This is a genomic window from Roseofilum sp. (genome assembly GCF_982964205.1).
The window spans coordinates 1-57,671 of the sequence record NZ_CEZBFX010000001.1 but is presented as its reverse complement, the minus strand read 5'-3'; the positions used below and the strand labels follow the sequence as shown (position 1 = coordinate 57,671).

Annotated in this window: 54 protein-coding genes and 2 pseudogenes (1 of these 56 running past the window's edge); 23 read left to right on the top strand and 33 right to left on the bottom strand. The window is 45.2% G+C overall.

Annotation, left to right across the window (positions count from 1 at the left end; translation table 11 throughout):
* A protein-coding gene (locus AC3A14_RS00280; RefSeq protein WP_318731260.1) for an AAA family ATPase crosses the window boundary here: on the top strand, nt 1–4,554 show its 3' portion. It extends 678 nt beyond the left edge of the window; the window shows 4,554 of its 5,232 coding nt (coding positions 679–5,232); its start codon lies off the left edge, out of view; the stop codon is at nt 4,552–4,554.
* A 41-nt stretch (nt 4,555–4,595) separates the two neighbouring features.
* On the opposite strand, the gene AC3A14_RS00275 is transcribed toward AC3A14_RS00280, so the two are convergent.
* Both AC3A14_RS00275 and AC3A14_RS00270 read right to left on the bottom strand, forming a co-directional pair.
* Nucleotides 4,596–5,270, bottom strand: coding sequence for a response regulator transcription factor (locus tag AC3A14_RS00275; protein WP_271936770.1), 675 nt, complete (start codon nt 5,268–5,270; stop codon nt 4,596–4,598).
* A gap of 136 nt (nt 5,271–5,406) precedes the next feature.
* Complete coding sequence (locus AC3A14_RS00270; RefSeq protein WP_318731261.1) at nt 5,407–6,396, bottom strand: DMT family transporter; 990 nt, start codon at nt 6,394–6,396, stop codon at nt 5,407–5,409.
* Between the two features lie 439 nt (nt 6,397–6,835).
* On the opposite strand from AC3A14_RS00270, the gene AC3A14_RS00265 reads away from it, so the two are divergent.
* Together AC3A14_RS00265 and AC3A14_RS00260 are read left to right on the top strand one after the other, a co-directional pair.
* Nucleotides 6,836–8,413, top strand: coding sequence for a serine/threonine phosphatase (locus tag AC3A14_RS00265; RefSeq protein WP_318698522.1), 1,578 nt, complete (start codon nt 6,836–6,838; stop codon nt 8,411–8,413).
* Nucleotides 8,414–8,454: 41 nt separating this feature from the next.
* Nucleotides 8,455–9,690 (top strand): protein kinase domain-containing protein, encoded by a 1,236-nt coding sequence (locus tag AC3A14_RS00260; RefSeq protein ID WP_318731262.1) that lies wholly within the window; start codon nt 8,455–8,457, stop codon nt 9,688–9,690.
* Between the two features lie 61 nt (nt 9,691–9,751).
* Here AC3A14_RS00260 and AC3A14_RS00255 read toward each other — a convergent pair whose 3' ends face one another.
* The 3 genes from AC3A14_RS00255 to AC3A14_RS00245 all read right to left on the bottom strand — a co-directional run bounded on the left by AC3A14_RS00255 (nt 9,752) and on the right by AC3A14_RS00245 (nt 13,665).
* Nucleotides 9,752–9,967, bottom strand: coding sequence for a DUF4327 family protein (locus tag AC3A14_RS00255; protein ID WP_271936764.1), 216 nt, complete (start codon nt 9,965–9,967; stop codon nt 9,752–9,754).
* A 260-nt stretch (nt 9,968–10,227) separates the two neighbouring features.
* Nucleotides 10,228–12,147 (bottom strand): glutamine--fructose-6-phosphate transaminase (isomerizing), encoded by a 1,920-nt coding sequence (gene glmS / locus AC3A14_RS00250; protein WP_318698524.1) that lies wholly within the window; start codon nt 12,145–12,147, stop codon nt 10,228–10,230.
* 387 nt (nt 12,148–12,534) lie between these two features.
* A complete protein-coding gene (locus AC3A14_RS00245; RefSeq protein WP_318731264.1) occupies nt 12,535–13,665 on the bottom strand; it encodes a site-2 protease family protein in 1,131 nt (376 codons plus the stop codon).
* 309 nt (nt 13,666–13,974) lie between these two features.
* Between AC3A14_RS00245 and AC3A14_RS00240 the strand changes: the two genes are divergently transcribed.
* Entirely contained in the window at nt 13,975–14,490 is a 516-nt protein-coding gene (locus AC3A14_RS00240; RefSeq protein WP_318698526.1) for a 2TM domain-containing protein, read from the top strand.
* Between the two features lie 38 nt (nt 14,491–14,528).
* Here AC3A14_RS00240 and AC3A14_RS00235 read toward each other — a convergent pair whose 3' ends face one another.
* Complete coding sequence (locus AC3A14_RS00235) at nt 14,529–15,068, bottom strand: GIY-YIG nuclease family protein (RefSeq protein WP_318731266.1); 540 nt, start codon at nt 15,066–15,068, stop codon at nt 14,529–14,531.
* A gap of 136 nt (nt 15,069–15,204) precedes the next feature.
* On the opposite strand from AC3A14_RS00235, the gene AC3A14_RS00230 reads away from it, so the two are divergent.
* The 7 genes from AC3A14_RS00230 to AC3A14_RS00200 all read left to right on the top strand — a co-directional run bounded on the left by AC3A14_RS00230 (nt 15,205) and on the right by AC3A14_RS00200 (nt 26,492).
* On the top strand, nt 15,205–15,669 hold the full coding sequence (locus tag AC3A14_RS00230) for a GUN4 domain-containing protein (RefSeq protein ID WP_318731267.1): 465 nt from the start codon (nt 15,205–15,207) through the stop codon (nt 15,667–15,669).
* Nucleotides 15,670–15,679: 10 nt separating this feature from the next.
* The gene (locus tag AC3A14_RS00225) at nt 15,680–18,178 is read left to right on the top strand and encodes a GH116 family glycosyl hydrolase (RefSeq protein ID WP_318731268.1); all 2,499 of its coding nucleotides are present in this window, start codon (nt 15,680–15,682) and stop codon (nt 18,176–18,178) included.
* A gap of 104 nt (nt 18,179–18,282) precedes the next feature.
* On the top strand, nt 18,283–21,030 hold the full coding sequence (locus AC3A14_RS00220; protein WP_318731269.1) for a zinc-dependent metalloprotease: 2,748 nt from the start codon (nt 18,283–18,285) through the stop codon (nt 21,028–21,030).
* 200 nt (nt 21,031–21,230) lie between these two features.
* A complete protein-coding gene (locus tag AC3A14_RS00215; protein ID WP_318731270.1) occupies nt 21,231–21,434 on the top strand; it encodes a hypothetical protein in 204 nt (67 codons plus the stop codon).
* A 401-nt stretch (nt 21,435–21,835) separates the two neighbouring features.
* Nucleotides 21,836–23,530, top strand: a complete 1,695-nt coding sequence (locus AC3A14_RS00210) for a methyl-accepting chemotaxis protein (RefSeq protein ID WP_318731271.1) — start codon at nt 21,836–21,838, stop codon at nt 23,528–23,530.
* A gap of 71 nt (nt 23,531–23,601) precedes the next feature.
* On the top strand, nt 23,602–25,443 hold the full coding sequence (locus AC3A14_RS00205) for a serine/threonine-protein kinase (protein WP_318731272.1): 1,842 nt from the start codon (nt 23,602–23,604) through the stop codon (nt 25,441–25,443).
* Between the two features lie 17 nt (nt 25,444–25,460).
* On the top strand, nt 25,461–26,492 hold the full coding sequence (locus AC3A14_RS00200) for an SGNH/GDSL hydrolase family protein (RefSeq protein WP_318731273.1): 1,032 nt from the start codon (nt 25,461–25,463) through the stop codon (nt 26,490–26,492).
* A 296-nt stretch (nt 26,493–26,788) separates the two neighbouring features.
* Here AC3A14_RS00200 and AC3A14_RS00195 read toward each other — a convergent pair whose 3' ends face one another.
* Both AC3A14_RS00195 and purN read right to left on the bottom strand, forming a co-directional pair.
* Entirely contained in the window at nt 26,789–28,270 is a 1,482-nt protein-coding gene (locus AC3A14_RS00195; protein ID WP_318731274.1) for a sensor histidine kinase, read from the bottom strand.
* 94 nt (nt 28,271–28,364) lie between these two features.
* Nucleotides 28,365–29,015: a phosphoribosylglycinamide formyltransferase gene (gene purN / locus AC3A14_RS00190; RefSeq protein WP_318700138.1), complete on the bottom strand. Its 651-nt coding sequence runs from the start codon at nt 29,013–29,015 to the stop codon at nt 28,365–28,367.
* 252 nt (nt 29,016–29,267) lie between these two features.
* On the opposite strand from purN, the gene AC3A14_RS00185 reads away from it, so the two are divergent.
* From AC3A14_RS00185 to AC3A14_RS00165, 5 genes are all read left to right on the top strand, one after another.
* Nucleotides 29,268–29,795 (top strand): NUDIX hydrolase, encoded by a 528-nt coding sequence (locus AC3A14_RS00185; RefSeq protein WP_318700139.1) that lies wholly within the window; start codon nt 29,268–29,270, stop codon nt 29,793–29,795.
* Between the two features lie 31 nt (nt 29,796–29,826).
* Nucleotides 29,827–30,504 (top strand): HAD-IA family hydrolase, encoded by a 678-nt coding sequence (locus tag AC3A14_RS00180; protein ID WP_318731275.1) that lies wholly within the window; start codon nt 29,827–29,829, stop codon nt 30,502–30,504.
* 84 nt (nt 30,505–30,588) lie between these two features.
* The gene (locus AC3A14_RS00175) at nt 30,589–31,356 is read left to right on the top strand and encodes a YebC/PmpR family DNA-binding transcriptional regulator (RefSeq protein WP_318731276.1); all 768 of its coding nucleotides are present in this window, start codon (nt 30,589–30,591) and stop codon (nt 31,354–31,356) included.
* Between the two features lie 5 nt (nt 31,357–31,361).
* The gene (locus tag AC3A14_RS00170) at nt 31,362–31,622 is read left to right on the top strand and encodes a MoaD/ThiS family protein (RefSeq protein WP_318731277.1); all 261 of its coding nucleotides are present in this window, start codon (nt 31,362–31,364) and stop codon (nt 31,620–31,622) included.
* A 90-nt stretch (nt 31,623–31,712) separates the two neighbouring features.
* Nucleotides 31,713–31,895, top strand: coding sequence for a hypothetical protein (locus tag AC3A14_RS00165; RefSeq protein ID WP_271939864.1), 183 nt, complete (start codon nt 31,713–31,715; stop codon nt 31,893–31,895).
* Nucleotides 31,896–31,929: 34 nt separating this feature from the next.
* Here the strand turns inward: AC3A14_RS00165 and AC3A14_RS00160 are convergent, their stop codons facing one another.
* Together AC3A14_RS00160 and lipA are read right to left on the bottom strand one after the other, a co-directional pair.
* Entirely contained in the window at nt 31,930–32,346 is a 417-nt protein-coding gene (locus tag AC3A14_RS00160) for a GxxExxY protein (RefSeq protein WP_318731278.1), read from the bottom strand.
* Between the two features lie 17 nt (nt 32,347–32,363).
* Nucleotides 32,364–33,287, bottom strand: coding sequence for a lipoyl synthase (gene lipA, locus AC3A14_RS00155; RefSeq protein ID WP_318731279.1), 924 nt, complete (start codon nt 33,285–33,287; stop codon nt 32,364–32,366).
* A gap of 233 nt (nt 33,288–33,520) precedes the next feature.
* On the opposite strand from lipA, the gene AC3A14_RS00150 reads away from it, so the two are divergent.
* On the top strand, nt 33,521–34,129 hold the full coding sequence (locus tag AC3A14_RS00150) for a response regulator (protein WP_413038658.1): 609 nt from the start codon (nt 33,521–33,523) through the stop codon (nt 34,127–34,129).
* A 7-nt stretch (nt 34,130–34,136) separates the two neighbouring features.
* Here the strand turns inward: AC3A14_RS00150 and recR are convergent, their stop codons facing one another.
* Nucleotides 34,137–34,748, bottom strand: a complete 612-nt coding sequence (recR, locus tag AC3A14_RS00145; RefSeq protein WP_413038659.1) for a recombination mediator RecR — start codon at nt 34,746–34,748, stop codon at nt 34,137–34,139.
* Between the two features lie 111 nt (nt 34,749–34,859).
* On the opposite strand from recR, the gene AC3A14_RS00140 reads away from it, so the two are divergent.
* Nucleotides 34,860–34,982: a hypothetical protein gene (locus AC3A14_RS00140; protein WP_318719567.1), complete on the top strand. Its 123-nt coding sequence runs from the start codon at nt 34,860–34,862 to the stop codon at nt 34,980–34,982.
* A gap of 53 nt (nt 34,983–35,035) precedes the next feature.
* On the opposite strand, the gene AC3A14_RS00135 is transcribed toward AC3A14_RS00140, so the two are convergent.
* Nucleotides 35,036–36,031, bottom strand: a complete 996-nt coding sequence (locus tag AC3A14_RS00135; protein WP_318700146.1) for an anti-sigma factor antagonist — start codon at nt 36,029–36,031, stop codon at nt 35,036–35,038.
* Between the two features lie 81 nt (nt 36,032–36,112).
* Nucleotides 36,113–36,583, bottom strand: coding sequence for a hypothetical protein (locus AC3A14_RS00130; protein ID WP_318731280.1), 471 nt, complete (start codon nt 36,581–36,583; stop codon nt 36,113–36,115).
* Between the two features lie 366 nt (nt 36,584–36,949).
* On the opposite strand from AC3A14_RS00130, the gene AC3A14_RS00125 reads away from it, so the two are divergent.
* Nucleotides 36,950–37,273: an STAS domain-containing protein gene (locus AC3A14_RS00125; protein ID WP_318731281.1), complete on the top strand. Its 324-nt coding sequence runs from the start codon at nt 36,950–36,952 to the stop codon at nt 37,271–37,273.
* A 10-nt stretch (nt 37,274–37,283) separates the two neighbouring features.
* On the opposite strand, the gene AC3A14_RS00120 is transcribed toward AC3A14_RS00125, so the two are convergent.
* Nucleotides 37,284–38,420 (bottom strand): PP2C family protein-serine/threonine phosphatase, encoded by a 1,137-nt coding sequence (locus tag AC3A14_RS00120; RefSeq protein WP_318731282.1) that lies wholly within the window; start codon nt 38,418–38,420, stop codon nt 37,284–37,286.
* Between the two features lie 652 nt (nt 38,421–39,072).
* Between AC3A14_RS00120 and AC3A14_RS00115 the strand changes: the two genes are divergently transcribed.
* Both AC3A14_RS00115 and cysE read left to right on the top strand, forming a co-directional pair.
* Nucleotides 39,073–39,495: an ATP-binding protein gene (locus AC3A14_RS00115; RefSeq protein ID WP_318719568.1), complete on the top strand. Its 423-nt coding sequence runs from the start codon at nt 39,073–39,075 to the stop codon at nt 39,493–39,495.
* Between the two features lie 349 nt (nt 39,496–39,844).
* On the top strand, nt 39,845–40,648 hold the full coding sequence (gene cysE, locus AC3A14_RS00110) for a serine O-acetyltransferase (RefSeq protein WP_413039072.1): 804 nt from the start codon (nt 39,845–39,847) through the stop codon (nt 40,646–40,648).
* A 23-nt stretch (nt 40,649–40,671) separates the two neighbouring features.
* On the opposite strand, the gene AC3A14_RS00105 is transcribed toward cysE, so the two are convergent.
* The 3 genes from AC3A14_RS00105 to AC3A14_RS00095 all read right to left on the bottom strand — a co-directional run bounded on the left by AC3A14_RS00105 (nt 40,672) and on the right by AC3A14_RS00095 (nt 42,949).
* On the bottom strand, nt 40,672–41,265 hold the full coding sequence (locus AC3A14_RS00105) for an Npun_F5749 family FMN-dependent PPOX-type flavoprotein (protein ID WP_318700152.1): 594 nt from the start codon (nt 41,263–41,265) through the stop codon (nt 40,672–40,674).
* 73 nt (nt 41,266–41,338) lie between these two features.
* Nucleotides 41,339–42,061 carry a M41 family metallopeptidase gene (locus AC3A14_RS00100; RefSeq protein ID WP_318700153.1) on the bottom strand — a complete coding sequence of 241 codons (723 nt, stop codon included), beginning with the start codon at nt 42,059–42,061 and terminating at the stop codon, nt 41,339–41,341.
* A gap of 30 nt (nt 42,062–42,091) precedes the next feature.
* Entirely contained in the window at nt 42,092–42,949 is an 858-nt protein-coding gene (locus tag AC3A14_RS00095; protein ID WP_318731284.1) for a M15 family metallopeptidase, read from the bottom strand.
* Between the two features lie 233 nt (nt 42,950–43,182).
* Here AC3A14_RS00095 and AC3A14_RS00090 point away from each other — a divergent pair.
* Nucleotides 43,183–43,398, top strand: a pseudogene (locus AC3A14_RS00090) (hypothetical protein); the annotation flags it as partial.
* Nucleotides 43,399–43,439: 41 nt separating this feature from the next.
* On the opposite strand, the gene AC3A14_RS00085 reads toward AC3A14_RS00090, so the two are convergent.
* The 11 genes and pseudogenes from AC3A14_RS00085 to AC3A14_RS00035 form a co-directional block, all read right to left on the bottom strand.
* A complete protein-coding gene (locus tag AC3A14_RS00085) occupies nt 43,440–44,534 on the bottom strand; it encodes an AI-2E family transporter (RefSeq protein WP_318731286.1) in 1,095 nt (364 codons plus the stop codon).
* Nucleotides 44,535–44,611: 77 nt separating this feature from the next.
* Complete coding sequence (cysS, locus tag AC3A14_RS00080) at nt 44,612–46,078, bottom strand: cysteine--tRNA ligase (protein ID WP_318731287.1); 1,467 nt, start codon at nt 46,076–46,078, stop codon at nt 44,612–44,614.
* A gap of 80 nt (nt 46,079–46,158) precedes the next feature.
* A pseudogene (locus AC3A14_RS00075) lies at nt 46,159–46,296 on the bottom strand (type II toxin-antitoxin system VapC family toxin); the annotation flags it as partial.
* An 83-nt stretch (nt 46,297–46,379) separates the two neighbouring features.
* Nucleotides 46,380–47,042, bottom strand: a complete 663-nt coding sequence (locus tag AC3A14_RS00070) for a Na(+)/H(+) antiporter subunit B (RefSeq protein WP_318700158.1) — start codon at nt 47,040–47,042, stop codon at nt 46,380–46,382.
* An 87-nt stretch (nt 47,043–47,129) separates the two neighbouring features.
* Nucleotides 47,130–47,672: a DUF4040 domain-containing protein gene (locus AC3A14_RS00065; protein ID WP_318700159.1), complete on the bottom strand. Its 543-nt coding sequence runs from the start codon at nt 47,670–47,672 to the stop codon at nt 47,130–47,132.
* 73 nt (nt 47,673–47,745) lie between these two features.
* Nucleotides 47,746–49,185, bottom strand: coding sequence for a cation:proton antiporter (locus AC3A14_RS00060; RefSeq protein ID WP_318731288.1), 1,440 nt, complete (start codon nt 49,183–49,185; stop codon nt 47,746–47,748).
* Between the two features lie 133 nt (nt 49,186–49,318).
* Entirely contained in the window at nt 49,319–49,597 is a 279-nt protein-coding gene (locus AC3A14_RS00055; RefSeq protein WP_271939526.1) for a monovalent cation/H(+) antiporter subunit G, read from the bottom strand.
* Nucleotides 49,594–49,845: a hypothetical protein gene (locus AC3A14_RS00050; RefSeq protein WP_271939528.1), complete on the bottom strand. Its 252-nt coding sequence runs from the start codon at nt 49,843–49,845 to the stop codon at nt 49,594–49,596. The genes AC3A14_RS00055 and AC3A14_RS00050 overlap by 4 nt, the downstream gene beginning before the upstream one ends.
* A 70-nt stretch (nt 49,846–49,915) precedes the next feature.
* Nucleotides 49,916–50,326, bottom strand: a complete 411-nt coding sequence (locus AC3A14_RS00045; protein WP_318731289.1) for a Na+/H+ antiporter subunit E — start codon at nt 50,324–50,326, stop codon at nt 49,916–49,918.
* Entirely contained in the window at nt 50,323–51,762 is a 1,440-nt protein-coding gene (locus AC3A14_RS00040) for a cation:proton antiporter (RefSeq protein ID WP_318731290.1), read from the bottom strand. Before AC3A14_RS00040 ends, AC3A14_RS00045 begins: the two co-directional genes overlap by 4 nt.
* A complete protein-coding gene (locus tag AC3A14_RS00035; protein ID WP_271939536.1) occupies nt 51,759–52,094 on the bottom strand; it encodes a cation:proton antiporter subunit C in 336 nt (111 codons plus the stop codon). The genes AC3A14_RS00040 and AC3A14_RS00035 overlap by 4 nt, the downstream gene beginning before the upstream one ends.
* A gap of 237 nt (nt 52,095–52,331) precedes the next feature.
* On the opposite strand from AC3A14_RS00035, the gene menA reads away from it, so the two are divergent.
* A complete protein-coding gene (gene menA / locus AC3A14_RS00030) occupies nt 52,332–53,231 on the top strand; it encodes a 2-carboxy-1,4-naphthoquinone phytyltransferase (RefSeq protein ID WP_318731291.1) in 900 nt (299 codons plus the stop codon).
* 40 nt (nt 53,232–53,271) lie between these two features.
* On the opposite strand, the gene AC3A14_RS00025 is transcribed toward menA, so the two are convergent.
* The 5 genes from AC3A14_RS00025 to AC3A14_RS00005 all read right to left on the bottom strand — a co-directional run bounded on the left by AC3A14_RS00025 (nt 53,272) and on the right by AC3A14_RS00005 (nt 57,438).
* The gene (locus AC3A14_RS00025; RefSeq protein WP_318700164.1) at nt 53,272–53,844 is read right to left on the bottom strand and encodes a Uma2 family endonuclease; all 573 of its coding nucleotides are present in this window, start codon (nt 53,842–53,844) and stop codon (nt 53,272–53,274) included.
* Between the two features lie 50 nt (nt 53,845–53,894).
* Nucleotides 53,895–54,869: a glutathione synthase gene (gene gshB, locus AC3A14_RS00020; RefSeq protein ID WP_318700165.1), complete on the bottom strand. Its 975-nt coding sequence runs from the start codon at nt 54,867–54,869 to the stop codon at nt 53,895–53,897.
* Between the two features lie 28 nt (nt 54,870–54,897).
* Nucleotides 54,898–55,578 carry a glycerol-3-phosphate 1-O-acyltransferase PlsY gene (gene plsY, locus AC3A14_RS00015; RefSeq protein ID WP_413039073.1) on the bottom strand — a complete coding sequence of 227 codons (681 nt, stop codon included), beginning with the start codon at nt 55,576–55,578 and terminating at the stop codon, nt 54,898–54,900.
* An 83-nt stretch (nt 55,579–55,661) separates the two neighbouring features.
* The gene (locus AC3A14_RS00010; protein ID WP_318731293.1) at nt 55,662–57,008 is read right to left on the bottom strand and encodes a DUF3086 domain-containing protein; all 1,347 of its coding nucleotides are present in this window, start codon (nt 57,006–57,008) and stop codon (nt 55,662–55,664) included.
* A 25-nt stretch (nt 57,009–57,033) separates the two neighbouring features.
* The gene (locus AC3A14_RS00005; protein WP_318731294.1) at nt 57,034–57,438 is read right to left on the bottom strand and encodes a DUF3119 family protein; all 405 of its coding nucleotides are present in this window, start codon (nt 57,436–57,438) and stop codon (nt 57,034–57,036) included.
* Between the last annotated feature and the right edge of the window lie 233 nt (nt 57,439–57,671).

The following is a 57,671-nucleotide window of genomic DNA, read 5'->3' as shown; positions in this document are numbered from 1 at the left end:
CAGCCCCTTAATAGTGTAAATCCTCAAATTCCCGAAATCCTTTCGGGTGCGATCGCAAAACTCATGGCCAAAACCGCTGAAGATCGCTATCAGAGTGCCTATGGCATCAAAGCGGATCTGGAAATCTGCTGGCAGCAATGGCGGGAAAGTCAAACCGTGCGCCCCTTTATACTAGCTCGGCAAGACCGACGAGGAACCTTCTCAATCCCGCAAAAGCTCTATGGCCGGGAGTCGGAAGTACAGCAATTGCTGGCGGCCTTCGATCGCACCAGCCAAGGCACAACAGAAATGATGCTGGTAGCAGGCTATTCGGGAATCGGTAAATCGGCTCTGGTCAATGAAGTTCATAAGCCTATCGTGCGACAGCGAGGCTATTTCGTCAGCGGCAAGTTTGACCAGTTACAGCGCCATAAGCCCTATTCTTCGTTGATTCAAGCCTTTCGAGAACTGGTGCGCCAACTGCTCGCAGAAACGGATCAGCAAGTTGCCACTTGGCGCGAAAAACTAACAACTGCCCTGGGGAAAAATGGTCAAGCGATCGTGGATGTGATTCCGGAAGTCGAATCGATCGTTGGTCCCCAACCGGCTCTGTCAGTCTTGTCTACCTCCGAAGCCCAGAACCGCTTTAATCTTGTTTTTCGGGCGTTTATTGACGTATTTACTCGCCAAGAGCATCCCCTCGTTATGTTTTTGGATGACTTGCAATGGGCGGATGCCGCATCGCTGCAACTCATTCAACTGCTCGTTACGAATCCTGACGGACAATATTTGCTCGTATTGGGTGCTTATCGGGACAACGAGGTGAGTCCCACCCATCCTTTAATACGAACCCTCAGTGAGATTCAGGAGATGGGAACAAACTTAGAGACCATCGTTCTCAAACCACTAGACTCAACCCACATTACCGAGCTAGTCAGCGATACAATCGAGATGGAGCAAACGGAGATTGAATCACTCACCCAATTACTCGTCTGGAAAACCCGAGGCAATCCATTTTTCTTAACACAGCTCTTTAAATATCTCTATGTTGAAGAAGTCATTAAATTCAATCTAAAAACGGGCGAGTGGCAATGGAATGCAGAAAATTTACTCGATATTGAAATCACTGAAAATGTTGTGGATTTGATGGTAGGGGAAATCGAAAAATTACCCCTTGCCACACAAAATATCTTGCAATTAGCCGCCTGTGTGGGCAATCGGTTCGATTTGAGAATCTTGGCAATTGTCAATGAAAAGTCAGCTAAGATGGTTGCTGCCGATTTATGGGAGGCCCTTCAGTCTGGATTAGTCGTTCCTTTGAGCGATGCCTATAAAATTCCGCAAGTCGTCAAGGACTGCGAAACTTTGCAAATTGACTACAAGTTTTTGCACGATCGCGTTCAACAGGCGGCCTATTCTCTGATTCCCGAGGCAGAAAAGCAACAGGTTCATCTCAAGGTGGGTCGCTTACTTTGGCAGAGCATTCCACCAGAACAGTTAGACGAGCGTATCTTTGATATCGTTAACCCACTTAATATCGGGGCTGCTCTCATAGTCAAACCCGCCGAGCGGCTGGATTTAGCACGACTGAACTTGCAGGCTGGGTGCAAGGCCAAGGCTTCTAATGCCTACCACTCGGCGTTAGAATATCTGATGACAGGTCGGACTCTTTTACCAGAAGGGGCATGGCAAAGTGAATACGATCTGACCTTGCAACTTTATACTGAAGCCGTTGAAGTTGAATATCTACTTGCTCGGCTTGACAGCGCTCAGAGCCTTTCAGAAGTTGCTCTCGATCAGGCGCGAACCCTACTGGATAAAGTCAAAATTTATGAGCTAAAAATCCAGTTTTTCATTGCCCAAAACCAAATGTTGGAGGCGATCGAGACAACACTCCCCGTGTTGGAATTGCTAGGGTATCCGCTAGAAACCGATGCGGCACAGTTGCAATTGGTGCGTTCTCTGCCGCAGTTGGATGAATTGGCAGATTATCCGGAAATGTGCGATCCCAAGCTACTGTCCGTCCTCAAAATCCTTACCCTCATTAGTGGCCCCGTCTACCAAGCCCGCCCAGATCTGCTGCCCTATCTGACTTACAAAATCAAGAACCTCTGCTTGGAATTTGGTCACTCTTCTCTAGCAGCCTATGCCTATGGAATAATCTTGATCCCATTTGATGTTGATGTGACCTATCAATCAGGACAAATTTCATTGCGGATTCTGGAGCAATATCCCTCCGATGCACTCAAGTGCAAGGTGCATATGCTCTTTAATTGCTTTACGGGTCATTGGAAAGAACCCCATCAGCACGGGATTAAAGCTCTAGAGGAAACCGTATACATGGGTCTTGAAACTGGGGATGTAGTTTATGCAGCCTATTCTGCAATGTTTTCGTGCGGCTACATGATGCTGACGGGGATGACACTAACGGATGTGGAAAGGGCACAGCAGACTTATGTAGACCTACTCGCAAAAACAAAGCAGGATCATGCTTGGTATCCAGCGAAAACTTGGCGACAATTGACCCAAAATTTACGGGGCGAAGCACCGAATGTGCAAATCCTTGAGGGTGAATATCTCAGCCACGAGGAGGTAACATACATCGAAGCCTCACAAAATTTGATGTTGCTGTTTTTTGTATATTGTGCCGAGGTGATGTTGGCTTACCTGATGAAAGATTGGCAAACTGCTAAGACCAAGATTGCGATCGCATCCCAATACCAAACATCAGCTTATGCTTCTATGCTTGCTGGAGGGTATATTTTCTATGAAACCTTGGTACAGTTAGCCATCTATTTTGACTTATCGCCAGAGGAACAAATAACAACTTGGGAGGCTATTCAAGCAAATACGGCTCAAATCGCTAACTGGGCGAGTCACGCCCCTCACAATTATCAAAGCAAGCACGAACTGATCTTAGCCGAACAAGCACGCATTCAAGGGCGAGCTTTAGAGGCAATGGACTATTACGATCGCGCGCTCTCAAGTGCCCAAACCAATGGCTTTTTGGCAGAAATGGGCATTGCGGCCGAACGAGCCTCTGAGTTTTATCGGAGCTTGGGACGGGAAAAAATTGCCCAGCAATATTTGCTCAATGCGATCTATGGTTACGATCGCTGGGGAGCCTTGGCAAAAATCGCTGCCCTCGAGAACGATTTCCCCACGTTGCACAATAGCTCTCCTTCCCATAGCATGACCTCAAGAGATACTACCGGAACTTACAGACAGGTCTTAGACTTTGATACAATCTTTAAAGCTAATCGAGTTATTTCTGGACAAATTGTCTTAGATAGATTGCTAGTAGAGTTAATGCATATTATCCTGCAAAATGCGGGGGCACAAACTGGATGTTTGATTATTGTTAATGAAGACAATTTAGTCATTGAAGCATCAGGAAGTGTTGATTCTGAAGAGATTGTAGCCCTTCAGAACCAACCCGTAACAGAATCTAATACGGTTTGTCATGCGATCGTGAACTATGTTGCTAGAACGCAGGAAAGCTTGGTCTTAAATAATGCTTGTTATTCTGGCAATTTTACTCGAGATCCTTATATTAAAACCAATCAATCTCAATCAATTCTCTGTATACCCCTAGTCAATCAGGGTAAATTAATTAGTATGGTTTATCTAGAGAACAACTTAACTACAGGTGCTTTTACGGATGATAGAGTAAATACACTACAGGTTCTTTCAGGACAAGCGGCGATCGCTCTAGAAAATGCATATTTATACCGTAATTTAGAGCAAAAAGTAGAAAAACGAACTGCCGAACTGGCTTTAGCTAACGCAGAAATTCAAACATTAAATGAACAACTAACTTCCGAAAATCTACGCTTGAGTTCAGAAGTGGATGTCGCCAGAAAGATTCAACAGATGGTGTTACCTAAGCAAACTGAATTAGAAGTTGTGGAAAACTTGGATATTGCGGGATTTATGGAGCCTGCGGATGAAGTAGGAGGAGATTATTATGATGTATTAAAGCAAGGCGATCGCATTAAAATTAGTATCGGAGACGTAACCGGTCATGGTTTAGAAAGTGGAGTATTGATGTTAATGGCGCAAACGGTTATTCGCACTCTAGAAAATATCCAGGAAACCCATGCGATTCATTTTTTAGAAATAGTTAATCAAACCTTATATCAAAACTTGGAACGCATGAACTCTGACAAAAATATGAGTTTAGCTATTCTGAACTATGAATGTGGAGTGATTCAGGTTAGTGGTCAACATGAAGAAATTATCCTAGTTCGAGCCGATGGACAACTGGAATTGATCGATACTCTGGATTTAGGGTTCCCTATTGGTTTGGAATTGGAGATTGGTGAATTTGTTGCTCAACAAGAGATCATCTTAAATCGAGATGATATTGTTATCTTATACACAGATGGCATTACAGAAGCGGAAAATATGGAGAATGAACTTTATGGGTTAGAGCGATTAACTCAATTAGCACAACAGTATCGGCAATATTCAGCGATGCAAATTCGCGATCTGATTATTGAAGAAGTACGCCAGTTTATTGGGCAACAAAAAGTGTTTGATGATATTACTTTGGTGGTATTAAAACAACGGTAAATTTAGAGCCTTACGTTTTACCTACTAGAGAATAAATCAATCTAGTCCCGCAAAACATAGCCGACACCGCGCACCGTCTGAATTAATCGTTTTTCTTCATTAGCTTCTAACTTTAAGCGCAGATAACGAATATAAACTTCAATGATATTGGAGTCGCCCATAAAATCATAGCCCCAAACCTGTTCTAAAATCTGGTCGCGGGTGAGAACTTGGCGGGGATGCATCAGCAAATATTCTAACAAATCAAATTCTTTGGCGGTTAGCTCGATCGCCCGATCGCCGCGCTTGACTTCCCGCGACCTGCGATCTAAACTGAGATCCTCAAAGGCTAAATACTCGCGCTCCGATTTCTGCACTCGGCGAATTTGTACCCGAATCCTGGCCAATAATTCCTCAATATTAAAGGGTTTGACCAGATAATCATCCGCACCCGCATCCAATCCCGCAACGCGATCGCCAACTTCATCCTTAGCAGTCAACAAAATCACTGGGACATTCTCTCCTGTTTGGCGTAAACGGCGACATAAATCAATTCCACTTAACCCTGGTAACATCCAATCTAAAATCACTAAATCGGGTTTCAACTCTCGAATACGAGTTAATCCCGTCAACCCATCCCCCGCAACACTTACCTGGTATCCTTCGTATTGCAGTTCTAACTCCACAAAACGAGCGAGTTTTTCTTCATCTTCAATGACCAGGATATGGGAACTCATGACTGTAGACCTAATATCAATTAAAAATTCAGAAATGATATAACTAGAAACTTAACTCACCATGATACTATCGTCGATCAAGTAGGGGCGAAGATTTTTTCGCCCCTACAGATGGATGGCGATTAACCCAACCATTCTAGGTAGATGACTCTTGACTGAGGATGCGATCGCTATATTGACTCGATTTAGCTAGATAAATTCCCCCTAAAACCGTAGCAAAAGCAATCATATTAATCAACGTTAATCCTTCAGCAAAAACCATCCAAGCAATCATCGCGGCAAAAACCGGATCGAGTAACAGGAAAATTCCCACTAAACCCGAAGACAGACGCTTGAGACTATAGGCTTGTAATCCTTGTCCCACCACTTGACAAATCACCGCTAAGGCAATCACAGAGAGCCATCCCGATACTGTAATCGGAAAGAGTTGGTCTTCAGCCAATAAAACAACCGGCAGGGAGAGAATTGCGCCGACACCACAGCACCACATTAAGATTACCGTAGCGGGAAATTTGTGGCGCAGAGTTTCAATTAACATTAAATTGGCAGCAGAAAAGACAGCCGATAATAGGGCGGCAATATCTCCATTCAGATGTTCAGCGCCAACTTGGAAATCATCGAGTCCCAGGGCGATCGCCCCAATCAGAGCAATGAGTAAGCCCATTAAAAACGGCCGATCGAAGGACTCACGGAAAATGATCCAAGCCCCCAGAGTTGTAAATAAAGGCGTTAGGTTATGTAAAATGGTAGAATTGGCGACACCGGTTAGAGTCAAAGACCAAGCCCAAAAGGCCAAACATCCCCAAAACATCACCCCTGCACTGATTAACAACATCACATCCCGTCGATTGAGCGGTTCAACGTTTGGGTTGGGATCTAGAGAATCGCTGTTTTTTGAGTGTTCTAGGGCATAAACGACCCCCAAAACGATAAAGGCAATCCAAAACCGGTTGAAAATTGTAGAAAATGGGCCCAGCTCTCGTTCACTCAAGCGAATGAAAATAGCAGCGAAGGATAAACAAGCGATCGCCAAAAAGACAGCTAATAGGGCAGATACGGTGGAACTGATTTTAGGAATTTTAGGTAAATGGGGTTGAATTGAGGGTAAGGCTCTGGTAACAGACATGATCTTAGCAAGGGTTATCCTTGGAGTAACAGGAGTAGCGGAAGGAGGTTGAGTCAATTTTTTAATCCTCTCCTTCCAATTATCTTAAGATTGCGATCGGATAGCTCAGACATCATTTTTGCAATTTGTTACACAATTAAACGGCTCTTCATTGAATCATCAAACTGAGACAATAAATGACCATGGGAAATCTAACCTGCTATCCTGAAAGGTGCAAGAGATTATGCGATCGCACAGCGATGCCCAGCCTCATTGCGCAGCAATGCCCAGCCCGATCGCTAATGCGATCAGTCACAGATCGCCACCGTCCACCCGGTTGTCCAACTCCCCTGATTATTGTTATCTATTCTTAAGCCACTATTCTGGATGCCCAGAATCTCCAGACGTACTAATTAACAATTCTCCCAAATCAAGCTCAAGACGAACCCTAAACAACCCTATGGATATCTCACCCAATGCACAAGTTATTCTTCCAGAACTCGCCCAGATTTATCGAGCGCTAGAATCACAACTCAATGAAATGGATCGCCATCGTGTCCCTTCCCTGCAGGAATCTTGGCTGGAAGACGAAAACAAAACAGTTACGGCGATCGAAGACCGTTCAGACTGGAAAAAAGTGGTCGATCTGTGGAGGGAAGAAAACATGCCCTCAGAGCAAATTATCTTTATGTTCCATGAGATGATCGATCTCTGGGAACAGCTCGAAATCGTCCATTGTTGCCAAAGCCTCCTAGAACTAGACAACCTTCTGCTCGATGAAGATGAAATTCTGTGCCTTAAATGCTTATATCCCGATGGCAACCCAGAAGCAGTCACCCTTAAAGAGTTAGGTAAACTGTGGCAAAAACTCTTTCAACAATCAGATATGACTCAAGTGGGATCGTTACTCACCCTCTTTCAAGACCTGAAAGCGGAAAAAATGACCTCCATTGACCAACTACGCGATCGCCTAGAAGACATTTTAGCCGAAGAACAAGGTCATCCAGACCTAGACAACGATCCCGAAAGCCTTGCCCCCCTCTATTCTGAAGAAGAACTCGATCAGGACAAAACCCAACCTATTGACTACAACGACTATAACCCCGCTGCATTTTCTCCATCTGCCCCTACCCAGTTTCCCAGTTCCACAGGTGCCCCCTTTGAAGATATGCCCACTGTGGTTTTACCGATGCAACTGTTTAGCCTCGATTATGCGGGGGCAACGGATAAGGGGATGCAACGAGACCACAATGAAGATAGTTTTCTGATTCATACCCAACTAGAACGCATTGAAGATAAAACTGGGCGTACTATCCATGCCAAAGGCTTGTATATTCTCTGTGATGGGATGGGTGGACATGCTGGTGGAGAAGAAGCCAGTATGGTTGGAGTGAAAACCCTCAAAGAGTATTTTCAAACCCATTGGTTTGATTTACCCGATTCTGACTCTCGTCTACCTTCGACTGAATGTATTGGAGAAGGCATATTACAGGCTAATCAAGCCATCTATGACATTAATCAATCCCAAAGTCGTACCGGAAGCGGACGAATGGGAACTACCTTGGTTTTGGTCTTAATTCAGGATGTTCATGTGGCTGTTGCCCATGTGGGCGATAGTCGGTTATACATGTTTAGTCGAAAACAGGGGTTAAGCGCACTGACTCAAGACCATGATGTTGCCCAACGGGAAATTAAGCGCGGATTAGAACCTGAATTAGCCTTTGCTCGTCCCGATGCCTATCAGTTAACTCAAGCATTAGGTCCACGCCATAACGATTTTGTCAAACCGGATATTTATTGTTTTGAACTTAATCAAGATAGTCTATTGCTATTAAGCTCCGATGGACTGACGGATAATGATTTAGTAGAAAAGCATGTAGGGACGCATATTGAACCCCTAATGAGTTCTCGTGTCAATCTGGAGCGAGGAGTGAGTGATTTAATAGATTTGGCTAACGAACATAATGGTCATGACAATATTACGGTGGTTCTAGTTCGGGCCAAGGTGCGCCCTAATTTAGGCGGATTAAGCCGTTAAGTCAATATTGAATTGTTCTGTACTGTTTGAGATACGTCAAGATGATACAAGGGACGATCGCCCTCACTCTATTAGATCCGAAGAAAGGAGAGCCGCTGCAAAGCTGGGAATTCCCTCCTCAAGGGAAAGTTCGTATTGGCCGGGCCCAGGATAATGAAGTGGTGCTTTCTAATGATTTGGTGTCTCGGTATCATTTGGAGTTAGAACCCATTCCACATCAGACGGATGAGGCGATCGCCTGGAGAGTCACTAACCGAGGCACAAATGGCACGCTAGTGAACCATCAAGCCATCTCCCAAATGATCGTCGAGAGTAAAAGTCTGATCCAGTTAGCTGCTGGAGGGCCAATTTTAGAGCTTACCTTTGTAAATCAGATGATTGCTCTCCCTCCAACGACATCAGGATGCACCCATGAAGGCAATGCTCCGAATAATTTGTTTTGTATCCATTGTGGTCAACCCTTGCACGTTGAAAAACAAGTGCGGGATTATCGGATTTTGCGAATTTTAGGTCAAGGGGGTATGGGCACAACTTATTTAGCCTATCCTCCTCCATCGAAAAAAAATTCATCTCCGTTAATCGTGCTTAAGGAAATGAATTCTGATTTAGCCCGCATTGCCAAGGCTAGGGAGTTGTTTGATCGGGAAGCTCGAACCCTGAAGGGGTTGAACCATCCCGGAATTCCTCGCTTTTTTGATTCGTTTATTGAGGAGGGTAAAAAGTATTTGGCAATGGAGTTAATCCATGGTGAGGATTTAGAGCGCTTGCTCTATCAGCAGGGGCCGTTTTCTGCACCAGTTGCCATTGAGTTGATGATTCAAACCTGCCAGATTTTGGGTTACTTGCATAGCCAATCACCCCCGATTGTGCATCGGGATATCAAACCAGCGAATCTATTGCTACGTCGCTTAGATCGTCAGATTGTGGTGATTGACTTTGGAGCAGTTAAGGAGATTGGAACGCCCTTGGGAACTCGGATTGGAGCAGAGGGCTATAGTGCCCCCGAACAGGATCGAGGACAACCGGTAACCCAATCAGATTTATATGCGATAGGTCCAACTCTTGTGTTTTTACTGACCGGAGAGCAGCCGCTTAAGTATTATAAGCGTCGCCGGGATCTCTCCTATCGTTTAGACTTGCAGTCGGTGGGAGCGCTCTCTCCACCTCTGCGGGACGTGATTGAAAAGACGACAGCTCCTAAACCCCGCGATCGATTCCCCAATGCTGAACGATTAGCGCAAGCTTTAGATTCTGCACTTTCAGCCATTACGGGATAAAGGAGTTTTGGGATTTGAGACCTATTTTTTTGATAATTGGTTATTTACCCCTAGCATGGCATTAGTCTTCCCATTCTTCTACGGCCAGGAGTTCACTAACTGGGTCTTGCATAGAGAAGTCATAGGCTTTCAATTCTTTTTTCCAATATTTCCACTGATCGCCATACAAAAATGCCATTTTCCAAATGCCATCTGTCGGTTTCAGGATATTGGAATCCACCAATGATTTCACTTTGGTTTGTAGTTTAAACATTGGGTGAACAACCTGTTGTTTCATACAACCTTGATTCATATTTGAAGTTTGTCAAATCTTTTCTATGTGTACTTTCCTAGTAGCGAGTTAGGTTTCTCGTGAGGATTCTGCAGAATTAGAGAACAAGAACAGCTAGGAATTATTTTTCTTGTTACTTCCTCACAATAGCATAACACTCTAGGAAAGGGAAGACTTGCATAGAAAAGTTTTTTTTATCCGTGAGGCAATAGGCAATAGGGAACAGGGAATAGGGTGTCTGTGCGTCCCTCCATCCCCCTATCCCCCTACTCTACGGTCACCGACTTAGCCAGATTGCGAGGTTGATCGACATCGAGACCTCTAAGGGCAGCAATATGATAAGCCAGTAACTGGAGAGGAATCACTGTAACCAAGGGAGAGAGAAACTCATCGACCGTAGGAATGGCTAAGATTTGGTTAAAAATATCCTGAGCTTCGAGGGAGTTTTTAGGGGTCACTCCAATTAAACGAGCATCTCTGGCTTTGGCTTCTTGGGCATTGGAGAGCACTTTTTCATAGAGATCTCCAGGAGTAGCGATCGCCACAACCGGCACTTTTGCATCTAACAGGGCAATGGGGCCGTGTTTCATTTCGCCAGCCGGATAGCCTTCCGCATGAATATAACTGATTTCTTTGAGCTTCAATGCCCCTTCTAAGGCAATAGGAAAATTGATTCCCCGACCCAAAAAGATAAAATCGCTCGTTTCATTAAACTGATGGGCCAACTCACCAATATAACGATCCTGCTCTTCAATCAACCTCTCAATCAGCGCTGGCAATTCCCGTAACTTCTTGATAATACTCTCGATAACCTCCGGTTTCAGGGACTGGCGGCGATCAGCTAAATCCAACGCCAAAGCATAAAACGCCATCACCTGAGCGCTAAACGTTTTCGTTGCTGCCACTCCCACCTCTAAATTGGCATGGGTATTAATAATATAAGGAATTAACCGACCCAACGAACTTTCCGGCCGATTTGTAATGCCCAGCATTCGAGGTTGATAGGTACTTAAAGGGTGGGCCTTGCGCCGCTCCTGTTCCATCCCTAAAGCTGCCAGAGTATCGGCCGTTTCTCCCGACTGAGTAACCCCAATGGTTAACGTATTGGCTGTTAAAGGAGGGGGAGAGTAGCGAAACTCCGAGGCATATTGAACACAAGTTGGAATACCCGCCCACTGCTCCAGTAAATGCTTTCCAACTAGCGCCGCGTGCCAACTGGTTCCACAAGCCACAATATAAATTTGCTCTAAGTTTTCATACAAGCTCTTAGGCAAATTGAGTTGCACCAGTCCCTGGGAGGAGACAGACGGGGAAGACTGGCTAGAACGGCTTTTGTCCTGGGGTTGGAGATACCATTCCGGGTCAAAATAGGCATCGAGTTGGGTTCGTAGAACCGTTGGTTGCTCATAAATTTCTTTGAGCATAAAGTGGCGAAATCCTTGTTTTTCTGCGCTGCTGGGATTCCAGTTCAGGGTTTGGGGGTATTTAACCCGTCGCTCTCCCCGAAAATCATAAACTTCAACTCCCAAGGGAGTCAGACGAGCCATTTCCCCGTTATCTAAGGGCAAAATAATATGGGTATGGGAAACCAGAGCAGGAGTATCCGAGGCGCAGAAAAATTCCCCTTGACCAAATCCAATCACCAGGGGAGCTTGTTGGCGGACTACAATCAGTTCATCGGGGAATTGAGTCGAAATGACAGCAATGGCAAACGCCCCCTCTAACCGGTTCACTGTTTGCCTGACTGCTTCTAGGAAGGAACTGGGATGACTCGATAAATAGTCAGAAATCAGATGGGGAATCACCTCAGTGTCTGTATCGGAAACAAACTCATGACCCTTCGCCTTCAGTTCTTCTCGCAGTTCCCGATAATTTTCCACAATTCCATTTTGCACCACCGCCACCGTTTCCTGTGTATTGGTATGGGGATGGGCATTATACTCCTCCGGTTTACCATGGGTTGCCCATCGAGTATGGCCAATTCCCACCCGCGCCTTGTCTTCAACCCCCCTGAGCTTATCGCGCAAATTATACAACTTTCCTTTAGCTTTGATGGCGTGTAGTTCGCCTTCAGAAATCATAGCAACGCCTGCCGAATCATAACCTCGATATTCCAGCTTCTCTAATCCAGAAAGGAGAATATCCTTCGCTTCTTGAGTACCAATGTAGCCAACAATTCCACACATTGAATCGATTACTCCGGGTTGTATGAATGACGCAACTGGGGGGTTTGTAGACGGAGAACTGGGCTACCCCGTTCCCCTTAGCTGTTTATGCTAACAGTTTATTCAGATTATCATCGCCCTCCTCCGATCGCGATGATAATCTGGGTTGGCTGGATTTGAGTTTTTCTCGGTTACGCCGATGTTTAATCCCCTTTTGGGCCATTTTCCAAGCGCCGAAAGAACAAATACAACTGGCGAGTAAAGCAATGAGAAAGGGATGGGGCAGGTTGGCTCAAGGAGTGAAAGGTTAAAGTTCCTGACGGTATCCACATTGAATTCTTGCCGGATTGGGTACAATATCTGTAGGGGCGCATTTTTTCGCCCCTACAGATATTACTGGTTAATTGATTAGGCTTGCTGTTGAACCAAGCGGGCGATTTCTGTCTTATCCAGTAAGCCGACTAAACTACCATTCTCGCGAACCACTGGTAGTTCAGAGAGTTGTTTTTCTTGCAAGAGTTTCACAACTTCTAAGAGGTTTTGATTGGATTGGATCGTTTCTGAAGTAGGAGTCGGTTTAACTAAGGATTCAACCGTGGTTTCAGGCCATTCAGAGGTGGAAACCGATCGCATATCATCAATGGAGATTGTCCCTAACAGAAGACCTTCAGCATCAATGACTAGGAACTTTTTCCATTGCTTTTGACCAATGACATAGTTATTGGCAAACTCGCGCAAGGAGAGATTAGACACAACGATGGGACTTTCGGTATAAACTGCATCTTCTGCTTTCAGGTGAGTGAGAATATCTTGCAGGGTTGCTGACTGCGCCGAGCGACCCGCATTTTGCAACAGGAACCAACCAATCAAGAGTGTCCAAATACTACCAGCAATGGGTACACCGAACAGAACCATTTGAATATTAAACAGGGAGAGTCCGCCGATCGCCACCCCAAACCAACCGATCGCCTGTCCCATCCGACTGGCGAACACCACACCTCGGTTTGGGTTGCCAGTGATTTTCCACACTAGAGCCTTAAGGATATTGCCCCCATCCAATGGTAAACCAGGAATTAGGTTAAAAAAGGCTAAAACTAGGTTAATGTAGGCGATAAGCTCAATAATGGCGGCTATGGGGCCACTCAGGGGAGCATATATAGCGATACCTGTAAACAGGCCAAAGAGAATTAAGCTCACCGCAGGACCTGCGATCGCCACCCAAAAGGCTTCAGCAGGGGTTTTCGATTCTTTTTCTAAACTCGCTAGTCCCCCAAAGAGAAATAAAGTAATCGAATTCACCCCAATCCCCTGACGGATAGCAACCCAACTATGGCCAAGTTCGTGGGCTAAAACAGAAGAAAAGAGTAGCAGAGCAGCGCCTAATCCTAAAATCCAAGGTAGAGCTAAACCGAGTTGGGGAAAAGTAGCACTGAGGTTGGTTCCATAGTTCAACGTCACTAAACCGAGAACCAGAAACCAGGAGGGATTAATATAAAAGGGAATGCCAAAAAGACTGCCCACACGAATATTGCCGTTCATAAGACACCTCTGATTTTGAGATTGCATCACATAAGGGGAGGGGTGCGCCTCGCTCTCTCTATTGTAATCGTCGGCTAATTGAGGGTTAAGGACGTTTTGGGGGGATTATCCGTCCTTGAACAGTTCGGCTTAAAGGTTTAGAATCTGCCTATTCTCTTGCTCTCAATCCTAGAGTTAACACTTCCCCCTCCCCTTGTCTGGATCGGTTAAACTTCGGCATAATAGATGGGGGCAAACGTTATCCTACCTTCACTCTCACTCCCCCTCCCCTGGTCAATGATTGGATTCTGATTCTCCTATAACTTTAAGATGATGTCTGGTTCTTCGTCGCCTATCTCTCGTTCCTATCGCCAAGAGGATCTTCAACAGATTTTGCAGTTGGCGATCGCTCGCCAAAATCATTTAGAAGAGTTTTCCTATGAACAGTTGGTGGAAATTGCCACAGAACTAGAAATTTCCCCTGAACAGTTAAAAGCTGCCGAGCAAGAGTGGCTAGATAAACAAGGCAAGCTGAAACATCGTAAAGAATTTGATATCCAGCGTTATCAAACCTTAAAGAAAGATGCTGGTAAATATATTATTGCTAATAGTTTTCTCGTCCTCATTAATTTAGTCAGTGTTGGCACGTTGTCCTGGTCGATCTATGTAGTTTTGACCTGGGGACTACTCCTAGGTCTAAAAACCTGGAATACTTACCAGATGACTGATGTTGAATATGAGCAAGAGTTTCAGAAATGGTATAATCGAAATCAAATTAAGGAGGTAGCCCAGAAAACTTGGGAGAAAGTCAGTCAAGTTCTTTGGAAGTCTAGCGAAAGGGAATAGGCAATAGGAAAAATAGTTTTCCCATTCCCCGTCCTATCTTACTTCAAGTCCAATAATCCTTTTTCTTTTAACTTCGGATTAAACCGAAATGAATCTTGAATTTTCCGAGGCTCTAAACGCTCTAAGATTTCCTCTTGAACTCGGCGAGCTACCGTTTTTAAAAGCTTGATTTGCCCTAATTCATCACTGGTTTCATAACTTGCCTTTTCTTCATCTGTCATGGACACCTTAGCATTGATGGGATCGGTCCATTGACTGAACTGTATATCATTGCCCAAGGGAATTGAGCCATTTTCAGTAATCCAAGCTTCTTTGATTTGTTCTAATTGGCTGCGGTTCGGCTTGTCAATCACATAGGCTTTAACCCAATAACATCCTTGAGGTTGTCGCACCATATGTTGTTTTAGGCTTAGATAGATATCCCGTGAATAATGAACCAGTTGTAATGTTTTATTTTCGTTAAAAATAGCATAAACTCCAATTTTTTTAGAGAATTGTTCGGGGAATTGTCCTCGATCGTCAAGGTAGGGGATATCATCCAAGTTTTTTAGGAGGCAGGTTTTCAACGGAGAAGACATAAATTAGTGCCAGATGATCGCGTCAAGTTTCTTGATTTATATCATAGTGAGTTCACTGAGAACAAGGGTAGTGTATTGAGAAAAAGAGCATAAAAGCGCTATCATGAATTAAGGGAGCAACGAAGAAAAAATACCCATGAAAACCGTAATTCCTCATGAGTCAACTTATCAAACACTAGAAGATCTGCTGGTAGTACAACAGTGGAAAGAAGCAGATGAAGAAACCGGCAGGATATTATTGCAGTTAAGCGATCGCGCTTCAGAAGGCTACATCAACAAGTCCCATGCTCTGGCTATCCCTACCTCCGATCTCCAATGGCTCGATCGCCTGTGGAGAGAACATAGCTACAATCATTTTGGGTTTTCGATCCAACAGCAAATCTGGAACCTCAGCTATCAGAACTATGCTGAATTTGGCCAGAGAGTGGGGTGGAGATCGCAAGAAATCTGGTTAGATTACGATCGATTAACCTTTAGCCTTCAGGCTCCCTTAGGGCACCTACCCGTCGCCAAACTCCTGATTCCTGTGGGGGATCATCCCTGTTTCTCCTTTGTCCTCGGCACCTGGAGAATTGCCCTACTATCGCGCCGAGACTTGTAGAATAAACCCTATGACCAATCAACCCTTTCAACTCCAGATTCCTTCCTGTGCATGGCAACGCCCCCTCGGTTTAGGGTGGGACAACCCTTACACCGTGCGTTATGCTTCCAATTTAGATGATGGCCCTTGGCATGGAATGCCCCTGGGTGGCTTAGGTGCAGGATGCATCGGGCGATCGCCCAGGGGAGACTTTAACCTCTGGCATATTGATGGGGGAGAACATATCTTCAAAACCTTACCCGCGTGTCAATTTAGTGTCTTTGAAGAAACCTCAGATGGGCGCAGCAAAACCTATGCCTTAAGCACCGAACCCCCCACAGATGGAAGCCTAAGCAGTTGGCAATGGTATCCCCCCACCAGCGCTGTCCAACAAACGGGAACCTACAGTGCCCTTTATCCCCAAAGCTGGTATCACTACGAAGGGGTCTATCAGTCCCAACTGCTGTGCGAACAGTTTTCGCCCATTATTCCCCACAACTACCAAGAGACAAGCTATCCCCTCGCCATCTTTGAATGGACTGCCCATAACCCCACAGATCAACCCCTTACTCTGAGTATTCTGCTCACCTGGGAAAATACGGTGGGTTGGTTTACGAATGCGATCAAAACCCCTGAAATTCGCGTTCGTGATGATGGATCGCCGGTTTATGACTATCAACCCCAATGGGGAGAAAGTACGGATAACTATAACCGGTGGATTGAAAATAACTTTCGGGTGGGATGCTTAATGAGTCGCCTGAGTACCCATGAGATCCCCGAAGAAGGGGAAGGGCAATGGGCGATCGCCACGATCGCCAATCCAGCCGTCGAAGTCTTTTACCATACCCGTTGGGACCCTACCAGTAGTGGGGATGCGGTTTGGTCTCCCTTTGCTACCGATGGGTCTTTGTCCGACTCAGAAGACGAAACCCCAGCCGCATCCGGGGAACGTCTCGCCTGTGCGATTGCCGTCCGCTTTACCCTCAGACCCGGACGGACTCGCAAAATTCCCTTTATCCTCGCTTGGGACTTTCCCGTTACCCAATTTGGCTATACCCAAGCCAAGGGTGACTTTGCTGGACAAGTTCCCTCAACCGATGAAGCAACCGCCGGGCAACCGATTGGCTACTATCGACGCTATACCGACTTTTTCGGGCGCAATGGTAAAAATGCCTGGTCAATGGTACGCACAGCTCTGAAACATTCAGATACTTGGAAAGAGGCGATCGCGGATTGGCGCAAACCCATTTTAGGCGATTCGGGATTTCCCGAACCCCTGAAAATGGCTCTGTTTAATGAACTTTACCTACTCGCCGACGGTGGAACCCTGTGGACGGCAGGCACAGAAAATGACCCCATCGGTCAATTTGGGGTACTCGAATGTTTAGACTATCGCTGGTATGAAAGCTTAGACGTTAGGCTCTATGGTGGGTTTGCCTTAACTTTACTCTGGCCGAAACTAGAAAAAGCAGTGATGTTAGCCTTTGCTCGCGCCATTCCCCAGGGAGATAGTACGCCAAGAATTATTGGTTATAATCAAGCGCAAGCCGTGCGCAAAATTGCCAGTGCTACCCCCCACGATCTAGGCGCTCCCAACGAACATCCCTGGGATAAAACCAATTACACCAGCTATCAAGACTGCAACCTATGGAAAGATTTAGGATGCGATTTTGTCTTGCAAGTCTATCGATATTTTCTGTGGACAGGAGCAGAGGATCTAGAATTTTTGCAAGAATGCTGGTTCGCTCTTGTGGAAACCCTGGATTATCTAAAAACCTTTGATCAAGATGGCGATGGCATCCCCGAAAACTCAGGAGCGCCCGATCAAACCTTTGATGATTGGCAGCTTAAGGGCATCAGTGCCTATTGTGGAGGCTTATGGTTAGCAGCTTTAGAAGGGGCGATCGCGATCGGTCAACACCTGCAAGACGCTCAAAACTCCCCAGATCCCAACCTCCAAGCTCAAATTGAACAATGGTCAACCTGGTTAGACCAGTCTAAACCTCTGTATCAAAAAACGCTCTGGAATGGAGCATATTATAACTTGGATAGCCAAAGCAGATCGCAAGTTGTCATGGCCGATCAGCTCTGCGGTCAATTTTATGCCCAGTTATTAAACTTACCGTCCATTGTGCCCGCTGACTGCACTATAACCACCCTACAAACCATCTATCACACCTGTTTCACCCAATTTAATCAGATCCAAAACCCAGATCGAGCAGCTCTAGGTGTAGCCAATGGTGTTAACCTCGATGGCTCGCCAGAAAACCCCAAGGCCACCCATCCCCTAGAAATCTGGACAGGAATTAACTTCGGATTAGCCGCATTTATGTTACAACAGGGAATGAAAGCCGAAGCCTTTACTATTGCGGAAGCTGTAGTCAATCAAATTTATACCCATGGGCTACAATTTCGCACCCCAGAAGCCATTACCGCAGCCCGAACCTTCCGCGCTAGTCATTATTTGCGGGCCATGGCCATTTGGGGACTCTACCAAGTTTGGGTAATGGGTCACCAACAGACTTCTTGATCCCCCCTTACCCCCCTGAAAAAGAGGATGAGGGGATAGGGAGATGGGAGGATAGGGGATCTAATCATGGAATCAAAACTAACGCTTAACTGTTGGATTGGGGTATGAAAAGACTATATCTAATTGCCGGTTTAATTCTGGGATTTCTGGCGGTCACGATCTTGCCCAGTTGGGGCACATTTGTCGATCGGCCAGTTACACCAGTGGTACAGGTTTCCCAGACTATTGAAGATCGGATCAAATCCGAAGAATCATCAGAGTCTAAAGCACCTAAATCCTTCGATCAGGTGATTGAAGGTACTCAGAAACAAGACGGTTTATTTCCCCTCTACAAGACCGAAAAAAATGAGCATCTCTATTTAGAAATTGCCCCCGAACAACTGAACCGGAATTTCTTATGCGTGATGACCCTATCGAGTGGTATTGGCGAAGGATCTTTATTAAATGGAATGCCCATAGGGGAGATTTTATTCCAGTTTCGCGAAGTGCAAGACCGGGTGCAATTTGTGGTTCCCCAAACCAATTTTCGCACGAATCCGGGCGATCCTTTGGCGCGATCGCTCCAGGACGGCTTTAGCGATTCAGTTCTGTATTCCTTAGACATTAAAAGTGTTCATCCAGAACGGAAATCCCTACTGATTGATGTCAGCAATCTAGTCATGGGAGAAGGGGATCTCAGTGGCTTATCCACGTTTTTACCCTATCTGCTCGATGGCACCTATTCAGTCGCTCCAGATAGTTCTTATATTACAGAAGTCGAGAATTTTCCCGAAAATCTGGAAATTGAAGCCCTCTATGGCTTTCGAGGGGGGGGCTTCGGGTTATCCAGCCTGCCAGATAGCCGCGCTTTCAATTTAGCCGTGCATTATAGTTTTTCCCCATTGCCAACCCATGACTATCAGCCTCGGTTAGCCGATGAGCGCGTGGGTTATTTTTTAACTGCCTATAAGGACTTTGGCAATAGCGATCGCCGCGATCCCTTTGTGCGCTACATTAATCGTTGGAATATCCAGCCAGGAAAACCCTTAGTCTTTTGGATTGAAAATACCGTTCCCCTCGAATATCGCCAGGTGGTCAAAGAAGGGATTTTGATGTGGAATGAAGCCTTCGCCAAAGCCGGATTACCCCAGGCGATCGAAGCCCGACAAATGCCCGATCAAGCGGACTGGACTCCAGCCGATATTCGCTACAATGTGGTGCGCTGGTCAAGTTCCTTTGAACCTAGTTTTTATGGGATTGGTCCTTCCCGCACGAATCCCCTGACTGGACAAATTTTAGATGCAGATATTTTGATTGATGCTAATGTCGTGCGCTTAATCAAAGGACAATATCAAACCTTAGTCAATCCTGACGCAGGAAGGGGACAACAACAGAATTTACTGCAACGGTTTTGCCAAGATACCCTAGAACAAAGTTACTTACGGGGGGTTGACCTTTCAGAAGAATCGGAAGAGAAAAAAGATCTTCTCTCTGGGTTTCCCTTAGCAAAATCTCTCTTAGATCGGGATGTTTGCTTTGCGAAGGAGTTTAACCGGCAATTGGCGATCGGGTCAACCTCCCTTTCTTTGATGCACAATGTGTTGCCCAGTAGCCCAGAAATGGAGAATTATGTACAGCAATTTATCCGCTTTTTAGTCGCCCATGAAGTCGGTCATACCCTAGGATTACGGCATAATTTCCATGGCAGTACGCTCCTAAGTCCAGAAGAATTACAAAACCCAGAGATTACCCGTACTCTGGGAATGGTGGGGTCGGTGATGGATTATGTCTCCCCGAATTTAGCGCCCCCAGGAAAACCGCAAGGAGATTATTTCCCCACTAAATTAGGGCCTTATGATATTTGGGCAATTGAATATGGATATAAACCTCTAAATGCGATTTCTCCAGAAGCAGAATTGCGAGAATTGCGCCAAATTGCTCAACGGGCGGCAGAACCAGAATTAGCCTATGGTACGGATGAGGATTTTATCAGTGGTCTTGACCCAGCGGTGAATATTTTCGATCTCAGTAGCGATCCTCTGACCTATGCCCAATGGCAATTTGAAAATGCCCAAGCCATGTGGTCTCGGTTAAATCGGCGATCGCCTGCTCCGGGAGAGAGTTTCAGTGAAATGCGGGATTTATTTGATGCTGTGTTTTTCTACTATTTCCGCAATGCGATGAATTTAACCCTCTATGTGGGGGGACAATCGTTTAATCGCCATTATGCGGGCGATCCGAATGGCAGTTTGCCCTTTCAACCCCTGCCAGTAGAGAAGCAACGAGCAGCCTTAGAAGCGATCAATGAAAATGTGTTTTCCGCAAAAGCTTTTGAGTTTTCACCCCAGTTGCTGAACCAATTAGCGCCCTCTCGTTGGTCTCATTGGGGGGCATTCCCGGATTTGTTTGAGTTGGATTATCCAATTAGCGATCGCCTCCTATTCTTACAGACGGTTGTCTTGCGAAATCTTCTCTCTCCCACCCGTCTTTCCCGTCTGCAAGATCTAGAGTTAAAAACTGATTCCACAGAAGAAGTCTTGAAATTACCGGAACTCTTCACCACCCTGCAAGAGAGCATTTGGACAGAAGTCATTGATGGAGATATCGCCAACCTCTCCAGTATCCGTCGCGCTCTACAACGGGAATATGTGTCCGTCTTAAGCAAGATGAGCTTACGACAAGTTAGAGTTCCTGAAGATGCCGTTACCCTAGCTTGGTATAACTTACGGGAATTAGAAGATCGGATTGATAACACCTTGCGCCGACGAGGAAGAGGCTTAGAACCTTATACTAAGGCTCACTTAGAAAAAACCCGCGATCGCATTGCCAAAGTTCTTGATGCTCCCCTAGAGTCCAAGTCAACGGTGAAATAATAGCTCTGGGCTTTAGTTCTATCGAGTCTGCTCGATACGTTGTTATCCCCAGATACCTCTATCGAGCGATCTCGATCGCTATCCCTATCCTAGTTCATCACCCTTAAGATCCCTGAGTATCACGCCAGCTCAGAGAAACCCATCACGGCTAGGAACAGGCTTCCGGGAGATACTCAAACTATAGAGTTCAACCTAATTCCATGCCTGCTGAAGCCATTTTCTCTGAGTTCATGATAGAGCAAGTCCTCGCCCAAATTTTTGCCCGTGGCAGGATTTCACGGTTAGATCAGCAGCTCCTCATCCGTACCCTACAATCAGAATCCGTCTTAACCACAGAACAACGTACCGTAATTCAACGAATCTTTGAAGCTCTCCAAAACGGATGGCTAAAAGTAGTTGATTAGTCATAGAGAGCTTCGCGCTAGGGAATAGGGAATAGGGAATATAGCGCTACGCACTAGGAACAGGCAACAGGCAACAGGCAATAGTAGACTGTGAAAGACTTATAGGATTTAGAAATGTCCTAACCCTAAAACGTAGCGCTATAACTTGTATTGCTTCGAGTCTAAGGCTTCACGTTGTACTCCTCAAGAAGAAAGAAGCACTATATTAATTAAAAAATTTAAGGGTATTATTGGTATAATCATAAAACCCATTTTATTTTCAGGTTGTCATAAACAAGAAATAATTATCTTACAATTGTTCAATATAGACAAAATTATTCTTGCCTGTATGGTTCGATGACTATTAATTGTCAAATACCGTATTTTAAAAGGAATATTCAATTGAAGAAGAAAAACATACTATGTCATCAATCTATCATAGTAAACCTAAAGTTCCTAGTCAGATTGCCTGGATAGTCGTCCTGATCTGTATCCTCCCTTTTAGCTTAAATCTCTTAGGACTTGACTTTGGAACACCTGGCCAATCTTTCGATCTCCAAGATGCTCTAAATTGGGAAAACAGTCAAGTCGTGGATGCCATGCACTATGCCTTAGCCGGCAGCTTTGTACATACCATTTTAGAATGGAGTGCTTGTTGTGTGGCACTTCTAATTGTTCTGTTAAGTTTTCTCAATTATAGTATCAAAGGCAATCCAATTACTCCCACATTAGGAATTGCTTTATTCTTTGCGGGAGTAATGGATGGTTTTCATACTTTAGTCTCCGATCGCTTAATTAATACGGTCGCCGATCCTGAAAATTTAATCCCCTTTACTTGGGCAATTTGTCGTTTATTTCATGCCCTAATTATGATCGGTGGAGTTTTGATTCTTCTCATGAATACTTCCATCGATTCATCGGCTAAAAAAAACTCTAAAAAACGATTTAGACTTATTTTTTCAGTCAGTATCGTATTTGGATTTGTTGCCTATGGTATTATTTACTTTTCCGCCACCAGCCACCATCTTCCAGAAACAATGTTTCCCAATTCGCTAATTACGCGTCCCTGGGATGTGATTCCTTTGCTGTTATTTCTGTTGAGTGGCTGGGTGTTATATCCCATGTTTTACCGAAAGGAACCCAGTATTTTTGCCGATTCATTAATCATTAGTGTAATTCCCAATGTCGCTACGCAAGTTTATATGGCCTTTGGCTCAACTGCTTTATTTGACAATAATTTTAATATTGCCCATTTCCTGAAAATCATTGCCTATCTCGTTCCTTTAACTGGACTGTGCTTAGAATATATAGAAACCTATCAAACTAAAACTCGGTATTTATCTGAAGATCTCAAAAACAGTATTAATTTATTAAAAGTTTTGGCAAGTCAAGTGCTAGAATCAACCCAAGTTACTCAGCTTATTCGAGATTCTAGTCGCCAGCTCAAAGGCATGATTGACAACCAAGTGGTTGGCAGTCAGAAGGTGGGGAAAAATACTGAGATTATAGCGGAAATGTCTGACATCTTATTGGATAAGATTGAAAGTTTTGAAACCACATTTACTGCTCTTAATCACTCAGTTGATATTCTATCGGGGCAATTAAAAAAAATTGATAATGACTCTAGAAGCGTCAATCAGATTGTTAACAGGATAACAGGAATCGCCACACAAACCAAGATGTTATCTCTGAATGCTTCGATTGAAGCAGCTAGAACAAATACCCGTGAAAGCAGTCAAGAATTTACGGTGATTGCGAGAGAAATTAGCCATTTGGCAACAGAATCTGCCATGATTGCTAAAACGATTCAGCCGATTGTGAAAGAGATGCAAAGTTCTGTAAAAAATGGTGTCGATCAAATGAAAAGTTTCACGAAAGAGTATATGGAGGAATTGGGGCCAGAAATTGAGTCAATGCGCGACAATATTCAACAGCAAAAAGAAGGAGCGAATCAGATTACTAAAGCGGTAAATGAACTCAATTCGGATTCTGAATATACAGCGGCTTATCTCAGAGAAACATTTGAACAAACCAATTTTGCTTTACAGAACCTTGAGCAAGCTGTAGAAGATTTACAATTAGAAATCAACCGATTTTCCGGTGCAAAAGAGGATTGATGGAGAAATATAATAAAATAAAACAATTGCGATCGCCAGATCCAATTGAGTTGTGAGTGGAAACATCTGCTATGTCATCACCCTTGGGCTTGATTCTACAACATCGCTATCGGTTAGTGAAACTTCTGGGTCAAGGAGGGTTTGGTTGTACCTACTTGGCGGAAGATTTGGGGCGCTTTAATGAACTGTGCGCCATTAAGGAGTTTGTCCCGAGTGCCAGAAATCCTCAAGGACTTCAGAAAGCTGAGGAGTTATTTCAACGGGAAGCAACGATTCTCTACAAACTGCAACATGCCCAAGTTCCCCAGTTTCGCGCCAATTTTGAGGAAGAGGGACGCTTGTTTTTAGTGCAAGATTATGTGGAGGGGAAATCCTATCAGACTCTGCTCGATGAGCGCACAGCACAGGGGCACGTGTTTGCGGAAGATGAAGTCAAGACGTTTCTGGCTCAAGTGTTGCCGGTTTTGGGATATCTCCATTCTCAAGGGGTAATCCATCGCGATATTGCCCCGGATAATATGATGTGGCGACAACGGGATGGGTTGCCGGTGTTGATTGATTTTGGTGTAGGAAAAGAACTGGCGACACAGTTATGCAGTGAAACGGGAACTTTGCCAACAACGGTGGGTAAGGTGGGATATGCTCCCAGGGAACAACTTCAGATGGGTTTAGCGTATCCGAGTAGTGATTTTTATGCTCTAGGGGTGACGGTGTTGGTGCTGTTGACGGGGAAGGAACCAGGGGAATTGTTCGATCCGCAAACCCTGAGTTGGAAGCTGCCGAGTTCTTCCATCAGTCCCCAGTTTACCCAGATTTTGGAGCGCCTGTTAGCGGAACAACCGGGAGATCGCTTCCCAAGTGCCGATCGCATTTTACACGCGCTTGGTGGTGCAACCGTTCTCCCTCGTTTTTCGGAGCAAAAAAACCAAGCACTTACCCCTCAATATACTCAATCTCAATATCAAAGTTCTATACGTTCTTCAGGTGCCGAGCCTATGTCTGCTTCCAAAATAGCAATGATTGGGGCGATCGTGGCCTTAGTTGCAGGGATTACGTCTTGGATGGTGGTGAGTGCTTGGTTGCGTCAGGATAGGGTGCAAACGGTTAATCCTGGGGTAGAATCTCCTGCATCGTCTCCATCTCCCTTTCCCTCTCCGTCTGTATCTCCTTCACCGTTTCTATCCCCTTCCCCTTCACCGACTCCCCTTCAAACCCCTAAACCTCCTAGTTTACCCACCACGTATCAGGAACGATTAACAGTTACACCGGGGGAAGTGACAAGGGTGGAAGGATCGCTCAAAGCCAATGAAGTCCAGTATTATCTGATTTCTGCCCAGGAAGAGGATCGGTTTTCGATGTTTATTACTGGGGATGGAGTGTTGATGACGCTGTTGACTCCCGAAGGAGAGGCAATCGGCGATCACTCCACGGATATTTCCCTCTGGGAAGGAGAGTTTCCTATTTCTGGGGAATATGCCATCATTGTTAGTCCCTTGCGAGGCTTACAGGAAACAGATTATCAACTGGAAATTGAACAGTTGAATGTTCCCGTTGAACCGACTCCAGAACCAGAGCTAACCCCGGAACCCACTCTTGAACCAGAACTGGAAATTAACAGCAAAACGATTCAGTTTGCACCGGGAACCACAGGAATAGAAATCAACTCTCAGAGCAATCGCCAGCAAATTCAGCGATATTTACTCAGGATAAGAAAAGATCAGATCATGCAAGTCAAGGTAATTGAAGGTAATGTAACCCTGAATATCCGCTATCCTACAGGAGAACTGATTCCAGAAGCCTATGATTTACTCTACTGGGAATCTCAAGTTCCCGAAAGTGGAGAGTATATCATTGATGTCCTAGCTACCGAGTCCACAGACTTTAGCTTAGATATTAGTGTGACGGATCAATAAATCCTGTTTTTTATCGCATGAGATTAAAAAAAGCAAGCCAAACGTTCGCTAAAATCGGCTTAATTCTCTTGATCTCCCTAGGATTAACAGAAATTATCTTTCGAGTCTACAACTACTTGCACCCCAGTTTCATTTTTCATGATAGCTCCTACAATCGCTTTCGCGGCCAACCCTTAGCACCTGAATATAACTTTCGCTTGAATTCTCAGGGATTCAAAGATGTGGAGTTTCAAGTTGAAAAAGCGCCAAACACCTTCCGCATTCTGGGCATAGGAGACTCTTTTGCTTATGGTGTTGTTCCCTATAACTACAACTATTATACTCGCTTGGAAGAGAAACTCAAACAACGAGACGATCGTGTAGAAATCATTAATATGGGGATTCCTAACCTTTCCCCAAAAGATTATCTGGCTCTGCTGGTGACTGAAGGACTAGCCTTAAATCCAGATCGAGTCATTCTGAGCTTCTTTATCGGCAATGATTTTGATGATTCAAAACGCAGTATTGAATCCTATTCTTATGTGTTCTCATTTTGGAAATTCCTCATCGATCTTCAGAACAGTTATGAAGGAAAAGTCATTCATGGCAACCTAGAGTATCAGGACGATCTCCCCACACTCACAGATGAGAAATATTTACAAATTGAAATCGGCAGAAGTGACTTGTTTCGGGTTGATAATTCAGAATTAGAATCGAAAGTGCGGGGAGCCATGACGTATTTAAGAGAAATCAAAGAATTGTGCGATCGCCAGAATATTGAGCTGCTTGTGATTCTGATTCCCGATGAACTGCAAGTCAATCCAAATCTGCAAAGTAAAGTCATTGATTCACAAGAGATGAATCTCCAAGATTTCGACTTTAGCTTACCCAATCAATACTTACAAGAAGAACTGAATGAAGCAGAGATTAATTTTATCGATCTCCTCCCTTACTTTCAAGGATATTCAGAATTTGAACAACTCTACAAACCTAATGATAGTCATTGGAATATCGCCGGCAATGAACTCGCGGCTGAACTTATTTTCCAATACTTACAACGCACACCATAAGAAGGATAAAGATCGCGAATGAGGGGAACAAGAAGACACGACGATATGGAGATAGAGGATTACCGATTCCCTATTCCCTAGCGCGAAGCCCTATAGATATAGCGCTTTGCGCTAGGGAATAGGGAATAGGCTTTTGGTACATAGCTTTGAGGATTCAACACTGTCCCTCATAACAGCGCAAAGCGCTGTATAGTCAATTCAAATAACAGTGAGACATTTTTGTAGGGGCGAAAAGTTTTTCGCTTCTACATATACCGTTATTGTAGATAGATTAGAGTATCTCAGTGTTAATTGAATCAACTATATTCTTGCAATCGTACTATATACCGATAACTAGCCGCATTTTTCCCTTGAATCTCTAAATGTCCTCCATGGAGTTGAGCCAGATTGAAACTTAACTCTAAACGCAGAAACTGCATTTTAGTTTTGAAGCTACTAGAAGTCTCTCGCTTCTCTTCTAGAGTTTCTAATGGAGACGAAACATCAGTGAAGCCATCAGATTTTACAGAATCATATGCAGCAGATTCAGGCCCACTAGAAGAGACATCAGGGGAAGTTACACTTTGCTTAGAGTCTCTTAATTCTTTTTGTTTAAACCAGTATTTCACTTCATCTAGGTTAGGAAGGCCTTCTCCAAGCCAAGGATGGGAAATCCAAATGGAAAAATACAATTGATCTTCCCGATGAGAGGCATGAAGGCGAATGATACTTTCTTCGGCTGCACCCTCCATGACACTGGCAATCAGATGGTAGAGAATTTGTTGGACTAATACTTTATCAACATGCCAAATGCGGACTCCGGGTTCAATAGATAAACGAATTTGTTGGTTTTGATCGCTAGCTAAGGTCTCTAAATGACTGGTAGCTTGCTGGCAGAGCATTTCTACGTCAACGGGCTTAATTTTGAGCGGTGGAGCGAGGTCATCAAGAACAGCTAATTCTAAGATTTGATTAATCAAAGAGAGTAAATTTTGACCACTATTGTAAATAATAGTCATGTATTCTTTTTGTTTTGGGGTTAGGGGGCCATAGGTTTCGGTGTTGAGCATTTTAGCCATTCCCAGAACCGAAGTTAGGGGCGTGCGTAGCTCTTGGCTCAGTTGATTTAGGAGTTTGTTTTTACTTGCCATAGCTGGGGCAGGTCTGGAAGAGTGGGTGGTGAACTCTTGAGAAGAGGAATTTTGGGGCGCTGTACTCACACCCACTAATCCAGTTTGGTTGGAGGGTATTTTTAGTATATGGGCACGTTCAAATTCACTCAAACTCCAGCGAGCTGTCATTTCTAGATAGGAAATTTCTTGGGAGGTGAATCTGTGGGGTTCAAGATCTAAAACAGCTAAGGCTCCAATACATTCGCCTTCAGAGAGAAGGAGAGGAATGCCTAAATAGGCGTGAATTCCATATTCTTGATAGAGGAAATTTTGGCTGAGTTCTTCATGATTAGCTAAATCAGCAATCAGCCATTTTTTGCGGGTTTCGACAATTTGACGACTGAGGGAATGTTGTAGGGGAATGGAGCGTTGAGCGGCTAGATCGTTCATGAGTCCCAGGCGCGAGAGGCCAAAGGCGGCTTTGAGCCATTCGACTTGACGATCGACAATGCCTAAAATGCAAATGGGAACTTGCAGATAGTGGGCAACGGTTTGGGTGGCTTCTTCAAAGATGGGTACACTACTGTTGTCGAGTAAGCCAAGTTTTTGTAAGGTCTGTAATCGATCGTGTTCCCGTTGGCGATCGCCACTTACAGCAAATGCCAGTTGATTCTCACGCTCATCCATTGTCATTTTTACGCAGCCATTTGTTTTTTTTAGGGACTAGAGATTTTAAACCGATCCGAGTTTTCTCTTATTATATCTTGGTATTCCCCATTCCCTACAACGCGCTATATTGCTGGGCAGCTAGGGCGATCGCCTGGGGTAAGATTCGATGTTCTTGTATTTGAATTCTGGCATGTAGGGTTTCTGGAGTATCATCGGGTAGCACGGGAACCGCTGCTTGCACTAAAATCGGCCCTGTATCTACTTCTAAATCCGCTAGATGTACGGTACATCCTGTAATTTTCACCCCGGATTCTAAGGCATCTTCTATCCCACGAATTCCGCGAAAACTGGGTAATAAACTGGGATGAATATTAATCACACGGTTAGGGAAAGCACTGAGGATTATTTCAGTAACGATCCGCATCCATCCTGCCATAATTACCCATTGTACTCTGTGTTCTTTTAGGGTTTCGACAATGGCAGCATCAAATTCTTGACGACGCTTTTTATAGTCTCGATGGTTGAGTAAAATAGCAGGAATACCCCACCGTTGAGCGCGAGCGGCAACTTTTGCCCCTGGGTTATTGTAGATCAGGGCATTAATTCGGGCGTTTAGTTTCCCGGCGGCGATCGCCTCTAATAGGGCTTCAAAATTACTGCCGCTCCCCGATGCCATCACCCCTAATTGCAGAGGTTCCGTAAACTGAGGATAGCGATCGCACTCTGGAGAAACTAAACTCCGATCGATGGCAGCAGTTTTCATTTTTTATGCCCCCGGTAACCCTACAATAGTCCTGAATCAGTAGTTTAACATAGGTCGTCTTCCTGAAAACAGAAGATTCCTAAGGTTCTAGAAGATTTATAAAACAAATCTTAATTCTGACTGATATTCCTGAAAACCTTTGCTTAAATAGTCCTGTTTTGTTTGTTGTACTGACGCAAAAGAGGGAAGGACAATGGCAGAAGTATCACAACCCGATAAAAATCATCTTTAAAAATTGCCCGAGGTAAAATCATGCAACGAACAATAGCACAACTCCAACAAGAGATTCAATCAGGAGAATCCGTGCTTCAAGAGGGTATCCGCTATATTCAAGTCGCTTGCGTGCGAGTGACGTATCTGCCAGCGGAACTTCAGTTATTTGAAGCCTATCAAATTCTCGATCGAGGGGATACTCGCAAAAGAGATCTCGCGGGCGTATCTGAAAAGCTCAAATCAGGTGAAGAACCCATTCAAGCGGCGATGCGGGGAATTCAGGAAGAATTGGATTTAACGCTTTCAAGATCTCGCTTTTTATCTCTAGGAACTGAATTATGCCAAAAAATCTCTAAAGGCTATAATTTACCTACTGTCTATACCCTCTATAAATTCTCCCTAGAGTTGAATCAAGAGGAATTCGATCGAATCGCTCCCGTTTACATCTCTCAAGAGGCCGATAAAACTACGGTCTTTAAGTGGATGCCCATCACCCCAATTACCCTTACTCCAGCCTCCCTCACTCAACTCCAGACAAGTCCCCTGGGCGATCGCCCCTGTCCATAATCCTGACCTCTATTGATGTTATCCCGATCGGTTGTCCCCATATTCTCTTGTAATTGTGGTGCTGAATACTCTACACCTCATCTTTGATTTTGATGGTACATTAGCAGAATCTTTGGATCTGGTGGTTGAAATTAGCAACCGTCTTGCTCCCGAATTTGGCTATCGCTCCACTTCGCCAGAAGAACTCCATCACCTCAGAAACAACTCTACGGAACAGGTTCTCAAGAAAGTAGGAGTGGCTTGGTATAAGTTACCTTTTCTGATGCTGCGGCTAAGACGAGAAATGAATCAAGCCATTCATACTTTGAATTTAGTTCAGGATATGGCAGACATATTAGAGACCCTCAAACATCAAGGGTGTACCTTGGGAATTGTGACCTCAAATGGACGAGAGAATGTCAATAGTTTTTTGAAAAAACACCAGTTAGATCATCTATTTGAGTTTATTGAATCGGAGTTAAATGTCTTCGGAAAAAGTCGGGTGATTAAGAAGATAATTAAAAAACGACGCTGGTCTCTAGAACAGGTAATCTATATAGGGGATGAAGTGCGTGATATTCAAGCAGCTCATGAAATCGGAGTTAAGGCGATCGCCGTTGGGTGGGGATTTCAGTGGCCAGAGATTTTATCAGAGTACGATCCGGATTTTTTGCTCTCAGAACCCAGGGAGTTGATTGATGTAGTCGCAGCACTCAAAGGGTCTGAATAGGTTTGGATGGGTTGATTGGAAAGTGAGAATAGGTTACAATAGAAGTTTAAACAAAATTTTATTGTTACATCCTTAAACCGGATTATGGCAGGACATAGTAAGTGGGCAAATATTAAGCGTCAGAAAGCACGGGTAGATGCGAAAAGAGGACAAGTATTTACTAAAGTGTCGCGAGAAATTATTGTAGCGGCTCGCAGTGGTGCCGATCCAGCAGGGAATTTTCAACTGCGGACGGCAATTGAGAAGGCAAAAGCAGCAGGAATCCCCAATGACAATATCGATCGGGCGATCGCCAAAGGAGCCGGTACTTGGGAAGCTGATAATAACCAATATGAGTTTATCCGCTATGAGGGATATGGGCCCAGTGGCGTGGCTATTCTGATTGAAGCTCTCACCGATAATCGTAATCGTACAGCCGCAGATGTGCGAGAAGCCTTTAATAAAAATGGGGGAAACTTAGGGGAAACCGGATGTGTGAGCTGGATGTTTACTCAGAATGGAGTTGTGCGACTCACCGGTAAAGTAGATGAAGATGAGTTATTAGAAATCTCCATCGAAGCAGGAGCGCAAACCTACGAATGGGTTGACGATCTCGATGATGAAGCAACCGTAGAAGTGTTTACCGAGACGGGAAATCTGCAAAACTTGACGCAAACCCTACAAGAAGCAAAACTAGAGGTTATCACCTCAGAGTTACGCTGGATACCGAATATGACGGTAGACGTAAAAGAAGAAGATTTAGCGCGATCGCTCCTTAAATTACTAGATACTCTCGAAGACTTAGATGATATTCAAACTGTAACCCCCAATTTTGAAATGAGCGATCGATTAATGTCTTTAAGTGTTGTTTAGCAATTATGGCTGCATCTCCTATTCCGATCGTCATTAAGCTCTTTGCCGTTTATCAAGAAGCCTATGGTGTGCCTGAACTTTCCTGGGAATTCCCCCCCCATACCCCCGTTTCTGCTGTACTCGATCGCATGATTAGCGAATATCCCCAATTAGCCCCATGGCAACCCCTAACCCGTTTTGGGATTAATTTACAGTTTGTAGAGGGCGATCGAATCCTAGAATCTGGCGATGAAGTCGTCTTAATTCCTCCCGTGAGCGGAGGATAGGGGAATGGGGCGAGAAGCTCTCTGCCTTTCTTTCAACTGTGCTAAGATACGGAAAGACTGAAAAAAGTCAGACCACTGAACGGAGGGTTTATGAGGCTCAAGCGATGGGAATCTCCCCGCCGTAAAGGGAGAAATGATAAAGGAAAAGGCGGATCGGCCCGCCAGCGACAACTGAAAAAACAAACCCAAATGCTACGCAAGCGCTTAAAGGGTGAACAAAAGAAGGGAGAATGTGATGTTCTCCCTTCTTTTTTGTCCCTAGGTTATACATAAAACCACGGAGGCACAGAGTACACTGGGTTTTGGATTAGCCATTGATCAGGCGTTTGATGCCGTTTTTGAGAAGAGGAACGTTGAAGTTGATGAGCAATCCTAGGCGGAGTTGACGGAGTTTGAGGTAGGTCAAAAGTTGGGCTTGATGAATCGGTAGGATAGCTTCAACAGCTTTTAGCTCCACAATCACTTGATTTTCAACCAGTAAATCTAAACGATAACCACACTCCAACTGTAATCCCTTATAGAAAACAGGCTGGGCAACCTGCTGCTCAACTCGTAATCCTCGCTGCTGCAATTCATACCTTAAGCAATTTTCATAGGCAGACTCCAACAAACCCGGCCCCAACTCTCGATGCACCTCAATTGCTCCCCCAATCACCTCCCCCGATATCTTATTCAAATAACCACCTTCCATCCCTGTGTCCTCCGTGCCTCCGTGGTTCATCATATCCTCTCCCTTCCCAACTAGGCCTCTTGTCCCGCATGGTAGGAACTACGAACCAAGGGGCCAGAACGCACATGATTAAAGCCCATATTGCGGGCAATTTCGCCTAATTTCTCAAATTCATCAGGATGCCAATAGCGCTGCACAGGGAGATGATCCAGGGAAGGACGCATGTATTGACCCAGAGTTAGGCGATCGCAATTAACTCCCCGTAAATCCTCCAACGTCTCCACAATTTCCGCCTCCGTTTCCCCATGCCCCAACATTAACCCGGATTTCGTAGGAATATTGGCATTCAGCTCTTTCACCCACCGCAGCACATCCAAAGAACGCTCATATTTCGCTCCTCGTCGCACCGGGCGCTGCAAACGTCTCACCGTTTCAATATTATGGTTATAACAAGCCGGATTCGCTTCAGCCACTTGCACAACTAAATCCCGTTGTCCCCGAAAATCAGGAGTTAACACCTCAATTTCCGTTTCCGGATTCACTTCGCGCACCCGCTCCATTGTTTTCACAAACCATCCAGCCCCCTGATCCGGTAGATCGTCGCGAGCAACCGAGGTTAACACCACATACTTTAAGTCCAAGAGCTGCACCGATTCCGCAATTTTATCCGGTTCCTCTGGATCGAGGGGGATGGGAGCATGTCCCTTATCCACCTGACAAAAGGCACAAGCACGGGTACAAGTCGGTCCCATGAGTAAAAAAGTTGCCGTTTTTTGGCTATAACACTCAGCCCGATTGGGACATCGCCCTTCCTCACAAATAGTATAAATTTGGCGTTGCTTGATAATTTTTTGTACCGTCGATAGCTCGCTCGCTTTACCAATAGAGCGCCGTAGCCAAGGGGGAAGCTTCGCTAAAGGCGATCGCGCTCTCTTCTGGGTAGCAGCCGAAACAGTAGGAGGTGTAACCGATACATCAGATGGATTAGAATTCATGGTTAACAATCAATAGGGTTCTCAAACGACTCCAGTGATTAGGGTCAGAATTCTATTATTATTGATAGATAGAGCAGAAAAGAGAGGAATTGCCTTGATGATCTTCTAATCATCATCATGGGCGTGACCTCACCCCATTCCTCTTCTGGATTGACCTAGACCTCTGAACACCACCGTTCGCCCCCCTGCTCAACTCAGGATTGCTATTCAATCGTCACCCTTTCAAGGAGTTCATTGTGGGACATAAAATTCTAGTCATTGATGATAGTCGTGTCATCAGAGCGCGAGTCAAGGATATGTTACCAAAAGGTAACTTTGAAGTCGTTGAAGCCAAAGATGGTGAAGAAGGACTCAATTTGATCCGCCAAGAACACCCTAACTTAATTATGCTCGATTTCCTCTTACCCAAAGTCAGCGGATTTGAGGTTTTCCAGCAAATTCAGGGTAATAGCGATTTGCGTAAAATTCCTCTGGTCTTAATGTCAGGACGTAAGGAAGAGGTTACCGAAAAAATTAAAGAACCCTTTGAATTTTGGGAATTTATCCCCAAGCCGTTTGAACAAAAAGATTTGATTGCTGCTATTAAGTCAGCTATGGCTAAAGCCAAAAAACCTCGACCTGCTCTAGAGGGAGGAGACACAACGGCTGGCAATACGGGATCGACTCCTACAGGTGCTGCACCCTCAGCCGGAGCATCTGGGGCCGAAATTGCCGCCCTAAAAGAGCAAATTGAGAAAATGCAAGCCGAAATTAACGCACTGAAGAAACAAGTCGCTCAAATCGAACCGTTGAAACAACAGGTCGTGAAAATTTTCAACTTTGTTAAGCAAAAACTGAAATAATTGGGTTTTAATTGAGGTCCCGGCGACCTTCTAAGGCACGAGCGAGGGTGACTTCATCAGCGTATTCTAGATCTCCTCCCATGGGCAATCCAAAGGCGATGCGGGTCACCCGTGTAAAGGGTTTCAGGAGTTGACCGATATAGAGGGTAGTGGTTTCTCCTTCCACACTAGGACTAATCGCTAGAATCACTTCTTGGATGTTTTCTTGGCTCACTCGTTGCACCAGCGATTGAATAGTTAGTTGTTCTGGACCAATTCCATCCATGGGGGAAATTACACCTCCGAGAACATGGTAGAGTCCTCGGTATTCTCTGGTTTTTTCCAGAGCAATAACATCTCGCGAGTCTACAACTACGCACAAGATTTGGCGATCGCGATTTTGATTACGACAAATACTACATAAAGGATCGGCGGAAAGATGATAACACTTCTGACACAACCCCACTTGTTGTTTAGCATCTAGTAGAGCCTGTGCCAGAGCTTTGATTTCTGCTTCTGGCCGCTTTATCGTATGAAGAGCCAGACGTTGCGCCGTTTTTGGCCCAACACCAGGTAACCGTTGGAATTGCTCGATGAGACGAGCTAAAGGACTAGGATAAACCGTTTTCTTGCTCCTTATTCGTACAGATGCTTCTCCAGGGTAACACTGACCAATGAGCTTAAGCGAGGATTAAGAATCTTCACTCTGGGGTTGCTTTTTGGAAGGAATGGGATATCCTAACAAAATGTAGTGTTTACTTTAGGAGAGCGATTGGGTATGACGGTTCATGATTTACTGACATTGATTTTATTGCTCAGTCCTGGAATTCTTTTATCTGCTCTGGTAATGTTTACCTTTGCTGCTGGTGGATAGATTCCTCATTAATCATTAACGATTAATCATTATTAGCTGGGGGTTTGTTAGGTCTACATCGCTCCCGCATTTTTTTGAAATAAGACCACAATTGTCTTCAAAATGAGTTTAATATCATGGAATAAACTCCAGTTTTCTTGATAGCGTAAATCCATTTGAATCACGGTTTCAAAGTCTCGGATGGACGATCGCCCATTCACCTGCCATTCTCCGGTCATACCCGGTTTCACATCAAGCCGTTGCCATTTAGGAATCTCATAGCGCTCAATTTCATCTGCTGTAGGGGGACGAGTTCCCACTAGACTCATTTCCCCCCTTAAAACATTCCAAAACTGGGGCAGTTCATCTAGACTCGTACGACGTAAGAATTTACCCACACGGGTAACCCTCGGATCGTCCTTATTTTTAAAAAAGGCTCCTTCTGCTTCATTTTTAACTTGATGCTTCAGAGCTTCAGCATTAGCCACCATAGATCGAAACTTCCAGATTCTAAAGCGTTTCCCCATCCAGCCACAGCGAATTTGACCGAAAAATATGGGCCCAGGATCGTCAATTTGAATGGCGATCGCAATCGGGAGAAATAGAAGTGCCGTAATCCCTAAGCCCACCAAGCTACCGATAATATCTAATAACCGCTTCAGGGGAGATCGTACCGAAGGATGAATCTTTGGAGAGGTCTGAGGAATCTCAGTAACTGGTGTTAACAGGGCATCTGTCCCCATATCAATGGTAAAGGCCTCTGTAAGTCCCGTTAATTCAAAAGCCATCTTCACTTGAGGATGAAGACTCCAAATAATCAACTCGATCTGTTGGGCACGAGCTATTTTCAAACAGCCCACTAAAGCACCAATACCACTACTATCAATAAATGTAGTTTGTCCTAAATCCAAAATCACCCGCTCAAGACCCGATTGCCGATCGCAGACCTGCTTAAAATAGTCCTTAAACGCCACTGCTTGGGTAACGGTAAAGTTTTTGGATAATTGAACCAAACAACAAGCCCCAAAGGAAGTCATGGCAAACTCAGGGGGATTAACTGGATTGTTCATAAACACCTCAAGGGGAGTCTATTGCAGTTATATTCTGTCAAAACAGAAAAAATACCCTATGGTGAACATCAGAGGGCTGAGTCAACGGCCCTTTTTTAGAGAGCGTTTCACCGTTTCATTGGCGACTGTCATTAGGGTAGACCGAGAAATCCTTCGAGGAGAATAAAGAAACCGCACCAGGTCTCCTGGAGACCAAGCAATAGGAACTCCTGCCAATGCGAGATTACTGGCCAACTCAATTTGGCGATCGTCAATATGCTCTTTATAGCATTGGGAACGAGGAACTAAAATGTAAGGCTTGCTGGTTTGATCCAACCATTTGAGCCAATAAGGGTCACAGTGGCCAATAATCAGACGAGCCTCACCCCCCAATTGAACTAACTTCGTCTCTGGAATATCAGCAAAACAGTCTTTGCTTTCAGGCCAAACACTACAACTGCCGTATTGCACAATGAGTTCTTCCTGAATCAATTCTCGGTTCACCAGAACCTGCAACCAACTCATCAAACGATTAAAGGGATAGGGTTCAGTGCCAACTGTGGTTAGAATCATTCTTTTTAATGGCGATCGCTCTATATCGCTCTATATTGTTATAGATGCATTGATTTCCCATAATCATTTAGCCATAATTGCGATCCTATTTTAGTCAAAGATCGCTTGGGGTTTGAGGAGCAACCTACATCATTCCTTTACCCTACTCCCCTCAAAATACCTTGGTTTGACTCCGAGGACAATCCCACAATGATTGCAGCAATCGCCTTAAACACACAAATATCCAGGATTTTAGCCTCCCTTTGAGTTCTCCGTTAATCCGGATAGAATCAGATTAACCCGAATCCAAGATTATAGTATCCTATTGAACTAAATCCAATAAATCGGGATTACTAACCAACTTAGCAACTTCTGTCAACCAAACCTATGAGTCAAACCGTTAAACACATTCAACCCTCCGGCATTTTAGATAGTACCAAAGCAGGTCAATTTAGAGATGAAGTCAGTGCATTAGTGAAATCGGGTGCTGACGCGATCGTGATTGACCTCAAAGAAGTAACCTTTATTGATAGTTCTGGCCTAGGGGCCTTAGTAGCTGCTTTAAAAACTGTACGCTCTGCGGGGGGAAAACTCCTGATCTGCTCCATTAACGAGCAAGTGAGGATGCTCTTTGAACTCACCAGCATGGATCGAGTATTTGAAGTCTATTCTAGCCGTGAGGAGTGCGAGAACAAATTGCAAAATCCATAAGTGCCGGCCGTTAATGAAACTTAATCTGAAGTAACGATAAGTCATCATTCAAGATGGTATTGGAATTTAATGTATAAATGCAATGGAGTAAATGATCTAACAATTCAGAGCAGAGGTGTTGATGGGTGACCAAAAACTCACTAAACGCCTCAAGTCCCCAGATTGTGCCATCGGTCTGATGAATTTCATAGACCCCATCACTAAACACATAGAGGGTACTCTGGGGTTGGACATGACACTGATGTACCCCATACTCTACTCCAGGAAACATACCAATCGGGAAACTGGGTGTCTTCAGATGTTGAACCTCTATATCCTGGTTGGGACTAGGAGATAAGAGGATAGCTGGAGGATGACCGGAACTGGCATAGACCAGAGACTGTTCCTTTCGGTGATAAACCCCATACCAAATCGTAAAGTAGCGATCGCCTTGAGTTTCCATCTGAAATGTATCATTCAGACCCATTAGCACCTGATGGGGTTGAGAAAAATCAACCCCAGAGAGAGATTGAGAGCGCAATAAATTCAAGACAGAAACCGATAACAGGGCACTGCCCACCCCATGACCTGCCGCATCCACCACATAAATCACGAGCTGATTTTCATTGAGCCAATAATAATCAAAACAGTCCCCTCCCAATTGACGAGAAGGAATAAACCTCGAATCAATTGAAACAGACTCGTGCAAAGGGCCGGGAAGAAGTGACCTAACATAATCTGCCGCTTCTGTCAACTCTTCTTCAAGTCTCTGTTTAGCCGTTTGTAAATCTTGACTGAGTTGGTGCAGTCGTAAACCTGCCCGCACCTTCGCCCGTAACTCATTCACCTCAATGGGTTTAGACAAAAAATCATCTGCCCCGTTATCGAGACCCTGAACCCGGTCTTCCACTCCCTCACGGGCCGTCAGCAGCACAAAAAACGTCGTTGTCAAATCAGGATTAGCCTTAATGCGGCGACAAACCTCCAATCCATCCATGCGAGGCATCATCCAATCGCACAAAATCAATCCAGGGCGCAGACTGGCTGCTTGTTCTAAGCCGTCTTCACCATTCGTGGCTACGGTCACATCATACCCTTGATTCTTCAGTGCTTTGGTCAACACTAACCGAAACAAAGGGTCATCCTCTATAATCAAAACTTTGTACATGATTTAAATGTCATCAGACTGGGAGTTGGAAAATCTGACAAAAGTGAGATCGCTTTGATAGCCTATTTGATCGCTTATAAGAGATATGCTGAAAACCCCGTAAATTCATTCCGAGGACGAAGGCGAGCGGGCAGGTTTTAACCTGACCTTATGGTACAATGGGATTCACAGGAATGGTAATTAACCTGTATAAAAACCTAAATGCCTAACGGCAATCTGTACCTGGGCAATTGAAGATATGGGGTTCTATTCCATTGTTCTAGTTTTCCCCTAGGAATAGGTAAAATCTTCAAAGGGGCTAGACAACACAGGATTGAAATAAAAACCAATTTTGGAATGATCCAACTACCGAGGGGCACTCGGAAAGTAACGCTTGAGGAGAGACCTACCTCTGGATTGAATTTCGCAAGGGATTTAGTCTAAGTGGACTCGTTGAACCAAGAATCTCCGCATCCAATGGCCGGGGAATGTCAAAAGCAGAAGCACCAAACCCGCAATTGAGTAAGAAGCGTGACCCTCGATTTAGCGTCCGTCTCTATCTTACTGATTCCAAACCAACGGTTATGATGAAATGATAGCCTTTGGGTTCGCGGGTTCAAGGGTTTGAATGCTTCTTTACCTGTGCTGATTGCCTGATTTAAGGGTTATACCATTGAAATTGCCCCATAGAGCTTATCTGCAAGTTCATTCTAATGGCCAGGCTTTATCCCATGCCTTGGCCTGGTTTGAAGAGCTTAAGCCTCCCTCCCTACCCATTCCTAAAGACACCTGGATTGAGTGTCAAACTGCATTTTATGAAGGATTAACCAATGCTGTTCGACATGCCCATCATCATTTGGCTAAAGATACGACTATTGATATTGAAGTGATCTTAGCTGCTGATTCAATCACCATATCGATTTGGGATTATGGCCAAGGCTTCGATATTGAGCAATGGCTCAGAACCCAACCTCGCCCAACTCCTGACCAGGAAGGGGGACGGGGTTGGTTTATGATGTCCGATATCGCCGATCGCCTCAGCTATACTCATACAGAGGATCGACGCAATTGTTTGAAGTTAATTAAATACTACTAGAGCAGCTAGAGCAGCAAGCTTTAAAATTGGGGCGGATCAAGTGTAGTGCCATATCTCAGCTAGTCTCCAAAACACCAGATAAATAAGGAGACGATGAGGGTTATCAGTAGCCAAGGGGAAAGAGAGAGGCTTTTCAAAAGACTGATGGCTTCTAGTGCTATGAGTTCACTGCCGAAGTATCCGGCCATTAAGACGATGAGCAAAATCAGGATGGGCATTGATTGCTTTTAGGTTCAGGAAAAGATGACTCGATTTCACTTTAACTTAACGCCAATCGCTTGGGTAAACTGGCCACTAAACGTTAAGATCTACAATGATCTGTTTGATGAAGCGTTGGATACTTTCAATCGTGCTAAGTAATCTTGTTGCTGACTTCCGTATCATCTTCGATCGCGATCCCGCTGCCCGAAATTGGCTGGAAGTCCTGTTTTGCTACCCTGGACTACAAGCGCTACTGTTTTATCGCTTGGCCCATTGGCTCCATGTACTGGGACTTCCGTTTATTCCCCGGCTGATTTCCCATCTGGCTCGTTGGTTTACGGGTATTGAAATTCACCCAGGAGCGACCATTGGTCAAGGAGTCTTTATTGACCATGGTATGGGTGTGGTGATTGGAGAGACGGCGATCGTCGGAGACTATAGTCTAATCTATCAAGGGGTAACTCTGGGCGGAACGGGTAAGGAAAGTGGTAAACGCCATCCTACCCTGGGCGAAAATGTAGTGGTGGGTGCGGGAGCTAAGGTTCTCGGTAATTTGTTAATTGGAAATAATGTCCGCATCGGTGCGGGATCGGTGGTCTTGCGGGATGTCCCTTCCGATTGTACGGTGGTTGGTATTCCAGGACGTATTGTTTATCGTTCTGGGGTTCGGGTTAATCCCCTAGAACACGGACGACTGCCAGATGCGGAAGCAGAGATGATTCGCACTTTGGTAGACCGAATTGAGCAATTGGAAGAACAGGTGCATTCGCTTCAGGAAAGTAAGGGCGTTAGCCTAGAGAGCCAAGGTGTTAGTTCAGCGAGTTGGGATTCCTGGAATCAGTCTGTTGTGCAGGAGGAGGAATTAGAGTCCCCATCCCATCGCTCTAATTACAGCAATTGTGCCCTGAAGGATCGAGCGCTTGAAGAGTTTTTAGATGGATCGGGGATTTGAAGCAAGGAGTCATGGGCGATCTCTTAAGGATTGAGGGATCGCTCGCTCCAATCACCATCCGGTTGCAACTGATAGTGTATCCTTTGTGGAGGAGACTCTTGTAAATCAACAAGATCGACTTCAATGGGCTGGAATAGGACTAGGACAAAATTGGGTAAGGGAGTCTCAGGATTGGGATACGTTCCTGGAAAACCGTTTTTGTCTCGGTTGGTTCCACAAGCGGGCCAGGTAAATTGTTGCCGAGTGGCATCCGAGAGCTGTTGCCAAACTTGGCTTCTTTTTGACAGAAGAAAAGAATTATCAGTATTTTCATCAATACAAGTGGTTTGGGCTGAAATCCTAAATTGCTGGCGTGTGAGGCTGAAATACCAACAAATTTCGGCCCAAGGACTGTGATGCAATTGATGTATTTTATCGCTGCGGTTATCAGTGACGATTTGGAGTTGATGGGTGGAGTCGAGAAATCCTCGAAATACAACACTCCGATTGGCGGGTTTCCCGTTGGAGCGGATGGTAGCCAATTGAAAGTAACGGGATTCTGGACGATCTCGGCGATCCTTTAAGGCTTGCTCTAGGAGCGATCGCCAGGGGGGACGATGGGAAAATGAGGCGGACATAGGGAAAGGAAGACACGGAAAATGGGATTATTTTAGCGAATTTATGGCGATCTGAGGCTCCATCATCCATCTATTATTGGCAGCAGATATCAATTGGAGCTAAACCCGTTGAGGTTATACAAGCCTGTTGTTTAATTTGGTCTTGACATTCAGGAACGGATAAACGTTGACCCATAGCGATGACTAAAGCTTGATAGGCCTCCCACTGGTTTTCAATTAAGGTTCGGGCTTGTAATTTAGCCCATTTTTGCTTAGGGGTAAAATCAACAGTTGTAGGGGAATAGAGTTTCAAGAGCATGTTGAGGTTTTGTCGGTCATCTGCTCCGCCTTCAGCATTACCATGAACGAGTTCTTCGGCTGCAACACCGGCCATCCATAGGAGACAATAGCGGTCGATCCATTGTTGGGTGAGAGCTGTGGATTTAAGTTGTTCAGTTATGGCTTCTCGATCGAAACTTACGCCTGCTTGTCCTCGTTGCCCCGCTCTCAGGGCTTCCCAGGGATTGAGGGTATAGCCAGTAATGGGAATATCGAGAAGAGTAGCGACGAGAAAATGACCGGCTTCGTGGTGTAAGAGGCGATCGCGATATGCAGGCGATAAACTGGCAATTAAGCCTAACCCTAGATTACTGCCTTGGCCTTGCCATTGGAGGCTATCGATCGCCATAAATCCCAAAATTCCAAAGGCTATTATTGCTGGAATTGCTGGATTTAAATGGATTATGGGCCCCAATAGACTCGACAGGGTTAGGGTAAAAACGGCGATCGCGATCAAATTTAAGCTCAGTTGATTCATGAATTTCTCTCGATAACGAATAATTTCTCCTTATTCCTCTGATGCTTCGTCAATCTTGAACTCCTCTCGCGCTTTATAAAACGTTTCCAAACTATGGCGATCGCCGACAAAACGCCAGTGCCAGGGTTCATAGCTAATGCCTTGAGGATTATTCCGGGGAAAGGACAACTCAAAACTATAATAAGCGGCATTTTCTTCTAACCACTTAAAAGCAGAAGTATTCTCAAACTCTGGAGAAAAATCAACTGCCGGTACATAGCCATCGCCAATATCGATGGCATACCCAGTATGATGCTCACTATAACCTGGAGGAGCGCTTACTTCTGCCCGTTGAGTTGCGACTTGTCCCCGTTGAGCTTTAACGTCAAAAAATAAATACTCCTGATCGTTTAAGCTACGAAAGGCAGACAAAGGAACCAACACCACTCCATCTCTTTGGGCTGCATTCACCATCTGTTGGAACTTAATCGCTGCCATTTTTCGTAATTGTAAACTACCATCAGCGGTAATCGCCATTAAGTCATCCACTGGGGCTTCTTCATAAGCCAAATGACCGAGTAAGTTCCCCTGATCGGGCGTTGTTGGGTTGTCAGCTTCTTCAGCTCCATCTTCACCCAACTCGTTGGTTTCTGTGGCTGAGGATAGGGGAACTCTAGACTCTGAGGCAGTGTTTGGGGTAAGGAAATTACTGCTGAAAATGAAAATACCGGTGCTGAGGGCGATCGCCACTCCTGCAAATCCGATCCACATTCCGCGCCCAGAACCCGATGAAGCAGCTTCTTGCACCTCAGCCACCGGTACAGGAGTATCCCGTAAAGCTTCTGGGATATCATCGGTAATTACTTCTTCCTCCTGGGAGGTGAAAAAATTGGGTAGATTTTCACTCATCGGTGACTTACTCCAACACGGAATTATTCTTCTTAACCTTACCAAAGATTAGGGATTTAGATCCAAATCAAGATAATTAAAGCACAAAAACACACGGACAAATTGATGCTTTTAGGGCGAATTTCGAGCGACCTAGAGCGATCCAAATCACTTGAGAAGAGCGATATCAATCACAGTTAAAATGCTAGATATCGTTGATAGTAAAGTGAAGATGACTCGTGTATGGACTGATTATGTTAAGAAAACACCAAATCCTACCTGGAGCGATATCCGAAATTCTAGTTTCTGCACGAGAAACGGGGGTGTTAACTCTGGCCGATCGCTATGGTCTTATGGCTGCTACCTTAGATGAACACTTAACGGAAGAAGATGAGCGATCGATGAATCGGTTATTGCGATCGGTGATCAAAGGAAAAGTGAAGATCAGCCCTGAAATTTCGGCGGTTTATTATCCTCCTTACCCCACGTTATTTCATCGCACCAATGCGGTTTATGTCTCCCCCAAGTCTTCTGTCGCCTGAGAATTCATGTGAGTTTGTTTTTCGGCTTCTAGTTTAGGTTGAATATAAAGATTTTCCAAGAGGGTTGCCCCCCCTGCCACCCAAGGGGGCACAATTAAGGCCCCAATAATTCCTAAGACTTGAGTTCCACCAAGGACGGCTAGTAATTGATAGAGAGGATGAACGCCTACCGATGAGCCAACCAGGAAGGGATCGAGAATATAGGTTTCTAGATTTTGAATAATCACAAAAAATAATAACACCCATAAGAATGCCCAGCCCCCGGAAGCGATCGCCACGACGAGGGCGGGAATAGCGCCTAAAACTGGGCCGATAAAGGGGATTAGGTTGGTGACTCCGGCGATCGCTCCTAAACCGAGGGAAAATTCACGTAATCCCAGGATACCCAAGCCTAGAGTCGTGAAAATGCCTAGGATAAAAGAAACGACTAACCGACCGCGAATATAGCTACCCATACGGTAACTAATAGTGGGAATTTGGCCCGCAACCTTGGTGTCCCAAGGTTCAGGAAGTAGACGCACCAAACTATTAATTAAAGTTTGGCTATCGGCGACCATATAACCGGAAATAAAGAAAGATAAAATTAAGCTAAAAACTCCTCCAATAATGCCTCGCGTAATGCTATACGATCGCAGTACCAATTGTTGACTTGAGCGGATCAGCCAACTGGTGATTTGTTGAAAATCTACAAGTTCAAGGAGTTCAGGAGGTGTATTTGTCCAATTGTTGAGTGAATCTTCCGCTAATTGTAAGAGGACATCAGCATAGGAGGGGAGTTTTTGCAGCAAACGCTCAATTTGCTGAAAGACAGTTGGGCCGATTAATAAGCCCAGACCTGTTAATCCAAAAAGCAGGGTAAGATAAACTAAAATTACACCTAACCATCGGGGAATGCGTAAGTGTTCCGCCGCATCTACTAAGGGAGCAATAGAAGCGGCAAGCACAATCGAAATCATTAACAAAAGCACGAGTCCCCGTAATTGCCAAAATAAGACAATTAACAAAACCGAGAGTAGGGTTAATAGGAACGTGGATAGGGAAAAAGCAATCCGTTGTTCGCGCATAACTAGGGAATAGGGAATAGGGAATAAGGAATAGGGAATAGGGAATCGAAAAAACCCAATTTTCCCGCTTTAGGACGTTAATTGCGATGCCATTGGGTGATGCCACCGGGTTGATCGATCAGGATAATGCCTTGGCTTTGTAAGTCATCGCGAATACGATCGGCTTCGGCAAAGTTTTTGGCTTTGCGGGCGGCTTGGCGAGCGGAGATTGCTTCTTCAATTTCGCGATCGCTCAGTTGCGATCCTGGAGACTCAGGTGTTCCCTCCGGTTCCACTTCTAACCCCAACACTTGAGAGAGGGTAACTAAGGTTTTCCATTGTCGATATAACTGCTCTGGATCGACCTCCGTTTTACCTTCATGAACCAAGCGATTATTTTCTCGGTTCAATCCTTTGGCTAATTCAAATAATACGGCTAATCCGCCTGATGTATTCAGGTCATCATCCATCGCACTGTTGAAAATCGCCACACTTTCGGGGTTGAGATCTTCCCGGTTGACTCGCTTGTTGAGATCCCATGCCCAGGTTGACCCCTGTTTATAGCCAAAGGATAATCCCTCTTTGAGGGTATTCCAAGCACTTTGAGCCGAGGCGATCGCCTCCGCGGTAAAATCAATCGGTTTACGGTATTGGGCCTGAAGCACAAATAACCGGAGTGCCATTGGTTCTGGCCCCTCTTCCAAGTCCAACAAATCCCGAATCGTCGTAAAATTACCCAAAGATTTGGACATTTTTACCCCATTCACCGTCACAAACCCATTGTGTAACCAATAGTGAGCCAAGGGTTGACCCGTCACTACTTCCGACTGCGCGACCTCATTCTCATGGTGGGGAAACACCAGATCTGCACCCCCACAATGGATATCAATCGTCTCTCCAAAACACTCCCGTATCATTGCCGAACATTCAATATGCCATCCAGGGCGACCTTTTCCCCAGGGAGAGTCCCAACTCGGTTCATCGGGTTTTGCGCTTTTCCATAGGGCAAAGTCAAAGGGGTCTTTTTTCTTTGTGTCTTCTGCACTTTCTCCTACTCTTCCCGATGCTCCCGCTTGCATCTGGTCAAACTTGCGCCCGGAGAGCTTCCCATAGTCCTGAAACTGATGTACTTGGTAATAGACATCGCCCTCGGAAGCATAGGCATATCCTTTGGCTTCTAATTCATGGATCAGGCGTAAAATGCCATCCAGGGTATGGGTTGCCCTGGGATATTCATCGGCTTCCAGGACATTGAGGCGAGCCATATCCTCAAAGTAGGTTTGGGTATATTTTTCAGAGACTGCTTCCATGGTTAACCCAGTTTCTCTAGCACGTTTGAGAATCTTATCGTCAATATCGGTAAAATTCTGTACGTAGCGTACTTGATAGCCTCGCCATTGCAAATAGCGCCGCAGGGTATCCCAAGCAATGTAAGACCGTGCATGACCGAGGTGACAGTAGTCATAAACGGTGACTCCACAACAATAAATCCGTACTTTCCCTGGTTCTAGGGACTCGAAGGGTTGTTTACTGCGCGTGAGGGTATTGGTCAACGTTAGGGTCATGGGGCGATTGCACACTCTTTAAGGGGTCAGCCCTCATCATACCAAATCTGGTTTTATTCCCGCGATCGCAGAGAAAACAATCAAGGGGTCGTTGGTGGAATAACTTGAACATAGGGATAATTGAGTATTTTCCGATCAATCGTCACAATAGAAGCATCAGATAATCTGGCTGTGGCAACAATGATTCTATCTGCTGGATCTTTGTGAAAATCACCGGGTGAGGATTATTTACTTACAATTCCAAGTTAATACATAATCCAATCCGTAAACTGTAGAATTCATAGACCGTCAAGCGATCGCCCTAAAGTAGACCTCGATAGCGGATAAACACTAGAATCACTGCCCATGAGCCTAAAGCCACTTTTAGGGCAACTAAGATATTCAGAACCGGAATCATACCACCGCTTAGGAGTGTACCTAACTCTCCTTGGGGGAGTTGTAGACCGACTAATACGATCGCGGCTAATACAATAAAGACTAAAACGGAAATCTTTTCCCAGGTGGATGCTCTCCAACGTTCATAAATCTCTTCCATCCGTTCGGAAGGCGAGGTAATCGCAATTAAACCGATCGCCGTTCCACCCGCGACACCGGCAGCAAATCCGCCTCCTGGACTCAGATGGCCTCGGATGGCTAACTCGATACAGACCAAAGCGGATATAGTTGCACCTAAACGAGCTAAAACGATCGAAGGTTGGTCGGTAAACTGGCGAACTATGGCTGAAGGTTGCTCATTGGCTAATAAGAATTTTGCTCCCATAATGGCGATCGTAAACACCACTACTTCAAATATCGTATCGTAGATCCGATTTCTAAAGATAATTCCGGAAACAGCGTTGGGGATGCCACTATCTGCAACCACAGACTCGACAATCGAAATCTCGCCCCCCTCGAATGTGGGATCTTGCATCACTAACATTTTGACTAAAAAGATAATGCCTGCTACCAAATAAAGCCATTTCATCTGCTGTTTTTCCTCCACGGATCGCCATTTCGCTTGAACTTTGCCATGAATTGGTCAAGGGGCCCCTTGTTCGTCTTTTGCCTAACCCTACACATGATTTTTCATCGATAAACTGGTTACTTCACTGGGTAATTCAGTCTGCATAATCTCATAAAGTCGCTCTACCCGAATGGTTGTATGGTAGGGTTTTGTCTCTTGACTGGCTGAAGAGGAAATACAAGTGGCGTGAATTTCCTTATCCATCAGCGCCTGATGTAGACTGGCATCATCGCTATAGGAAACCAGATCTAGGCGCATATGATATTTATCTAAGGTTTTCTGTAAGCTGTTAATTAAGGCTTCAAATTGGGGATTTTCCTTCTCCATGTCTTCAGAAATCGTGCCCAGACGCATCACTAAAGACGATCGCACAGCTACCGCATATAAAGTAATGGCTAACATTGTCCCCACTAGAGCTTCTGTTAAGGCCACATCTGCCCCACCTAACACGGCATACACCAGTGCTGCTACAGCTCCCAAGATCCCCCGAATGACTAGGGCATGGTAGGGATTCTTTTGCAGAACCACTAGACCTGCGGCTAATGGCAATAGGGCAACAATTAATAATAGAGAGATATCAGTCGTCATCATTTCCCCCACTGGAACAAGAGGCTAAAACATATCCTATCGGTAATAGAGAGATTATGGCACTCAAATACAACAATCATTGCCAAACCATCCAGAATAGAAACAACAACATTAAATTCATCATGCCGATCAGATGGTCAAGCGTTTCGAGCGTCTGAGGGAGTTTAACGGTTGAGTTACGAAAGATGATGAAGTAGGCAAGCCAACCCAGGGCGATCGTGACGAGGGGTTTGGCTATGTTTGCCAGGGTATAGGTCTGATAATTAAAGGCGTTTGCGCCGATGAGTCCACTGATTAAAATGACCACTGCCAACCAGAAACCGATGGATAGCTTTTGAGTGTCCTCTTCTGACCTTTCATGGGGCAAAAAGATGAATTGTCCATAGACGGTTGCTGTTCCCACGGCAGCGCAACTCATGCCCAGCATTTGCCAAGGGATCAGGTTTTTCAGGGTTAGGACTTTAGCGCCAAAACCGGCAAGTAGGGGACAACCACAGATGGATAAACTTGCCAAGTTGAGGGCGATCCACAGGGAATTGGCCATGGGTTTTTGTTGCAATTCTTTTAGGTTACGACTGGGTAAGTTACCCCCAATTAGGAATAGGGCAGATTTGGCCAGTCCGTGGGTAAGAGCATATAATCCTCCCACTTCCGGGGCTACAAGGACAAAGCCCAATTGGGAAATTGTACTCAAGGCTAACATGCGTTTGATGTCTTTTTCAAATAGGGCATACCCTACACCTAATAGGGCAGTAGCTACGCCAAAGAAGCGTATGATGGGGTCAATTTCTTCTAAAGTCAGGGCGCAGCGCACTAGGGGAAAGGCTGCAGTTTTGACGACGACTCCTGAGAGGATGGCAGAAACAGGGGTTTCTGATTCTGAGTGTGTCAGGGGTAACCAGAATCCGGGGACAAAGATACCGCCTTTGGCTAGAAGTGCGAGGAAGATCAGGGCAATGGCTTCAGCGGGAGCGTTGATTAAACCGGTTAAAGCGAAGGAGTTGTTTGCTTTATAGACGAGGATGGCTCCAACTAAGTACAAGAGCATGACGGTATTACTAAGCAATAGATACCGCAGTCCTATCCAGATGGCGCGATCGCTTCTTGGATAGGAAATCAGCAGAAATGCGGCGATGGTCATCACTTCTATGCCGACATAGATACTCAGCCAGTCAGCACAGACAAAGACTGAGTTGATACTGCCCTGTAAAACCATAAGCTGAGTATAAAAGAAGGCGCTTTTGTTACTCCGCCAACAGTAGAGCAGCACCGCTACACAGACGAAAGCATTAGTTAAGATAAAGAAGGCACTCTGTTGATCGGCGATCAGGGTAACTCCGAAATTATCGAGCAATTCCAGGACAATGGGTTCGGGTTGCTGAAATACGAAGGTCGCATAGGCAAACGAGACTAGGGTCGTCCCAAAGGCCAGAAACCAATCGAGCCTTGGTAGGAGATAAATTCCTAAGCCAACAATCAAAGGGAGGAGAAGCCAAGCGATTGTGAGGATGGTCATGGTGTGTAGTTTTTCCCAATCTCCTTGGTTTCTAATAATGCCACCGGTACGGACCCATTATGATGTTATGTATAATACCCAATCTACCAGAGTGGAAAATAACCAGAAAAGGCCAGAGGGTCATGATTAAATATCACTCGTCATCATTTCCCCCACTGGAACAATAGGCTAAGACATATCCCAAAACGGTATTCCAAATGGCGAGAGAAATAATACCCAATACCAGTAAGGGCCATTCTCTGGGAATTTGCAGGAGCAAACCGATAATCATACTCATGGAACCGAGGGTATCAGCGACAGAGAGACTATGGAGTTTAAAGAGAACGGAGCGATCGCCAATTAAAGGAAAGGTTCCCCAAAACCAGAACACTATCCCCACTCCCATACAGATATAACTCAAGGTTGTAATCATCCCTCCCCCACTCGTTTAATTACATGAGCTAACAACATTAATGCTGCATTCCCTACACTTAAGATGATGATGCCAACCACACCTAGCATTAAATCATCGCGTAATACCGAGACAATTAAAATCATCATTGAAGTTTTGGTCGCAATGCTAGCAAAGGCCAACATTTTCTGCCAAATATCACTATCTTGACAAGCCTCATACATGGGAATTAACAGTGCAAAAATCATCAAAACCAAAATTACAGTCATCTTTTAAAAGTCTCCATCCCCATATCTCTAAGTCTCCCGATCTCTGTGTCTGTGCCTCCTTCGACTCCACTCAGGGAGCGTTTGTCTCTGTGCGTCCCCGCCTTCTTCGTCTCACCCAATGAACTTCATACGACCCCCTAGCGTGATACTTCACCACGATGGTTTTGGGGGTAAAGGTAATTACGAAAATATCTAAAAAGATCAATCCGGGAGTCCGGTTGGGTTTAACTTGCTCCAGGGTGGTTTCTTCTTCTTGATGGGGACGAACCATCAACTCGATCGCTTCTATATAAGCTTGAGGAATGGCGACCGCAATCTCCCAAAGAGCGTGTAACCAATCTTTGAGGACTGCTCCAGCAGTCACCGATCGCGGTAAGATCAACGCCACTGCTATACCAATAATGATATTAGCCCGGCTCAGATCGGAGGTGAGCAAAAACCAGATGGTCAATCGTAGTATCAGATCCAGATATCCAATCATGCCCACACCATCCAGAACAGCAGCAACAACATTAAACTCATCATCCCCATGAGATGATCGAACTGTTCCAGCATTCGGGGCAGTTTGACCGTTGCGTTGCGGAAGATGAGAAAGTAGGCAACCCAACCGAGGGCGATCGTCACCAGGGGTTTAACAATATTGGTTAGGGTATAGGCTTGATAATAGACTACGTTTGCTCCCACCAGTCCTCCAATCAAGACCACGACAGCTAACCAGAAGCCAATGGATTGCTTTTTATCCTCTTCTTTTGCCGCTTGATGGGGTAGAAAGATGAGTTTGGCAAAGGAAATAGAGGTTCCCAAGGCAGCAATATTCATGCCGATGATTTGCCAAGGCATTAGGGTTTTCATCGTGAGGACTTTCGCGCCAAAACCGGCAAGTAGGGGAAAACCGGAGATGGAAAAACTGGCCAGGGTTAAGGCAATCCACATGCGATTGGGAATGGGTTTATGTTTCAATTCTTTTAGATTACGACTCGGTAAATTCCCTCCAATTAGGAAAAGGGCAGATTTCACCAATCCGTGGGTGAGGGCATAGAATCCTCCGACTTCGGGGGCTGCGAGGATAAAGCCCAATTGGGAAATGGTGTGAAAAGCTAACATCCGTTTGATGTCTTTTTCAAATACGGCATAGCCAACTCCCAATACGGCAGTGCCCACGCCAAAGAAGCGCACGATGGGTTCAATGTCTTCTAACATCAGGGCACAACGTACGAGGGGAAAAACGCCTGCTTTCACCACTACCCCTGAGAGCATCGCAGAAACGGGGGTTTCGGATTCCGAGTGCGTTAGGGGTAACCAGAGTCCAGAGATAAAAATACCGCCTTTGGCAAGCAATCCGAGGAAAATTAAGGCAATGGCTTCGGTTGGAGCATTGCTTAGGCCAACAAAAGCAAAGGAGTTGTTGGCTTGATACACTAGGATTGCTCCCACAAGATAGAAGAGCATAGCCACATTACTGACAAATAGATAGCGTAGCCCTACCCAAATGGAGCGATCGCTTCTCGGATAAGTAATCAGGAGAAATGAGGCGATGCTAATGACTTCTAAGGCGACATATAAAGTAATCCAGTCCGCACAGATAAAGGCTGAATTTACACTACCCTGTAGGATGATGAGCTGAGTATAAAAAAAGTAACTTTTATTGCTTCGCCAACTGTAGAGCAACACTGCCATACAGACTAAGGCATTGGTTAAAACAAAGAAGCCAGTCTGGCGATCGGCGATCAGGGTTACCCCAAAACTATCCAGGAGTTCCAGGGGAATGGGTTCAGGTTGCCGAAATACAAATGTGGCATAGGCAAGGGAGACGAGAGTTGCCCCAAAGGCTAGAACCCAATCAAGCCTCGGTAGGAGGTAAATCCCTAATCCAACAATAAAGGGAAGTGCAAGCCAGGCGATAGTTAAAAAGTTCATGGTGTATAGTTTTTCTCAATCGCCTTGGTTTCTAATGTGGGGTTATCTTTTGCCAGTTTCATCACTCCCACAAGCATCAGCGCTTGAATCGAAAAGCCAATTACAATTGCCGTTAAAATCACTGCTTGTGGTACAGGATCGGCATATTCAACGGTTTTGGTGGGATCGAGAATAGGGGTAAACAGCCCTTCTCGTGAGGCGATGAAGATATAATAGGCGATCACTCCGGTACTCATTACGTCCATGGAGATGATCTTCATAACAAGGTTCTTTTTCAGGATAATGCCGAAAAATCCGAATAATAGGGTGATTAGGATGCAGGCTTGTAACATCGACAGGGCTTAGGGGGTCAGGGAAATGGGCTATGCTCTGGAAAGCTTTTTAATAAGAATACACAATTTCTGGTCGTTGAGAACCATTAGGGACTTAAGTTATTCGTAAGGAAAACCATTGGTTATCATTGATGTAGCGATGATGTAGCGATCGCCTCTCCATTACCGATTACCAAGACAAAACCCTTTTAAGGTAAACTCTATAAACCAATTGGTTCTCAATCTTGAAGCTTTTCCATGAGTACGCCCACCCTTCCTATTTCGCGAAAAAAGCTATGGTTAGCTGCCATTAAACCACCCATGTATAGTGTTGCTGTCATTCCCATTGGAGTAGGCAGTGCCGTTGCTTTTGCGGAAACAGGAAGCTTCAATTGGGCAATTTTTATCACTTTTATTACGGCAGCTATCCTCATTGTAGCCTGGCTGAACTTAACTAATGATGTATTTGACTCTGAAACGGGAATCGACGTTAATAAACACCATTCTGTTGTTAATTTAACCGGCAATAAGACCTTAGTCTTTTGGATCGCCAATGGACTCTTAGCGATCGCTGCCCTAGAATTGATCTTGATTGCCTGGTGGCAACATAATCCGATGATTCTAGAACTAATTGCCTTAGCGGTTTTTCTGGGCTATACCTATCAAGGACCGCCCTTTCGTTTGGGTTATTTAGGTTTAGGAGAAATCATCTGTTTTATTACGTTTGGCCCCTTAGCTGTTTCTGCTGCATATTACTCCCAACATGCCACTTGGTCAACTGCTAGCCTGAAGGCATCCATTATTATTGGCCTTACCACCAGTATTATTTTATTCTGCTCCCATTTCCATCAAGTGGAAGACGATATCGCCGCTGGAAAACGCTCTCCCATTGTCCGTATTGGTACAACAAAAGGCGCTCAACTGCTGTTGGCTGCTTGTGTAGCTGTTTTTGCGGCGATCGCCCTTTTCACTATTGAAGGATATTTCCCCCAATGGGCAGCCTTAAGTTTCCTCAGTATCCCCGTTGCCGTGCAACTATGTCACCATGTTCTAACTTATCATGACCAACCGGAACAAGTGAAAAACTGCAAGTTTATTGCCGTTAATTTTCACTTTATCAGTGGAGTTTTATTGGGTTTAGGATTTATTTTAGGATAGGTGATATAGCTTTGAATCATATGTAGTTAATAATTTTCGTTTACCAAATTGATTCCAGATTTAATATAAATCCAGGTAAAACTGTCTCTCCAGACAACCGATCTGGAGCGTCTAACACTTCAACTTCTTGATTCGGACGATAAACTTCCACTTTCCGCGATAAAGGAATAATAAGCCAGGCTAAACGAGTGCCATTGTCTAGATATTCTTGCATTTTCTGTTGCGTCACTTTTAAACTGTCACTTGGGGACAGTAATTCGATCGCAAAATCTGGACACAAGGGAAGAAACTTCTGCTGTTCTGCTGCGGTTAACTGTTGCCAACGCTCTAAGGGTATCCAAGCAACATCTGGAGAGCGTTCTGCATCGTTGGGTAACTTAAAGCCAGTAGAGGAATCGAAAACTATACCCAGTCTGCTTTGCCCATTCCATACCCACAGTTGTGCTGTGATTGCGGCATTACACTTTCCTGTTTCTCCTCCTGTTGGTGACATGATAATTAAATCTCCATTGGCATTGCGCTCAAATTGCAAGTTCTGATTGTCCTGACAGAGTTGGAAAAATTGCTCGTCAGTCATTGTAATCGAGTCTAAGTTGAGTGTATAAGCCGTCATAGTGTGTCGAGGGTGAGGAATGGGTAATCGACGAACTGTTGTTTGAATCGTTATAAACTAAACTTCACATAATCGCTCAACCAAGCAATCACTTCTTCTCCTAAGCGCACGTCATTTAAGCGGTCAATTTCCCGAATACCGGTGGGACTGGTGACATTAATTTCCGTCAAATAGCCGCCAATGACATCTAATCCAACAAAATAGAGGGCATTTTGCTGTAAAACTGGGGCTAATTGGGAACAAATCTCTTGTTCTCGGTCGGTGATTTCTGTCTTTTCTACTTCTCCACCGACGGCCATATTATTGCGGAATTCTTCAGTTCGGGACACCCGATTGACTGCACCAATCGGCTCTCCATTGAGGAGAATAATTCGTTTATCTCCGTCCTTGGCTGCTGGTAAAAATTGCTGTACCATCACTGGTAATGTCCCGTTTTGGGTACTGAGTTCAATCAGGGAGTTGAAATTGCGATCGCCGCTCTCCAATATCAGAATCCCTTCCCCCGCTTTGCCTCCCAGGGGTTTCATGATTGCTTTTCCGTGAGTTTGGACAAACTCGCGAATGGCGGTTTTATCTGCTGTTACCTGGGTTTCGGGGATCAAGTGGGGAAATTGGAGCGCATACATTTTTTCATTGGCATTGCGCAACGCTTTGGGATTATTCAACACCAGGGTTTTTTGCGGGTCAACATAATCTAAAATATAGGTGGCATATAAATAGGAAATCGTCACGGGTGGATCGGTGCGCATAAACACTGCATCCATCTCTTCTAGGGGACGAACAACTGGGTTTTCGACTTGAAACCAGGGATGAGTCGCCACCCAATGATCTTCTTTTAATTCGACTGGGGTTAAGTGGAGCGGAGATAGTTTTGCCCAAGCTTTACCGGATCTGACTTCTAAGTCTTGAGCTTCAGTAATCCAAACGTGATGGCCTAGTTTTTGAGCGGCTTCCATCATCGCCACACTGGTATCATGGCAAGGATCGAGGCGGTGAATGGGGTCGATAATGAAGGCAAAATCCATGGTTTTCAATTAATCATTAAAAATTGGGTTAGTTAGGGAGTTCGGAAACTTGGGGGGAAGTTTGGCCGATTTTGGGTTCGGTTCCGGCTAAGAGGCGTTCGATATTGCTGCGGTGTCGCCAAATGACGTATAAGCCGCCCATAATGCCAAAGATTTCATAGGCGAGGGGTTGGTGGAAGGCTGCCATGAGGGCAGAGACGGCGATCGCCGCACTCATTGAGCCGAGTGATACAATTCGAGTAATGCCAATGATGCTGCCAAACACGGCAAAGGTGAGCAAACCCACCGGCCAATATAAAGCTAACAATACCCCTAAACTGGTGGCGGCTGATTTTCCTCCTTTACTCAAGGATTTTCCTTCGGGTTGATTCCAGATTAACCAAATGGATAAACTATGGCCAAACAGGGCTAAAAATCCGGCTAACACTACTATCCAGGATTGCCCTTGCTCATCTAAAGTCAAAATCTGCCATTGATAGGCAAAGCGCACGAGAAAAATTGCCGCTACTCCTTTCAGAACGTCCACCAATAGCACGGTTAACGCCGCACCTTTGCCTACTATTCGCAATACATTGGTTGCGCCGGTGGAACCCGAACCCGATTCGCGAATATCAATGCCTTTGAGTGCTTTGGTTAACCAATATCCCGTGGGAATAGAACCCAACAAATAAGCCCCAATCAAGACACCAACGGCGATCGCCCCTTGCATACCTTCACCTCTTTCTCGATCTACTTTATCTAACGTTCTCATCCCACTGTTCCCTTCGACTCCGCTCAGGGAACAGGGAAACCTTACCAATTATCAATCATCGGGGGTGCTTCCGGATTCGGTGCAAAGGCCAACCATAGGGGAAACTGCAACATCGACACGCTCACTTTATCCTCAGACTCATCAATAATAATCAGAGGCAGTTGCTTCTGTTGGGTAATTCGGTCTGCTTTTACGGCTAAGGGTTCAGGTGCTTCAAACATAGTAATCCCTCTGTCCGAGCTAAAATCCATGCGAGAGATACCCAAACAATCCTGTAAACCCCGTCGCCATTCGCCCAAGCGCTCTGGAGTATTGACTAAAATCAACGGTCTGAGGCGATCGCCATATAAACTATAGACGACTGAAATTACCGCCGAGGATACCAAAATATTTTGTAGACGAGACCCCATGGTACGCACTGCACCCCGTCCCCCTTGGGTAAAGAACCACTGGGATACCCGTTCTGCATGGATGGGTTCAAATGTGCGCCGCAGTTGCCAAGCTGGGCCATAATAATCTGGACGGGTGCGATACTGATCCAATAGATGGCGAATTTGCCGCACTTGATCGCCAAACTTCGATTTGGCAAATTGGGGATTTTCTAATTCTGGGGGGCGTTCTGGTTCTCGACGCGATAAGGCTTCGCCTCGCTCGCGCGATCGCATAATCGGCACTTCCACTGGAGCGACGGGTTCGCGAGCCTCTGCCCCTAACTCTATATTTTCCGCCGCACTGGCCAAATCCTGCAAGCTACCGACCAAATAATCCTTAAAGCCTTGAACCCGGATAGCGAGATCCTGGGAAACGCCAGCGAAGCTCGTCCGCATTTCTGCACGGATGCGCTCTGCACGTCTTTCTAGTTTTTCGATCGTAATTTCTAGCTTATGTTTGCGATGTTCTAGCTCACTTAAACCCGCTTGTACCAATTGTCCCATGGCTGATTGCCGGGCTGCCAGTTGCTCTTGCAGGGTTTCGGCTTCCTGTCGCAGTTCCTCCACCTGGTTTTGCAGCGCTTGCTCAGTAAACCGCAGATCCTCAATCCGCGCTTGCCATTCATCCACTTCTTCATCCCTGGGGGGTTCCGAGTCTTGTTCCTCCACTCCTTCACCCTGATCTAGTTTATCTAGTCCCCCGTCTGTGGCTGCTATTTCTTCACGGGGTTCGGGATGATCGGGGGTTTTGGTATCAAGCTGAAGCGGAGGCAAGCTATCTCCCGTTTCACTCTTTTGATTTTCTATGGTTTCATCTTCTGTTTTCCGATCGCCATGGCGATCGCCATTTTCCTCAGTCTCTTGAGAGGCTGAGGGTTGAGGAACGTCAGATTCAGGAACGGGGGTTGAAGAGGTTTCGGGGTTGGAGTCCCAAGGATTCAATGGATCGGTATTCATCAGTTATTCATCAGTTCTACAGGTATTAACGAGAACGGGGACAGCGTTCTTCCAGAGTGCGCTTGAGGGTTGAATAGTCAAAGATTATGGGGACAAAATGGATGCTCTTCACTTCTTTGAAATAGAACAAGATGGGCAATTTGTCCCAGAAAATCTCCCAATTTTGCCAGTCTTGGTAAGGAAATTGGCGAATTTGTTTGTCGGAACGGTAAACCTCAAGAGCCGTTGGAGTAAAGGTGAGCCGGATAGTGGTGGTTTGTAGGGTTAAGAATAACCCAAAGAGGGCGATCGCCCCACCTAATCCAATTTGAACGGCTGCTAGAGGAATCGCCAACAGCACCAGCACCAAGGGTATTCGGTAACTGGGCTTGAGGGTAACCGTTTCTCGGGTGGTGCTTGAGGTTGAAGATGAAAAGGGAGTTGAAGTCATCGGAAGTTCTAAATCATCTATGGTTGACTATTTTATCGTGCCCTGGCTGGTAATGCCCCATCTTCCCCATCCCCGCGTCCCCGTGCTGATTTTTATCAGGGTGGACATCCGCAACCGGAGGATATTTTTTTACTGGTAGAGGTGGCAGATACAACGCTCCATAGTAGATGGGAGTTGAATTTTAGGACAGGACTGGAGATTGGGATTGGTTTTTGAGCATCTTTTGACGCAGG

What these genes read in the sequence shown, in the direction of transcription:
- AC3A14_RS00275 (WP_271936770.1), bottom strand. Translation starts at nt 5,270, where the DNA reads ATGAGTTCCCATATCCTGGTCATTGAAGATGAAGAAAAACTCGCTCGT.
- AC3A14_RS00270 (WP_318731261.1), bottom strand. Translation starts at nt 6,396, where the DNA reads ATGTCTGTTACCAGAGCCTTACCCTCAATTCAACCCCATTTACCTAAA.
- AC3A14_RS00265 (WP_318698522.1), top strand. Translation starts at nt 6,836, where the DNA reads ATGGATATCTCACCCAATGCACAAGTTATTCTTCCAGAACTCGCCCAG.
- AC3A14_RS00260 (WP_318731262.1), top strand. Translation starts at nt 8,455, where the DNA reads ATGATACAAGGGACGATCGCCCTCACTCTATTAGATCCGAAGAAAGGA.
- AC3A14_RS00255 (WP_271936764.1), bottom strand. Translation starts at nt 9,967, where the DNA reads ATGAAACAACAGGTTGTTCACCCAATGTTTAAACTACAAACCAAAGTG.
- glmS (WP_318698524.1), bottom strand. Translation starts at nt 12,147, where the DNA reads ATGTGTGGAATTGTTGGCTACATTGGTACTCAAGAAGCGAAGGATATT.
- AC3A14_RS00245 (WP_318731264.1), bottom strand. Translation starts at nt 13,665, where the DNA reads ATGAACGGCAATATTCGTGTGGGCAGTCTTTTTGGCATTCCCTTTTAT.
- AC3A14_RS00240 (WP_318698526.1), top strand. Translation starts at nt 13,975, where the DNA reads ATGATGTCTGGTTCTTCGTCGCCTATCTCTCGTTCCTATCGCCAAGAG.
- AC3A14_RS00235 (WP_318731266.1), bottom strand. Translation starts at nt 15,068, where the DNA reads ATGTCTTCTCCGTTGAAAACCTGCCTCCTAAAAAACTTGGATGATATC.
- AC3A14_RS00230 (WP_318731267.1), top strand. Translation starts at nt 15,205, where the DNA reads ATGAAAACCGTAATTCCTCATGAGTCAACTTATCAAACACTAGAAGAT.
- AC3A14_RS00225 (WP_318731268.1), top strand. Translation starts at nt 15,680, where the DNA reads ATGACCAATCAACCCTTTCAACTCCAGATTCCTTCCTGTGCATGGCAA.
- AC3A14_RS00220 (WP_318731269.1), top strand. Translation starts at nt 18,283, where the DNA reads ATGAAAAGACTATATCTAATTGCCGGTTTAATTCTGGGATTTCTGGCG.
- AC3A14_RS00215 (WP_318731270.1), top strand. Translation starts at nt 21,231, where the DNA reads ATGCCTGCTGAAGCCATTTTCTCTGAGTTCATGATAGAGCAAGTCCTC.
- AC3A14_RS00210 (WP_318731271.1), top strand. Translation starts at nt 21,836, where the DNA reads ATGTCATCAATCTATCATAGTAAACCTAAAGTTCCTAGTCAGATTGCC.
- AC3A14_RS00205 (WP_318731272.1), top strand. Translation starts at nt 23,602, where the DNA reads ATGTCATCACCCTTGGGCTTGATTCTACAACATCGCTATCGGTTAGTG.
- AC3A14_RS00200 (WP_318731273.1), top strand. Translation starts at nt 25,461, where the DNA reads ATGAGATTAAAAAAAGCAAGCCAAACGTTCGCTAAAATCGGCTTAATT.
- AC3A14_RS00195 (WP_318731274.1), bottom strand. Translation starts at nt 28,270, where the DNA reads ATGGATGAGCGTGAGAATCAACTGGCATTTGCTGTAAGTGGCGATCGC.
- purN (WP_318700138.1), bottom strand. Translation starts at nt 29,015, where the DNA reads ATGAAAACTGCTGCCATCGATCGGAGTTTAGTTTCTCCAGAGTGCGAT.
- AC3A14_RS00185 (WP_318700139.1), top strand. Translation starts at nt 29,268, where the DNA reads ATGCAACGAACAATAGCACAACTCCAACAAGAGATTCAATCAGGAGAA.
- AC3A14_RS00175 (WP_318731276.1), top strand. Translation starts at nt 30,589, where the DNA reads ATGGCAGGACATAGTAAGTGGGCAAATATTAAGCGTCAGAAAGCACGG.
- AC3A14_RS00170 (WP_318731277.1), top strand. Translation starts at nt 31,362, where the DNA reads ATGGCTGCATCTCCTATTCCGATCGTCATTAAGCTCTTTGCCGTTTAT.
- AC3A14_RS00165 (WP_271939864.1), top strand. Translation starts at nt 31,713, where the DNA reads ATGAGGCTCAAGCGATGGGAATCTCCCCGCCGTAAAGGGAGAAATGAT.
- AC3A14_RS00160 (WP_318731278.1), bottom strand. Translation starts at nt 32,346, where the DNA reads ATGATGAACCACGGAGGCACGGAGGACACAGGGATGGAAGGTGGTTAT.
- lipA (WP_318731279.1), bottom strand. Translation starts at nt 33,287, where the DNA reads ATGAATTCTAATCCATCTGATGTATCGGTTACACCTCCTACTGTTTCG.
- AC3A14_RS00135 (WP_318700146.1), bottom strand. Translation starts at nt 36,031, where the DNA reads ATGAACAATCCAGTTAATCCCCCTGAGTTTGCCATGACTTCCTTTGGG.
- AC3A14_RS00130 (WP_318731280.1), bottom strand. Translation starts at nt 36,583, where the DNA reads ATGATTCTAACCACAGTTGGCACTGAACCCTATCCCTTTAATCGTTTG.
- AC3A14_RS00125 (WP_318731281.1), top strand. Translation starts at nt 36,950, where the DNA reads ATGAGTCAAACCGTTAAACACATTCAACCCTCCGGCATTTTAGATAGT.
- AC3A14_RS00120 (WP_318731282.1), bottom strand. Translation starts at nt 38,420, where the DNA reads ATGTACAAAGTTTTGATTATAGAGGATGACCCTTTGTTTCGGTTAGTG.
- AC3A14_RS00105 (WP_318700152.1), bottom strand. Translation starts at nt 41,265, where the DNA reads ATGTCCGCCTCATTTTCCCATCGTCCCCCCTGGCGATCGCTCCTAGAG.
- AC3A14_RS00100 (WP_318700153.1), bottom strand. Translation starts at nt 42,061, where the DNA reads ATGAATCAACTGAGCTTAAATTTGATCGCGATCGCCGTTTTTACCCTA.
- AC3A14_RS00095 (WP_318731284.1), bottom strand. Translation starts at nt 42,949, where the DNA reads ATGAGTGAAAATCTACCCAATTTTTTCACCTCCCAGGAGGAAGAAGTA.
- AC3A14_RS00085 (WP_318731286.1), bottom strand. Translation starts at nt 44,534, where the DNA reads ATGCGCGAACAACGGATTGCTTTTTCCCTATCCACGTTCCTATTAACC.
- cysS (WP_318731287.1), bottom strand. Translation starts at nt 46,078, where the DNA reads ATGACCCTAACGTTGACCAATACCCTCACGCGCAGTAAACAACCCTTC.
- AC3A14_RS00070 (WP_318700158.1), bottom strand. Translation starts at nt 47,042, where the DNA reads ATGAAATGGCTTTATTTGGTAGCAGGCATTATCTTTTTAGTCAAAATG.
- AC3A14_RS00065 (WP_318700159.1), bottom strand. Translation starts at nt 47,672, where the DNA reads ATGATGACGACTGATATCTCTCTATTATTAATTGTTGCCCTATTGCCA.
- AC3A14_RS00060 (WP_318731288.1), bottom strand. Translation starts at nt 49,185, where the DNA reads ATGACCATCCTCACAATCGCTTGGCTTCTCCTCCCTTTGATTGTTGGC.
- AC3A14_RS00055 (WP_271939526.1), bottom strand. Translation starts at nt 49,597, where the DNA reads ATGATTACAACCTTGAGTTATATCTGTATGGGAGTGGGGATAGTGTTC.
- AC3A14_RS00050 (WP_271939528.1), bottom strand. Translation starts at nt 49,845, where the DNA reads ATGACTGTAATTTTGGTTTTGATGATTTTTGCACTGTTAATTCCCATG.
- AC3A14_RS00045 (WP_318731289.1), bottom strand. Translation starts at nt 50,326, where the DNA reads ATGATTGGATATCTGGATCTGATACTACGATTGACCATCTGGTTTTTG.
- AC3A14_RS00040 (WP_318731290.1), bottom strand. Translation starts at nt 51,762, where the DNA reads ATGAACTTTTTAACTATCGCCTGGCTTGCACTTCCCTTTATTGTTGGA.
- AC3A14_RS00035 (WP_271939536.1), bottom strand. Translation starts at nt 52,094, where the DNA reads ATGTTACAAGCCTGCATCCTAATCACCCTATTATTCGGATTTTTCGGC.
- menA (WP_318731291.1), top strand. Translation starts at nt 52,332, where the DNA reads ATGAGTACGCCCACCCTTCCTATTTCGCGAAAAAAGCTATGGTTAGCT.
- AC3A14_RS00025 (WP_318700164.1), bottom strand. Translation starts at nt 53,844, where the DNA reads ATGACGGCTTATACACTCAACTTAGACTCGATTACAATGACTGACGAG.
- gshB (WP_318700165.1), bottom strand. Translation starts at nt 54,869, where the DNA reads ATGGATTTTGCCTTCATTATCGACCCCATTCACCGCCTCGATCCTTGC.
- plsY (WP_413039073.1), bottom strand. Translation starts at nt 55,578, where the DNA reads ATGCAAGGGGCGATCGCCGTTGGTGTCTTGATTGGGGCTTATTTGTTG.
- AC3A14_RS00010 (WP_318731293.1), bottom strand. Translation starts at nt 57,008, where the DNA reads ATGAATACCGATCCATTGAATCCTTGGGACTCCAACCCCGAAACCTCT.
- AC3A14_RS00005 (WP_318731294.1), bottom strand. Translation starts at nt 57,438, where the DNA reads ATGACTTCAACTCCCTTTTCATCTTCAACCTCAAGCACCACCCGAGAA.